General features: G+C 57.6%; 57 protein-coding genes (2 of these 57 only partly in view). 17 read left to right on the top strand and 40 right to left on the bottom strand.

Features of this window, described 5'->3' with window-relative positions:
• The 7 genes from ACOTTU_RS14775 to iolD all read right to left on the bottom strand — a co-directional run.
• Nucleotides 1-758, bottom strand: the 5' portion of a protein-coding gene (locus ACOTTU_RS14775) for a sugar phosphate isomerase/epimerase family protein (protein WP_425659127.1). 106 nt of this gene lie to the left of the window's left edge; only the first 758 of its 864 coding nucleotides appear in the window; it begins with the start codon at nt 756-758; its stop codon lies beyond the left edge, outside the window.
• The gene (locus tag ACOTTU_RS14780; RefSeq protein ID WP_425659129.1) at nt 755-1,657 is read right to left on the bottom strand and encodes an NAD(P)-dependent oxidoreductase; all 903 of its coding nucleotides are present in this window, start codon (nt 1,655-1,657) and stop codon (nt 755-757) included. Before ACOTTU_RS14780 ends, ACOTTU_RS14775 begins: the two co-directional genes overlap by 4 nt.
• 202 nt (nt 1,658-1,859) lie before the next feature.
• Nucleotides 1,860-2,849, bottom strand: a complete 990-nt coding sequence (iolG, locus tag ACOTTU_RS14785) for an inositol 2-dehydrogenase (RefSeq protein WP_425659131.1) — start codon at nt 2,847-2,849, stop codon at nt 1,860-1,862.
• Nucleotides 2,843-3,682: a class II fructose-bisphosphate aldolase gene (locus ACOTTU_RS14790; RefSeq protein ID WP_425659132.1), complete on the bottom strand. Its 840-nt coding sequence runs from the start codon at nt 3,680-3,682 to the stop codon at nt 2,843-2,845. Before ACOTTU_RS14790 ends, iolG begins: the two co-directional genes overlap by 7 nt.
• Before the next feature lie 129 nt (nt 3,683-3,811).
• On the bottom strand, nt 3,812-4,654 hold the full coding sequence (locus ACOTTU_RS14795) for a 5-deoxy-glucuronate isomerase (RefSeq protein ID WP_425659134.1): 843 nt from the start codon (nt 4,652-4,654) through the stop codon (nt 3,812-3,814).
• A gap of 14 nt (nt 4,655-4,668) precedes the next feature.
• Nucleotides 4,669-5,646, bottom strand: a complete 978-nt coding sequence (gene iolC, locus ACOTTU_RS14800; protein ID WP_425659136.1) for a 5-dehydro-2-deoxygluconokinase — start codon at nt 5,644-5,646, stop codon at nt 4,669-4,671.
• On the bottom strand, nt 5,646-7,505 hold the full coding sequence (iolD, locus tag ACOTTU_RS14805) for a 3D-(3,5/4)-trihydroxycyclohexane-1,2-dione acylhydrolase (decyclizing) (protein WP_425659138.1): 1,860 nt from the start codon (nt 7,503-7,505) through the stop codon (nt 5,646-5,648). Before iolD ends, iolC begins: the two co-directional genes overlap by 1 nt.
• A 122-nt stretch (nt 7,506-7,627) precedes the next feature.
• Here iolD and ACOTTU_RS14810 point away from each other — a divergent pair, with 122 nt between their 5' ends.
• The 3 genes from ACOTTU_RS14810 to ACOTTU_RS14820 are packed head-to-tail and all read left to right on the top strand — an operon-like array spanning nt 7,628 to nt 10,816.
• Nucleotides 7,628-8,731 (top strand): Gfo/Idh/MocA family protein, encoded by a 1,104-nt coding sequence (locus tag ACOTTU_RS14810; protein ID WP_425659140.1) that lies wholly within the window; start codon nt 7,628-7,630, stop codon nt 8,729-8,731.
• A gap of 21 nt (nt 8,732-8,752) precedes the next feature.
• Nucleotides 8,753-9,646, top strand: a complete 894-nt coding sequence (locus tag ACOTTU_RS14815) for a TIM barrel protein (RefSeq protein ID WP_425659142.1) — start codon at nt 8,753-8,755, stop codon at nt 9,644-9,646.
• Between the two features lie 12 nt (nt 9,647-9,658).
• The gene (locus tag ACOTTU_RS14820) at nt 9,659-10,816 is read left to right on the top strand and encodes a Gfo/Idh/MocA family protein (protein WP_425659144.1); all 1,158 of its coding nucleotides are present in this window, start codon (nt 9,659-9,661) and stop codon (nt 10,814-10,816) included.
• Here the strand turns inward: ACOTTU_RS14820 and ACOTTU_RS14825 are convergent, their stop codons facing one another.
• On the bottom strand, nt 10,817-11,815 hold the full coding sequence (locus ACOTTU_RS14825; protein WP_425659146.1) for a LacI family DNA-binding transcriptional regulator: 999 nt from the start codon (nt 11,813-11,815) through the stop codon (nt 10,817-10,819).
• A 187-nt stretch (nt 11,816-12,002) separates the two neighbouring features.
• Between ACOTTU_RS14825 and ACOTTU_RS14830 the strand changes: the two genes are divergently transcribed.
• The 3 genes from ACOTTU_RS14830 (at nt 12,003) to ACOTTU_RS14840 (ending at nt 14,927) form a co-directional block, all read left to right on the top strand.
• Nucleotides 12,003-12,953 carry a sugar ABC transporter substrate-binding protein gene (locus ACOTTU_RS14830; protein WP_298915273.1) on the top strand — a complete coding sequence of 317 codons (951 nt, stop codon included), beginning with the start codon at nt 12,003-12,005 and terminating at the stop codon, nt 12,951-12,953.
• Nucleotides 12,954-13,033: 80 nt separating this feature from the next.
• Complete coding sequence (locus ACOTTU_RS14835; protein ID WP_298914400.1) at nt 13,034-14,146, top strand: ABC transporter permease; 1,113 nt, start codon at nt 13,034-13,036, stop codon at nt 14,144-14,146.
• 1 nt (nt 14,147) lies between these two features.
• Nucleotides 14,148-14,927: an ATP-binding cassette domain-containing protein gene (locus ACOTTU_RS14840; protein ID WP_298914403.1), complete on the top strand. Its 780-nt coding sequence runs from the start codon at nt 14,148-14,150 to the stop codon at nt 14,925-14,927.
• Nucleotides 14,928-14,961: 34 nt separating this feature from the next.
• Here ACOTTU_RS14840 and ACOTTU_RS14845 read toward each other — a convergent pair whose 3' ends face one another.
• From ACOTTU_RS14845 to ACOTTU_RS14895, 11 genes are all read right to left on the bottom strand, one after another.
• Nucleotides 14,962-16,143 (bottom strand): phytanoyl-CoA dioxygenase family protein, encoded by a 1,182-nt coding sequence (locus ACOTTU_RS14845; protein ID WP_425659148.1) that lies wholly within the window; start codon nt 16,141-16,143, stop codon nt 14,962-14,964.
• An 84-nt stretch (nt 16,144-16,227) separates the two neighbouring features.
• The gene (locus tag ACOTTU_RS14850) at nt 16,228-17,079 is read right to left on the bottom strand and encodes a metal ABC transporter permease (RefSeq protein WP_425659446.1); all 852 of its coding nucleotides are present in this window, start codon (nt 17,077-17,079) and stop codon (nt 16,228-16,230) included.
• A 5-nt stretch (nt 17,080-17,084) separates the two neighbouring features.
• Nucleotides 17,085-17,969, bottom strand: a complete 885-nt coding sequence (locus ACOTTU_RS14855; RefSeq protein WP_425659150.1) for a metal ABC transporter permease — start codon at nt 17,967-17,969, stop codon at nt 17,085-17,087.
• On the bottom strand, nt 17,966-18,865 hold the full coding sequence (locus ACOTTU_RS14860) for a manganese/iron ABC transporter ATP-binding protein (protein WP_425659152.1): 900 nt from the start codon (nt 18,863-18,865) through the stop codon (nt 17,966-17,968). The genes ACOTTU_RS14855 and ACOTTU_RS14860 overlap by 4 nt, the downstream gene beginning before the upstream one ends.
• Nucleotides 18,866-18,943: 78 nt before the next feature.
• Nucleotides 18,944-19,831: a metal ABC transporter substrate-binding protein gene (locus tag ACOTTU_RS14865; protein ID WP_425659448.1), complete on the bottom strand. Its 888-nt coding sequence runs from the start codon at nt 19,829-19,831 to the stop codon at nt 18,944-18,946.
• Between the two features lie 258 nt (nt 19,832-20,089).
• Complete coding sequence (locus ACOTTU_RS14870) at nt 20,090-20,758, bottom strand: hypothetical protein (RefSeq protein ID WP_425659154.1); 669 nt, start codon at nt 20,756-20,758, stop codon at nt 20,090-20,092.
• A gap of 3 nt (nt 20,759-20,761) precedes the next feature.
• The gene (locus ACOTTU_RS14875) at nt 20,762-22,162 is read right to left on the bottom strand and encodes a selenium-binding protein SBP56-related protein (RefSeq protein WP_425659156.1); all 1,401 of its coding nucleotides are present in this window, start codon (nt 22,160-22,162) and stop codon (nt 20,762-20,764) included.
• An 84-nt stretch (nt 22,163-22,246) separates the two neighbouring features.
• Nucleotides 22,247-23,005, bottom strand: coding sequence for an IclR family transcriptional regulator (locus ACOTTU_RS14880; RefSeq protein ID WP_298914423.1), 759 nt, complete (start codon nt 23,003-23,005; stop codon nt 22,247-22,249).
• A gap of 251 nt (nt 23,006-23,256) precedes the next feature.
• Nucleotides 23,257-23,916 carry a response regulator transcription factor gene (locus tag ACOTTU_RS14885; RefSeq protein WP_425659158.1) on the bottom strand — a complete coding sequence of 220 codons (660 nt, stop codon included), beginning with the start codon at nt 23,914-23,916 and terminating at the stop codon, nt 23,257-23,259.
• 236 nt (nt 23,917-24,152) lie between these two features.
• Nucleotides 24,153-24,914: an anti-sigma factor family protein gene (locus ACOTTU_RS14890; RefSeq protein ID WP_425659160.1), complete on the bottom strand. Its 762-nt coding sequence runs from the start codon at nt 24,912-24,914 to the stop codon at nt 24,153-24,155.
• Between the two features lies 1 nt (nt 24,915).
• Nucleotides 24,916-25,446, bottom strand: a complete 531-nt coding sequence (locus ACOTTU_RS14895; protein WP_425659162.1) for an RNA polymerase sigma factor — start codon at nt 25,444-25,446, stop codon at nt 24,916-24,918.
• Between the two features lie 142 nt (nt 25,447-25,588).
• Here ACOTTU_RS14895 and ACOTTU_RS14900 point away from each other — a divergent pair, with 142 nt between their 5' ends.
• The gene (locus ACOTTU_RS14900; protein WP_425659164.1) at nt 25,589-26,998 is read left to right on the top strand and encodes a S8 family serine peptidase; all 1,410 of its coding nucleotides are present in this window, start codon (nt 25,589-25,591) and stop codon (nt 26,996-26,998) included.
• A 3-nt stretch (nt 26,999-27,001) separates the two neighbouring features.
• Here the strand turns inward: ACOTTU_RS14900 and rsgA are convergent, their stop codons facing one another.
• Nucleotides 27,002-28,099: a ribosome small subunit-dependent GTPase A gene (gene rsgA / locus ACOTTU_RS14905; RefSeq protein ID WP_425659166.1), complete on the bottom strand. Its 1,098-nt coding sequence runs from the start codon at nt 28,097-28,099 to the stop codon at nt 27,002-27,004.
• 252 nt (nt 28,100-28,351) lie between these two features.
• Complete coding sequence (locus ACOTTU_RS14910; RefSeq protein ID WP_425659168.1) at nt 28,352-29,275, bottom strand: cupin domain-containing protein; 924 nt, start codon at nt 29,273-29,275, stop codon at nt 28,352-28,354.
• Between the two features lie 171 nt (nt 29,276-29,446).
• On the opposite strand from ACOTTU_RS14910, the gene ACOTTU_RS14915 reads away from it, so the two are divergent.
• Entirely contained in the window at nt 29,447-30,043 is a 597-nt protein-coding gene (locus tag ACOTTU_RS14915) for a cytochrome P460 family protein (RefSeq protein ID WP_298914443.1), read from the top strand.
• 153 nt (nt 30,044-30,196) lie between these two features.
• Here the strand turns inward: ACOTTU_RS14915 and ACOTTU_RS14920 are convergent, their stop codons facing one another.
• The 3 genes from ACOTTU_RS14920 to ACOTTU_RS14930 all read right to left on the bottom strand — a co-directional run bounded on the left by ACOTTU_RS14920 (nt 30,197) and on the right by ACOTTU_RS14930 (nt 33,899).
• Nucleotides 30,197-31,210, bottom strand: coding sequence for a GlxA family transcriptional regulator (locus ACOTTU_RS14920; protein WP_425659170.1), 1,014 nt, complete (start codon nt 31,208-31,210; stop codon nt 30,197-30,199).
• Between the two features lie 75 nt (nt 31,211-31,285).
• The gene (nhaC, locus tag ACOTTU_RS14925) at nt 31,286-32,758 is read right to left on the bottom strand and encodes a Na+/H+ antiporter NhaC (RefSeq protein ID WP_425659172.1); all 1,473 of its coding nucleotides are present in this window, start codon (nt 32,756-32,758) and stop codon (nt 31,286-31,288) included.
• 151 nt (nt 32,759-32,909) lie between these two features.
• Nucleotides 32,910-33,899, bottom strand: a complete 990-nt coding sequence (locus tag ACOTTU_RS14930) for an aldo/keto reductase (RefSeq protein WP_425659173.1) — start codon at nt 33,897-33,899, stop codon at nt 32,910-32,912.
• An 83-nt stretch (nt 33,900-33,982) separates the two neighbouring features.
• Between ACOTTU_RS14930 and ACOTTU_RS14935 the strand changes: the two genes are divergently transcribed.
• Nucleotides 33,983-34,807, top strand: coding sequence for a LysR family transcriptional regulator (locus tag ACOTTU_RS14935; RefSeq protein WP_425659175.1), 825 nt, complete (start codon nt 33,983-33,985; stop codon nt 34,805-34,807).
• A 152-nt stretch (nt 34,808-34,959) separates the two neighbouring features.
• Here ACOTTU_RS14935 and mnhG read toward each other — a convergent pair whose 3' ends face one another.
• From mnhG to ACOTTU_RS14965, 6 genes are read right to left on the bottom strand one after another with little or no spacing between them, the layout of a single operon-like run.
• On the bottom strand, nt 34,960-35,322 hold the full coding sequence (mnhG, locus tag ACOTTU_RS14940) for a monovalent cation/H(+) antiporter subunit G (RefSeq protein WP_298914459.1): 363 nt from the start codon (nt 35,320-35,322) through the stop codon (nt 34,960-34,962).
• Complete coding sequence (locus tag ACOTTU_RS14945; RefSeq protein ID WP_298914462.1) at nt 35,319-35,606, bottom strand: K+/H+ antiporter subunit F; 288 nt, start codon at nt 35,604-35,606, stop codon at nt 35,319-35,321. The genes mnhG and ACOTTU_RS14945 overlap by 4 nt, the downstream gene beginning before the upstream one ends.
• Nucleotides 35,603-36,103: a Na+/H+ antiporter subunit E gene (locus tag ACOTTU_RS14950; RefSeq protein ID WP_425659178.1), complete on the bottom strand. Its 501-nt coding sequence runs from the start codon at nt 36,101-36,103 to the stop codon at nt 35,603-35,605. The genes ACOTTU_RS14945 and ACOTTU_RS14950 overlap by 4 nt, the downstream gene beginning before the upstream one ends.
• 1 nt (nt 36,104) lies before the next feature.
• Nucleotides 36,105-37,646, bottom strand: coding sequence for a monovalent cation/H+ antiporter subunit D (locus ACOTTU_RS14955; protein ID WP_425659179.1), 1,542 nt, complete (start codon nt 37,644-37,646; stop codon nt 36,105-36,107).
• The gene (locus ACOTTU_RS14960) at nt 37,643-37,999 is read right to left on the bottom strand and encodes a Na+/H+ antiporter subunit C (protein WP_298914470.1); all 357 of its coding nucleotides are present in this window, start codon (nt 37,997-37,999) and stop codon (nt 37,643-37,645) included. The genes ACOTTU_RS14955 and ACOTTU_RS14960 overlap by 4 nt, the downstream gene beginning before the upstream one ends.
• Nucleotide 38,000: 1 nt before the next feature.
• Nucleotides 38,001-40,880, bottom strand: a complete 2,880-nt coding sequence (locus ACOTTU_RS14965) for a monovalent cation/H+ antiporter subunit A (protein WP_425659181.1) — start codon at nt 40,878-40,880, stop codon at nt 38,001-38,003.
• A 341-nt stretch (nt 40,881-41,221) separates the two neighbouring features.
• Between ACOTTU_RS14965 and ACOTTU_RS14970 the strand changes: the two genes are divergently transcribed.
• Entirely contained in the window at nt 41,222-41,875 is a 654-nt protein-coding gene (locus ACOTTU_RS14970; protein ID WP_425659183.1) for a methyl-accepting chemotaxis protein, read from the top strand.
• Nucleotides 41,876-41,944: 69 nt separating this feature from the next.
• Here the strand turns inward: ACOTTU_RS14970 and ACOTTU_RS14975 are convergent, their stop codons facing one another.
• Nucleotides 41,945-42,199: a zinc ribbon domain-containing protein gene (locus ACOTTU_RS14975; protein WP_298914479.1), complete on the bottom strand. Its 255-nt coding sequence runs from the start codon at nt 42,197-42,199 to the stop codon at nt 41,945-41,947.
• Nucleotides 42,200-42,267: 68 nt separating this feature from the next.
• On the opposite strand from ACOTTU_RS14975, the gene ACOTTU_RS14980 reads away from it, so the two are divergent.
• Nucleotides 42,268-42,645 carry a MerR family transcriptional regulator gene (locus ACOTTU_RS14980; protein ID WP_425659185.1) on the top strand — a complete coding sequence of 126 codons (378 nt, stop codon included), beginning with the start codon at nt 42,268-42,270 and terminating at the stop codon, nt 42,643-42,645.
• Between the two features lie 65 nt (nt 42,646-42,710).
• Here ACOTTU_RS14980 and ACOTTU_RS14985 read toward each other — a convergent pair whose 3' ends face one another.
• Nucleotides 42,711-44,099, bottom strand: a complete 1,389-nt coding sequence (locus ACOTTU_RS14985) for a GMC oxidoreductase (RefSeq protein ID WP_425659187.1) — start codon at nt 44,097-44,099, stop codon at nt 42,711-42,713.
• 93 nt (nt 44,100-44,192) lie between these two features.
• On the opposite strand from ACOTTU_RS14985, the gene ACOTTU_RS14990 reads away from it, so the two are divergent.
• Nucleotides 44,193-44,423: a hypothetical protein gene (locus ACOTTU_RS14990; protein ID WP_425659188.1), complete on the top strand. Its 231-nt coding sequence runs from the start codon at nt 44,193-44,195 to the stop codon at nt 44,421-44,423.
• Nucleotides 44,424-44,510: 87 nt separating this feature from the next.
• Here ACOTTU_RS14990 and ACOTTU_RS14995 read toward each other — a convergent pair whose 3' ends face one another.
• The 8 genes from ACOTTU_RS14995 to gspG are packed head-to-tail and all read right to left on the bottom strand — an operon-like array spanning nt 44,511 to nt 50,616.
• The gene (locus ACOTTU_RS14995; protein WP_425659190.1) at nt 44,511-45,275 is read right to left on the bottom strand and encodes a hypothetical protein; all 765 of its coding nucleotides are present in this window, start codon (nt 45,273-45,275) and stop codon (nt 44,511-44,513) included.
• Nucleotides 45,268-45,927, bottom strand: a complete 660-nt coding sequence (locus tag ACOTTU_RS15000; protein WP_425659192.1) for an anti-sigma factor — start codon at nt 45,925-45,927, stop codon at nt 45,268-45,270. Before ACOTTU_RS15000 ends, ACOTTU_RS14995 begins: the two co-directional genes overlap by 8 nt.
• Nucleotides 45,924-46,523: a sigma-70 family RNA polymerase sigma factor gene (locus tag ACOTTU_RS15005; protein ID WP_425659193.1), complete on the bottom strand. Its 600-nt coding sequence runs from the start codon at nt 46,521-46,523 to the stop codon at nt 45,924-45,926. Before ACOTTU_RS15005 ends, ACOTTU_RS15000 begins: the two co-directional genes overlap by 4 nt.
• On the bottom strand, nt 46,523-48,421 hold the full coding sequence (gspD, locus tag ACOTTU_RS15010; protein WP_425659195.1) for a type II secretion system secretin GspD: 1,899 nt from the start codon (nt 48,419-48,421) through the stop codon (nt 46,523-46,525). Before gspD ends, ACOTTU_RS15005 begins: the two co-directional genes overlap by 1 nt.
• 5 nt (nt 48,422-48,426) lie before the next feature.
• Nucleotides 48,427-49,290, bottom strand: coding sequence for a type II secretion system protein N (locus ACOTTU_RS15015; protein ID WP_425659197.1), 864 nt, complete (start codon nt 49,288-49,290; stop codon nt 48,427-48,429).
• Nucleotides 49,287-49,661: a type II secretion system minor pseudopilin GspI gene (gspI, locus tag ACOTTU_RS15020; protein WP_425659199.1), complete on the bottom strand. Its 375-nt coding sequence runs from the start codon at nt 49,659-49,661 to the stop codon at nt 49,287-49,289. Before gspI ends, ACOTTU_RS15015 begins: the two co-directional genes overlap by 4 nt.
• Nucleotides 49,662-49,666: 5 nt before the next feature.
• On the bottom strand, nt 49,667-50,143 hold the full coding sequence (locus ACOTTU_RS15025) for a pilus assembly FimT family protein (protein WP_425659201.1): 477 nt from the start codon (nt 50,141-50,143) through the stop codon (nt 49,667-49,669).
• Complete coding sequence (gspG, locus tag ACOTTU_RS15030; protein ID WP_425659203.1) at nt 50,140-50,616, bottom strand: type II secretion system major pseudopilin GspG; 477 nt, start codon at nt 50,614-50,616, stop codon at nt 50,140-50,142. The genes ACOTTU_RS15025 and gspG overlap by 4 nt, the downstream gene beginning before the upstream one ends.
• Before the next feature lie 85 nt (nt 50,617-50,701).
• Between gspG and gspL the strand changes: the two genes are divergently transcribed.
• The 5 genes in view from gspL to ACOTTU_RS15055 are tightly spaced (at most 30 nt apart) and all read left to right on the top strand, a layout consistent with a single transcriptional unit that may run on beyond the window.
• Nucleotides 50,702-51,862, top strand: coding sequence for a type II secretion system protein GspL (gene gspL / locus ACOTTU_RS15035; protein WP_425659204.1), 1,161 nt, complete (start codon nt 50,702-50,704; stop codon nt 51,860-51,862).
• The gene (gene gspM, locus ACOTTU_RS15040; RefSeq protein ID WP_425659206.1) at nt 51,859-52,296 is read left to right on the top strand and encodes a type II secretion system protein GspM; all 438 of its coding nucleotides are present in this window, start codon (nt 51,859-51,861) and stop codon (nt 52,294-52,296) included. The genes gspL and gspM overlap by 4 nt, the downstream gene beginning before the upstream one ends.
• Entirely contained in the window at nt 52,293-53,753 is a 1,461-nt protein-coding gene (locus ACOTTU_RS15045; protein WP_425659208.1) for a GspE/PulE family protein, read from the top strand. The genes gspM and ACOTTU_RS15045 overlap by 4 nt, the downstream gene beginning before the upstream one ends.
• Before the next feature lie 3 nt (nt 53,754-53,756).
• A complete protein-coding gene (locus tag ACOTTU_RS15050) occupies nt 53,757-54,947 on the top strand; it encodes a type II secretion system F family protein (RefSeq protein WP_425659210.1) in 1,191 nt (396 codons plus the stop codon).
• Nucleotides 54,948-54,977: 30 nt separating this feature from the next.
• Nucleotides 54,978-55,975, top strand: partial view of a penicillin-binding protein activator gene (locus tag ACOTTU_RS15055; protein WP_425659212.1) — the 5' portion only. 67 nt of this gene lie beyond the right edge of the window; only the first 998 of its 1,065 coding nucleotides appear in the window; it begins with the start codon at nt 54,978-54,980; the stop codon falls past the right edge of the window.

A 55,975-nucleotide genomic window follows, 5' to 3' on the forward strand; every position in this document is an offset into this window, starting at 1 on the left:
CCATCCGTCCTGAGCGCTTCGGCGATGTCACCAAAGAGCGGTCCCAGCTGCCCGTCCCCCATTCTGCGGACCTCTAGTGTCGCACGCGGCGTGTCGACCAGAACATCCTTGATATGAATATGCCCCAAATAGCCGTCTTTGACTTCGGCGTAGCCTTCTGGGAAGGCGCGTTCATGACACCAACAGTTGTTGCCCGGATCCCAGAGCACCTTGAGCGCATCCCTTGCATCCAATTCGTCGATCAGCCTGCGCGCGGTATAGTTTGAATTGACCATCGTGCCGTTGCCGGTCTCCACCACCAGCGTCAGCCCTTCGGCGCGCGCAAGGTCAACGGCAGGTGCGATCATCGGCGCCATGCTGTCCCAGGCGCCATGGGCGACGTTCCATTTCTCTGCACCGTTTTTGCCCCAGAGGATCTGTTCCTTGCGCTGGGTCATGATCCGCACCAGCGGTGATCCCACAATATGCGCCATTTCGATGACCCGCTTGAGCGCATCCATATGCCGGGTGTGCAGCGCATCGCCGGGCCGGTTTTGTGCGTCCATGCCCGCAAAGATGTGCCGCGAGAGGCAGGAGACCGGTTTGCCACGGTCGCGCAACAACTGGTCGATGTCCCTGATTTCGGCGGGCGAATGATCGCCCACCTCTGTTTCTCCGACAAATTGCAGTTCCGCATAGTCGAGGTCGAACTCATCCATGACGTCAACGGCATGGGGCAGATTACGGCTGATGCCGTCGCAAATGACACCCAGCTTCATGTGTCGATCTTCCGGTGCAGTTCAGCGCCGATGATCTCCTCGATCACACGGGTACAGACCCAATTGTCACCATCAGGATATCTGGTGCGTCCGGCGTGAAATATTTGCATGGCCGCGGCGGCAGTGTGCAGCGGTACGCCCAATTCTTCGCCCAGACCCATGGAGATGGTCAGATCCTTGTGCATGGTGTTGATGTGGCTGCCGGTGCCCTCGAACTGACGGTCGATGATCTTTTCCAAAGCGTTGTTGACAACGCCGCAGCCTGCCGAGGAGGTCGAGAAAACGTCAAGCAGTACTTGCCCCGGCACGCCCGCCTTGGCGGCCAGGGCGGCGGCCTCAAATGTGGCCGAAAACTGCGCACCGATCAGGGATTGCAAACAGGCTTTGACGGTCTGACCGTCGCCGGGTTCGGTTCCCACCCGGTGAATATTAGCCGAGACCGCCTGCATCACCGGTTTGAACTGATCCAGCACCGCATCCGGTGCCGCGGCCATCATCGTGAGCGTGCCGCTCTGCGCGCCGGGAAAGCCGCCGGACACGGGCGTGTCAATGAGATGAATGCCCGATCCGGCCATGGCCTGCCCGATCTCGCGGGCCTCGCGCGGCTTGATCGTGGCGCTGAGAATGACGGCACCCCCGGGGGGCAAATGCGCGACAAGACCTTCCGCGCCCAGAATGACCGATTTGGCCTGATCGCCGGTCATGACCATGACAAATACCGCCTCCGACGCCTTAGCCACCGCGGCGGGACGGTCCGCAGGCCTACCGCCCATGTCGGTGAATGCGGTCATCCGCGAAGCAAGATGATCAAACCCCGTCACCGAATACCCGTTTGCAATCAGGTTTTTGGCGATACCGCTCCCCATATCGCCGATGCCGATAATACCAATGTTCTGCATAAGTCACTCTCCCTTTCAGCGCCCCTTGGCGCGTTCGAAAAAAACCTTCCGCAACGAAAGGTCGGTTCCGCGGGGATTTCACGCGTCTGAGTGACGTCGGGCGGGTCCGGAAGACACCCCGCTGCCCGGTTAGGTAGGTTCAGGCTAACACCTCATTTCGCAAGATGACAAGGGCGTCACCGGCAATTTTGAGCCGGATGGATCAGCCTAATGTGACCACCGTGCCGTCCTGCCAGGACCGGGTCGCCGCATCCGCCAGAAGCTGTGCCTTGAGGCCGTCGTCAATGCCCGGGCTTGGCGGCGTGCCCTGACGCAGCGCCTCAACGAAATGGGCAATCTCGCGCGCGTAGGCCAGCTCGTAGCGCTCCAGAAAGAAATGCATGGTGGGGGCGGTCTGAAAGCCCAAGCCCGTGGCGGCCTCCACAGTATTTTCATGCACATTTGCGGCACGCAGCATGCCGCTGGAGCCATGCACCTCGATCCGCTGGTCATACCCGTAGGTGGCCCGCCGCGAATTGCTGATCTGGCAGATTTTCCCCGATGCCGTGGTGAGTGTAACGGCGGCGGTATCCACATCCCCTGCCGCGCCAATCTCGGGATCGACAAGAGCGCTGCCCACGGCAAAAACCTGCACCGGCTCTTCGCCAAGAAGAAAGCGCGCCATATCGAGATCATGGATCATCATGTCGCGAAAAATCCCGCCCGAGCTTTTGATGTAGCCGATGGGCGGCGGCGCGGGGTCGCGCGACAGGATGGTGATGATCTCGGCATCGCCGATCTCTCCCTGCGCTAGGCGTGCTTGCAGATTGGCAAAACTAGGGTCAAACCGGCGGTTGAAGGCGGTCATGAAAGGGACGCTCGCCGCCGTGACCGCGCGGATGCAGTCGCGGATGCGCGCGGCGGACATGTCGATCGGCTTTTCGCAGAATATCGCCTTGCCTGCCGCCGCTGCCTTGTGGATCAAATCGTAATGGGTGTCGGTCGGGGTGCCGATGATCACCGCGTCCACATCGGCGCTGTTGATCAGCGCGTCGCTGTCCAGAACGGCAGCGCCACTGGTCTCTGCCAGCGCCTGCGCCGCCGCCGGTATGGCATCCGACAGGGCGGTCACCTGCGCGTCGGGGTGTTGTTTGATCGACCGGGCGTGCACAGCGCCAATGCGGCCACAACCCAGAAGCCCGATGTTCAGCATTGGCTTTCTCCCTTGAACCCGCGCAGCACGCGCCGTGTGGCCGCGACCAGCGGGTCATGTGTGTCTTTCAGGATCGTGACCCGGTCAAACCGGTCGGGGTCCCTGTTTACGGCGGCGCGCAGGGCATCGCCAAAGGCCATGCGCAATTCCGTTCCGATGTTGAATTTGCAGATGCCGGAGCCGCGTGCAAGGCGCGTGCGCTGATCCAGAGGCACGCCTGAGCCGCCGTGAATGACCAAAGGCACATCCGTGACCGCCTCAATCGCGCGAATGCGGGCCTCGTCCAGCCCGCCTTCCTTGTTCTCCTGCAAATGCACATTGCCGACCGAAATGGCCATGGCATCAACGCCGGTCTCAACGGCAAAACGCGCGGCCTCCTGCGGATCGGTGCCGGCGGAGTTTTCGCCACCTGAATAGCCGACAAAGCCGATCTCGCCTTCACAGGAGATGCCCGCCTTGTGGGCCATCGTGGCGATGGCGGCGGTTTCGGCGATGTTCTGGTCCAGTGGCAGGCGTGATCCGTCAAACATCAGCGAGGTAAACCCGCTGTCCAGCGCTTCGCGGCATTCGTCCGCCGTGTAGCCGTGATCGAGATGCGCGACCACGGGGACGGACGCGTTTTCGGCCAGATGGCGGAACATTTTGCCCAATATTGGCAGGGGCGTGTGGGCGCGGCAGGAAGGACCGGCCTGAAGGATCACCGGCACGGCTTCAGCCTCGGCGGCGGCCACATAGGCGCGCATATCCTCCCAGCCAAAGGTGACCAGACCGGCGATGGCATGGCCTTCTTTCAGGGCGGGTTGCAGGACATCCGAGAGGGTGACTAGGGGCATGGAACGCATATTTCGCTGAGGGCGGTCCCCGGCCGCGGGTTGTGGTGAAGCCCCCGCCTGGGGGGGGCGGGGGCTGCCCGGCGGAGCCGCCGGGCGAGGCGTTGCTTTATTGCGGTTCGGGCCTTCGCCTCACTTGAACTTCGCCACCATATCCTTGATGCCGGGGATCGTTTCGATCTGATAGGCATGGGTGGGCTGAAAATATTGCACCAGGCTGCGCTGGCTGAGCCCGCCGAGAATGGTGAAATAATACATCTCATAGCCCGGCATCACCGCACAGGGGTGATAGCCCTTGTCGATGCAGATTGTGGAGCCATCCATGAGCTGATAGGCGTCGCCCGGTTTGCCTTCCTCACGTTGCAGGATCTGCACGCCGGAGCCGTGGTTGGGGCGAAAGCGGAAGTTGTAGGTCTCATCATGACGGGTTTCATGCGGCAGGTTATCGGTGTCGTGCTTGTGGGCGGGAAAGCCCGACCAGCCGCCCTGACCGACCGTGAACAGCTCCGAGACCAGAAGGCGGCCCACCTTGTCGTGTTGTTGCTGGCCGAGGATGTGTTTGATCTTGCGATGGGTTTTGGTGTCATCGGAGCCGTATTGAACCTTGTCCAGTTCGGCCACCCGCACATCGAAGGGGGCCAGCACCTTGTCGTATCTGGCGCCGGCGATGAAGACTTCGGTGGCAGCACTGGTGCAGGTTATTCGGGCCTTCGCACCGACGGGGACATAGACGCCTTCCGGCTCGCCATCCCAGACATCGACGCCTCTGTTGCCCAGAGCGGCGAAGCCTACACCTTCCACGTCCACATCGACGGTGCCGGTTGCGGGCACGATGCAGGTTTCATAGCCCGGCACCTGATAGTCAAAGCTCTGATCCTGCGTCAGCTTCACGATGTTGAAGTAATTCAGCGGCACCGTCGGGTCGTCTGCATCCACAATGGGTTTGTTGTGATTGTCGTGAGGAGCGATATGCATGGGGCGTGGTCCTTTTAGGCTTCGGTCGGGCCGGGATGGGTGGCGAGGAACTGTTCCAGTTCGCTTCGGTCGGGCATGGCGGGGGCGCATCCGGGTTTTGCGACCACGATGGAGGCACAGGCGGAGCCGCGCAGCACGGCTTCCTTCATCGGGCAGTCCTCAGAGAGGGCGGCCAGAAACCCGGCCATGAAGCTGTCTCCGGCGCCGGTGGGTTTGATCGCCGCCACCGGGTAGATGCCGGTGGCGATTTCTGCGCCATCTGCAAAGGTCACCGCCCCTTCCGGGCCTTTCTTGTAGATGACGATTTCGGCGCTGCTGGCGGCAAGCGCACGCGCCTTGGCCAGCCCTTTGTCGATATGACCGGCCATGAAGCCGAACTCCTCGTCATTGCCCACGATGATGTCGGCCATCTCGCCCGCTCGGCTCAGCACCTCTTCGGCGACTTGAGGCGAGGGCCAGCTATAGGGGCGGTAATCGACGTCAAAGATGATCGGCAAACCGGCGGCGCGGGCAAGCTCAAACGCCCGGAAGGCCGCCGCGCGCGAGGGTTCGGCGGCAAAGACCGTGCCTGCGGTGATCAGCGCGCCAAAGCGCGTGTAATCCACCGCCTCCACATCCGCGACAGTCATCTGAAAATCCGCTGCGTTGTTGCGGTAGATGACGGACTGATGGTCTTCGATGCGCGTTTCATAGACGGCCAGCGAGGTGCGGTATTCTCCGGTGACGCGCTTCACATGGCGACGATCCACGCCGTAGTGATCGAGTTGCCCTTCGCAGTACCAGCCCACGGCATCGTCCGAGACCGATGTCACAAGGGCGGCCTGACAGCCGAATTTGCACAGCCCGGCGGCGATATTGGCAGAAGACCCGCCCATCCCGACCTTCATCACCTGCGCGTCGGGCGTGCTGGTGCCGGGCGGATCGGGGAAAAAATCCATCCCCACACGGCCCACCACCACGAAATTCCGTTTTGCCAGAGCGTCGCGCAGCATCAGACGCCCTTTCGCTGACGTGCGCGGCCATTTTCCCACGCGACATGTGCTGCATGCACCTTTTGGGACGTGGAAATATGCGGTGTGCCGCATTCCCACCATGTGTGGCCCTCTGTCGTCCAACCTTCATAGGCATCGACTTTCATGACAATGACGCATGTTTTATCCGCTGCCTGTGCGCGCTTGAAAGCTTCGCCCAGCTCGGACGGGTTGGCAACGGTTTCAGCCTGTGCGCCCATGGCGGCGGCATGGGCCTCAAAATCCACAGCGAAGGGGGTCGGCACGGTGGGGCAGTCCGCGATCAGGTTGTTGAAACTTTCGTTGCCGGTGTTGTTCTGCAGCTTGTTGATGACGGCAAATCCGCCATTGTCGAGCACCAGGATGATCAGTTTCTTGCCTGTCAGCACTGATGAATAGATGTCCGAATTCATCATCAGATAGGAGCCATCGCCGATAAAGACGATGGTGTCCCTGTCCGGCTCGCGCTCCGATTGGGCGATCCGCGCGCCCCAGGCGCCGGAGATTTCGTAGCCCATGCAGGAAAAGCCAAACTCGACGTCCACCGTGCCGCACTCCAGCGTGCGCCAGTTCGCGGTCACCTCCGCAGGCAGGCCGCCTGCGGCTGCCACCACGCGGTCGCGTCTGTGGCAAAGCGCGTTCACCACGCCGATGGCCTGCGCGTAGGAATTCGGGCGGTTGTCGCCAAAGGACACGTTTTCGGCGACATAGGTGTCCCATTTGGCGCGTTCATCGCGGGCCTTTTCGGTCCAGCCTTCGGGGCTGCGATAGGTGCCCAGCGACGCGCCCAAGGCCGCAAGGCCCAGTTTGGCGTCCCCGACAACCGGCAGCGCGCGATGTTTGCCCGCGTCATGGCGTGCCGCATTGATCGAAACGAACTGCGCGTCCTGCGAGAATGCCGTCCACGACCCGGTGGTGAAATCCTGAAGCCGCGTGCCGACGGCCAGGATGACGTCTGCCTCCTCGGCAATGGCATTGGCACTGTCCGAGCCGGTCACGCCGATGGGTCCGATGTTCAGCGGGTGATCTGCCAGCAGATTGGCGCGCCCGGCAATGGTTTCGACCACGGGGATCTGGCGGGCTTCGGCAAATTCGGTCAACTCACGCACCGCGCGGCTGTATTGCACGCCGCCACCCGCAATGATCATGGGACGTTTCGCGCTTGCCAGCAAGGCGGCGGCATCGGCGATTTCCTCAGCATCCGCCGTTTGGCGACGGATGCGGTGCACGCGTTTTTCAAAAAACGCCTCCGGGTAGTCGTAGGTCCAGCCCTGAACATCCTGCGGCAAGCCGATAAAGGCAGGTCCGCAATCGCCCGGATCGAGCAGCGTCGCGAGGGCAGCGGGCAGCGACTGGATGATCTGCGCGGGATGGGTGATGCGGTCCCAATAGCGGCTGACCGGTTTGAACGCGTCGTTCACACCTAAAGTCGGGTCGTTGAAATTCTCCATCTGCTGCAGGACCGGATCGGGCAGGCGGGTCACATAGGTATCCCCGCAAAGCAGCAGCATGGGCAGCCGGTTGGCATGGGCCAGTGCGGCGGAAGTGACCAGATTGGAGGTGCCCGGCCCGGCGGAGGCGGTGCAGAACATGAACCGCTGGCGCAGCCATTGTTTGGCATAGCCCGCTGCGGCAAATCCCATGCTTTGCTCGTTCTGCCCGCGGTAAAGCGGCAGCGTGTCGCGAACGCCATAAAGTGCTTCGCCCAGGCAGGTGACATTGCCATGCCCGAAGATGCCAAAGCCGCCGCCGCAAACGCGCATCTCTTCCCCGTCCACCATGATGAACTGGTTGTCGAGCCATTTGATAATGGCCTGAGCCGTGGTCAGTTTCTTGGTCATATGGGTGGCCGTCCTTTTGCGATTTTAAAGCGGTTGCTCATTTCGCGTCTTGCGCAGTTCAGAATCCCACGATACTAATTTTGCAACCGGTTGCAAACGTAAATTCGCAAAGGTGGCAGGACGTGGCAGAGATTGGCATTGGCATTCTTGGGGGTGGCTACATGGGCAAGGCGCATTCTGTCGCAATGTCCGCCGTGGGTGCTGTCTTTGACACCCAGCTTCGGCCCAGGCTGGAGATGATCTGCGCCAGCACGCCTGAATCTGCGGAGAAATACCGCGCCGCTTTCGGGTTCACGCGGGCCACAGATGACTGGCGCGTGCTGGTGAATGACGCAGGCGTTGAGGCCATTGTCATCGCAACACCACAGGACTTGCACCGCGAGATTGCCGAAGCGGCTTTTGCACTGGGCAAGCCGGTGTTCTGCGAAAAGCCGCTGGGCGCGTCGTTGGCGGACAGCCGCGCGATGGTCGCGGCGGCGGAGCGTGCGGGCGTGCCGAACATGGTTGGCTTCAACTATATCCGGACACCGGCGAGCCAGTTTGCGCGTCAGTTGATCGCGGAAGGCGAGATCGGGGATATCACCTGGTTTCGAGGAGAGCACACCGAAGATTTCTATGCCGATCCGGATAGCCCTGTGTCCTGGCGCACCGAAGGGGACGCCAACGGAACAATGGGCGATCTTGCCCCGCATATGATCAACGCAGCACTGGCGCTGCTGGGGCCGGTCGAGAAGCTGATCGCAGAGGTCGAAACCGTCCATCAGGCGCGCCCCGGCGGGACTGTCACAAACGACGATCATGCGCAGATGATGTGCCGTTTCGCCAACGGGGCCATGGGGCAGATGTATTTCAGCCGCATCGCGACGGGTCGCAAGATGGGCTATGCCTATGAAATCATGGGGACAAAAGGCGCGATCCGTTTTGATCAGGAAGATCAGAATGCGCTCTGGCTTTACAAGATGGGCGGTGATGACGCCACGCGCGGGTTCACAAAAATTCTCACAGGGCCTGCGCATCCTGACTACGAGCCCTTCTGTCAGGGGCCGGGGCATGGCACCGGTTATCAGGACCAGATCATCATTGAGGCGCGGGATTTTCTGCGCGCCATCGAGACCGGCCAGAACATCTGGCCCGCTTTTGAAGACGGGATGGAGGTGAACCGCGTGATCGCGGCGGCCATGGCGTCCTCGCGCGATAAAAACTGGAAAGACATCTCTGAATTCTGAGTTTGGGAAAGGCAAAAACCCATGACACTTCGTATTGGTAACGCCCCCTGTTCATGGGGCGTGGAATTTGCGGAAGATGCCCGCAATCCCACCTGGCAATCCGTCCTGAAAGACTGCGCCGAGGCCGGTTACAAGGGCATTGAGCTTGGTCCCGTCGGGTTCATGCCGGAGGATCCTGCCGTGCTGGGGGCTGCACTGGCAACGCATGATCTGGAACTGATCGGCGGCGTGGTGTTCCGGCCCTTTCACGACCCGGATGCCTGGGAGGATGTACTCGACGGGTCCGTGCGGACCTGCAAGGCGCTGTCGGCCCATGGGGCGCGGCATCTGGTGCTGATCGATTCCATTTCAGAGCGCCGCGCGCCGACTGCCGGGCGGGCGCAGGAAGCCGAACAGATGGATGCGGCGGAATGGGCGGCCTACCGCGATCGGATCGCCACCATCGCCAAGATGGGCGCTGAAGATTATGGGCTGACGGTGGGCATTCACGCCCATGCGGCGGGCTTCATGGATTTTGAACCCGAGTTGGAGCGTCTGCTGGATGAGGTCGACGAGCGCATACTCAAAATCTGCTTTGACACCGGGCATCATTCCTATGCGGGTTTTGATCCGGTGGCCTTCATGAAGCGACATATCGGGCGCATTTCCTATATGCATTTCAAGGACATTGACCCAGTTGTCAAAGCCGATGTGATCGCCAAACGGACCGGGTTTTATGATGCCTGCGGGCAGGGTATTTTCTGCAATCTGGGGCAGGGGGACGTGGATTTTCCCGCCGTGCGCAAGGTGCTGCTGGACGCCGGTTTTGAAGGCTGGTGCACGGTTGAGCAGGACTGCGACCCCACGCTTGATCACGATCCTGTCGGGGATGCGCGGGCAAACCGGGAATACCTTGAATCCATTGGCTTTAAGTAGGGGGCTGACATCATGGCTAAGCTGAAATGGGGCATGATAGGCGGCGGAGAAGGCAGCCAGATTGGCCCGGCACACCGTCTTGGGGCGGGCCTCGACGGGGCTTTTGAATTTGCCGCAGGCGCGCTGGACCACCGGGCGGAGCAAGGGCGCGCCTATGGTCAGCGATTGGGGCTGGATGCAGATCGCGCCTATGGCGACTGGCGCGAGATGCTGGCGGGCGAGGCGGCGCGTGACGACCGGGTTGATCTGGTGACCGTGGCCACGCCCAATGCGACACATTTTGAGATCACCAAAGCCTTTCTGGAAGCAGGTTTTCACGTGCTCTGCGAGAAACCCATGACGATGACGGTCGCTGAAGGTGAGGAGATCGTGCGCCTGTCGGAAAGTTCCGGTCGCATTTGCGCGGTGAACTACGGCTATTCCGGCTACAGCCTCGTGCGTCACATGAAAGCGATGGTGGCGCGGGGCGATCTGGGCGGCGTCCGTCTGGTCAAGGCCGAGTTTGCCCATGGGCACCACGCAGATGCTGCGGATGCCGACAACCCGCGTGTGCGCTGGCGCTATGATCCGGCGCAGGCGGGCGTGTCCGCACAGTTTGCGGATTGCGGCATCCATGCTCTGCACATGGCCAGTTTCGTGATCGGTCAGGAAGCCACACGCCTGTCGGCGGATACGGTGAGCTGTATTGCCAGTCGCGTGTTGGAAGACGATGCGATGGTCAACCTGCGCTTTGATGGCGGCGCTGTCGGACGGCTCTGGACGTCATCGGTGGCGCTGGGTCGCCAGCACGGGCTGACACTGCAGGTCTTCGGCGAAAAAGGCGGCTTGCGCTGGTCGCAGGAACACCCCAACCAGCTTTACTGGATGCCCCTGAACGGGCGGCTCGAAGTCATCGAACGCGGCGCAGGTGGGCTCAGCCCCGAAGCGGATCGTACGAGCCGTGTCACGGTGGGTCACGCAGAGGGTATGCCGCTGGCTTTCGCGAATATCTACGCCGATCTGGCCGAAGCGATCCGTGCTGAAAAAGAAGACCGTGCGATGGACCCTGCCGCTGATCTTTATCCACGTGCAAGCGACGGGTTGCGGTCCATGGCTGCCGTTTTCGCGGTGGCGGAAAGCGGAAAAAGCGATGGTGCGTGGGTCGATGCACGCCCGCCGATGTATCGGTAGCTACGGGGCGGGGCGCAATGTGCCCCGCTCAACGATCGAACAGGGGAACACTCTGCCCTCGGGGTAGCGGTCGGGTTCGTCCAGCATGGCGACCATTAGTTCGATTGAGGATGTGACAATCTGACGGATCGGTTGATGGATCGTGGTGAGATCAATGTTCTGCCATCGGGCCATTTCCATGTCGTTTAGTCCGATGATCCCGATATCCTCCGGGACCCGCAGCCCGCTGTCCTTGATGGCCGAAAGCACGCCAATGGACAAAACATCATCGCCGCAGAAATAGGCTTCGGCGGGGTGATCCCGGAGCAGGCGCAGCATTTCCTTGCGGCCTGCGTCAAACGAATATTGCTCCGCAAAGGAATGGGACAAATTTATATCCGGCGCGGTGGCAAGCTCCTGAAAGAACCCCTTGTATCTGTCCTGCGTGGATGTGGCGGATTCAGGCCCGCCCAGAAAGGCGATGTCCTTGTAGCCGCGCGCCAGCAATGTTCGTGCGGCCATCCGCCCGCATTCCACGTTGTCAATCCCCACGACATGGACCTGTGGCGCGCTTGTGGAGCGCCCGAAACTGTGCACGACCGGCACGCCCGCATCGCGAAACGCTTTGGCGAAATCGGGTGACAGGGTTGACGACGCCACCACGGCGCCGTCCACGGAATACTGCCGCAACATCCGGACCGATGCCTCCGGATCGGTTTCATCCGAGAGGTTGACCAGCAGGGGGCGCAATCCCCGGTCCTGCAATCCCCGGGTGAAAAGGTCAAAAACCTGCAGGAAGATCGGGTTGTGAAAGTTGTTGGAGACCAGCCCGATGAGTTTGGTGCGTCCGGTTGTCAAAGAAGAGGCAAGTGCATTTGGACTGTACCCCAGATCGCGGGCAGCCTTTTCGACCTTGCGCCGCATTTTCTCGGAAACCGATGCGCCATCTGTGAACGTTCTGGACACGGCGGAGCGCGAGACCCCGGCGCGTTTCGCAACCTCTTTCAATGTGATGGCCATAGGGCTGTCGTCCAGATTTTCGCGATGTCCGATCTTTTATCGCAGGTGTCGCTTTCGATCAGTATGAAAAATGATCGCGTATTTTGCAACCGGTTGCAAAGAAGTGCCTCATGTGTTTAAGTCGAGTCGGAGAGGTGGCCAAAGCCACTCTTTTGCCATGAGAACGGTGAATCCTTGGGAGGAAATTATAATGTCAATGATGAAGAAACTGGCGCTCGCGACCGCGATTGCCGCTGCATCCTTTGTGACCGCGCAGACAGCGTCGGCGGAAGGCGAGAAGTACATTCTGGTCAGCCACGCCCCTGACAGCGACAGCTGGTGGAACACGATCAAGAACGGCATCGCGTTGGCCGGTGAACAGGTTGGTGCGGAAGTTGAGTATCGCAACCCGCCGACCGGTGATATCGCGGATATGGCTCGGATTATCGAGCAGGCAGCAGCCAGCCAGCCGGATGGTATCATCACCACGCTTGCGGATTTTGACGTTCTCAAAGGGCCAATCACTGCAGCGGTCGATCAGGGGATCGACGTCATCATCATGAACACCGGCACACCGGAGCAGGCGCGCGAAATCGGTGCTCTGATGTATGTTGGTCAGCCAGAGTATGACGCAGGGTTTGCGGCCGGGCAAAGAGCGGCAGGCGAGGGTGTGACCAAGTTTCTGTGCGTGAACCATGCGATCCAGCAACCAACGGTTGGTGAGCGTTGCCGCGGATACGCTGATGGCCTGGGTATTGACCTGGGCGATGCCATGATGGACAGCGGCACCGACCCGTCGGAAATCAAGAACAAGGTTCTGGCCTATCTGTCTGCCAATCCCGGTGTGGACGGCATCCTGACGCTTGGCCCAGTTTCCGCCGACCCGACGATTGCGGCGCTCAAAGAAAACGGCATGGCCGGTGCAATCCACTTCGGCACCTTTGACCTGGGTGAGGAAATCGTCAAAGGCATCAAGGATGGTACGATCAACTGGGGTATCGACCAGCAGCCGTTCCTTCAGGCGTATATGCCCGTTGTGATCCTGGCCAACTGGGACCGCTATGGTGTTCTGCCTGGCAACAACATCAACTCCGGACCCGGCTTTGTGACCAAAGACGCCCTTACGAAAGTTGAAGAGTTCGCCGGCGAATACCGCTGATCTCACGACCGTAACAGGGGCGGCTTTCTCAAGAAGAGGGCCGCCCTTTTTTTCAACTTCTGCACGCTGAAGGACACGTTATGGCAGAGACCACGCAGACAGACGAACGGATTAAAGAGATTTCGGCATTTCGCCGTGCCCTGATCCGCCCTGAACTTGGCGGCATCGTTGGCACCTTTGCCGTATTTACGCTTTTTGCGCTTTTTGCTTTTGATAGCGGGATGTTCAACAGCCAGGGCGTGATGAACTGGACCATCGTATCGGCGCAATTCATGATCATCGCCGTGGGTGCGTGCCTGCTGATGATCTGCGGAGAGTTCGACCTCAGCGTTGGATCGATGATCGGTTTTGCCGGCATGATGATCGCCGTTTTCGGCGTCGTCCTTGCCTGGCCAATGTGGATCGCCATCATCATCACCTTTGCCATCTGTTGCGCCTTGGGGGCGCTGAACGGCTGGATCGTGGTCCGAACCGGACTGCCCAGTTTTATCGTGACGCTGGCGTTCCTGTTTATCCTGCGTGGTTTTACAATCTACATCCCACAGACGATCGAGCGTAAAACCATCATTGGCGGCATTCGCGATGCGGCTGAAGGCGACTGGCTGGCACCATTCTTTGGCGGCAAGATCGGTCAGCCCATCTTTCAATGGCTTGGAGACATGGGCATTATCGGCGTCTTCGAGCGCGGTACCCGCGCGGGGGAACCGGTGGTTGACGGCATTCCGATGCTGATCGTCTGGGCGATTATCCTGATCGTTTTTGGCCATATCCTGCTGACGCGCACAAGATTTGGTAACTGGGTATTTGCCTCGGGTGGCGACGCCGAAGCCGCACGCAATTCCGGGGTGCCGGTGAACAAGGTCAAGATCATGATGTTCATGTTCACGGCTTTCTGCGCCACGGTTTTTGCAGTCTGTCAGGTGATGGAATTCGGATCGGCCGGGGCCGACCGAGGGCTTCTCAAGGAGTTCGAAGCCATCATCGCGGTTGTGATCGGTGGGGCCTTGCTGACCGGCGGATATGGCTCCGTCATCGGTGCCGCTCTGGGCGCTTTGATTTTCGGCGTGGTGCAACAGGGCCTGTTCTTTGCCGGGGTGGAAAGCTCGCTTTTCCGGGTGTTCCTGGGGGTGATCCTGCTCTTCGCGGTGATCCTGAATACGTACATTCGTCGCATCATCACGGGGGAACGCTGATATGGCCGATGCAATCATCCAGATGAAAAACATCGAAAAGCACTTCGGCAGCGTGATTGCGCTCGCCGGTGTGTCCGTAGATATTTTTGCTGGCGAATGTCACTGCCTGCTTGGTGACAACGGTGCTGGAAAATCGACATTCATCAAGACCATGTCCGGCGTCCACAAGCCAACCGCGGGCGAGATCGTTTTCGAAGGCAAGCCGCTTGATTTCGCCGACCCGCGGGATGCGATTGCGGCCGGTATCGCAACGGTCCACCAGCACCTCGCGATGATCCCGCTGATGTCGGTGAGTCGGAATTTCTTCATGGGCAACGAGCCACTGAAGAAGATCGCTGGCATCAACTTTTTTGATCATGACTACGCCAACAGGGTCACCATGGCGGAGATGCGCACAATGGGCATCAACCTGCGCGGGCCCGATCAAGCGGTGGGCACCTTATCGGGCGGTGAGCGGCAGACCGTGGCCATTGCGCGTGCGGTACATTTCGGAGCCAAGGTGCTCATCCTTGATGAGCCGACCTCGGCTCTCGGTGTGCGCCAGACCTCCAATGTTCTGGCCACCATAGACAAAGTGCGCAAGCAGGGGATTGCCGTGGTCTTCATCACTCACAACGTGCGCCACGCCATGGCGGTGGGGGACCGCTTTACCGTACTCAACAGAGGCAAAACTCTCGGCACGGCGGAGCGCGGAGAGATCACACCGGAAGAGTTGCAGGACATGATGGCCGGGGGGCAGGAAATGGCCACTCTGGAAGGGAGCCTTGGCGGGACGGTCTAGCCGTGCACGAGACAGGCCCTCCCCCGGGATGGCGTCAGGCCAACTGGCGTGCCCCCATCTCATCAAGGTGATCCGAAAATTCGGATTCTGACATGTTTTCTGACAGGGCGCGAAGGAAGAGCGCTTTCTGCGTCTCGGGTGCCAAGCCCCCTATCGGTGGGTCGCGGTCGAGGTTCGTGGGGAAGGAATACCCTTCCGCCGTTGCCGCCAGAGCCGCCGACATCTCTGCATTATTCAAGGTGCCGGTTTGCTGCGCCCGCACGGCGAAGGGATAGAGCGTTTTGCACATTCCTCTGCGGTCCAGGGTTTCCATGGCCCGTCCGAAGGCTGAAGACACTTGCAGCAGATTGGCCATGCGACCGATGTCCTTGCTGGTGTTTGCCCCGGCTGCGTGGAAAAGCGCCGGATTGAAGAACACGACATCCCCCTTTGACAGGGGGAGTTGGATGTAGCGTTCTTCGAACACGTCTCGGAAATCATTGCGCCGCCAGGCAGCATATCCCGGCAGATAGGTCTGGGAGAACGGCAGCAGCTTGGTCGGGCCGCTTTCGATTGGCATGTCACAATGGGCAATTGCCCCCTGCAATGTCAGAACGGGCGACAAAGCATGTACATGTGCGGGATAGCTGGCGCTAATCTCTTCGGTTTGAAAACCCAGATGATAGTCCCGGTGGGCCTGTTGGGCACCGCCGCCCGGATGCACCAGATTAACCTGAGCGGTCATTTGATAGTTCGGACCCAGCCACGCTTCGCTCACCGCGTCGATCATCGTATTCGCGAAGTACCGAAGATAGACGTCGGGTGCCTGCTCACAGAGTTTTTGCTGGGCGTTCCAGACGCGATCATTGGCCCCCGCAGCGGCGAAGTGATCGCCCCCCGATCCTTTGGCTGCCTTCTCTTCCGCGATGATCCGTTCATAAACGACTGTCGCCTCGTCCAGCACAGAGGTGTCCGCATATGCCCCCTTCAACGCGACAACGCCGGGCCCGGACATCAGCACCCAGGCCCATTCTCTCATGAGATCGCGGCGGCGCGCCGGGTCTTCCACCTGCGGACGAATGCGGGATGCATCATAGAGGGGAACGTTGTTCTGAATGTCCGCCGCAAAAGCGACGTCCTCGCCGCGCGTTTCGCGGTCCAGCGCGTCGAGGAATGCGCTTAGATCGCATGCATCGGCCGCATAATAGCCGCTTGGCAGGTTGGTGTGATCTTTCATTTCGGTGCCTCCCTGAAACAGGGTATCGCGGACCGGCATGACATTCCAGAACCGGTTTCTGGGCAGGCGGTGGTGCCTGGTGGATCAACTGGGCGAAGAGCTCTCGACTCGCTTCATGGACAAACGCCGGGTCACCATCTGCCGTCGCAAAAAGGCCAGGATAAACAACCCGGTCAGGATCAGAACAATGGTTGGTGCGGGGGCGCTGTCGAGAAAGAAGCTGGCATAGGTGCCCAGCAGCATCGAGACCATGCAGACCAGCACTGAGACCCATAGCATCGTGGAGAATTGGCGCACGATCAGAAACGCGATGGCCCCGGGGGCAATCAGCAATCCGATCGCCAGGATCAGGCCCGCTGCCGACAAGGTCGCAACAATGGTCAGGGAGAGGGCGGCAAGAAGGCCGTAGTGCAACCAGTTGACCCAGAGACCGGAGGCCTGCGCCTGAGCGGGATCGAAACTGTGCAGCAGCCAGTCCTTCCACTTCAAGGCCAGCATCAGCCCGACGCCTGCTGAAATGATTCCGGCAGTCCAGAGCTCGTGTGCTTCGACCCCCAGCATGTTGCCGAAAAGGATGTGATCAAGATGGGCGTTGGTCTCGACAGAGACATAGAGCACGATTCCGATGCCGAACATGCCCGAGAAGACAACACCCATGACAGTATCCTGTTTTACCCGGCTGTTGTTGGAAAGATACCCCGTTGCGATGGCGCAGGTCATGCCCGCCGCGAAGGCCCCGATGATCAGGGGGATGCCCAGGATATAAGCCAGGACAATGCCCGGCAGGACCGCATGGCTGACCGCGTCGCCCATCAACGCCCAGCCCTTCATCACCAGAAAACACGACAGGAGTGCCGTGGGAACAGAGACGATGATCGAGATCAGGAAGGCGTTCTGCATGAACTCAAAGCGGAAAGGCAGCAAAAGGGTGTCCATGTCCATTACAGGACCTCCTGAGCCGACGCATCTGGCCCCGATCGCAGCGCGCTTTCGGCCCTGCGTCGTGCAGCAAGCAGCCCGTGTTTGGGCGCAAATACAAAGGCCAAAAGGAAGATAAGTGTTTGCAGGGTGACGATGATGCCGCCGGTGGCGCCGTCAAGGAAGTAACTGATGTAGGCACCGGCAAAGCTGGTGACCGAACCGATGATCACGGATGTAACGATCAGCCTGGGGAACCGGTCACAGAGCAAATAGGCCGTCGCACCGGGCGTGACGACCATGGCGATCACAAGAAACGCGCCCACGGTTTGCATGGCGGCGACAACTGACGCTGACAGCAGGATAAAGAAGATCGCTTTCAACAGGCGCGGGCGCAACCCGATGGTGCGTGCGTGGCTCTCATCAAAGAAGGTGACCATCAGGTCTCTCCACTTGGCAAAGAGGATTGCGAGGGACACGAACCCGATGATCGCCAGTTGCAGCGTGTCCTCAGGTGTGATCGCCAGAATGTTGCCCATGGTGATGGTCTGGATGGATACGGAAGTGGGGTTGATCGAGATGATGAAGAGGCCCAGTCCGAAAAAAGATGTGAAGATCAGCCCGATGATCACATCAACCTTGAGTCCGGATCGTTCGGACAGAAACAACATGGCGCCGGCGGCCAGCCCGCCTGCAATGAAAGCCCCAAGCGCGAAAGGCAGGCCAAGGATATAGGCACCGGCCACACCGGGAACCACTGAATGGGACAGGGCATCGCCGATCAGCGACCAGCCTTTGAGCATCAGGTATGAGGACAAAAAGGCGCAGACACCACCTACAAGGGCAGAGACCCACATGGCATTGGTCATGTATCCATAGGCGAAGGGCTCGAGCAACGTGCCGATCATGATTGCTGATCCGTGCGCTGGGTCTTGTCGCCATATTGCACGAAGGGCCGCTCGTCATCGGTGAAGATTGTGACTTCGCGGGCGTCCTCGTCGTCGTGCAGCGTATCGCCGCCGAGGGTGAAATGACGCAGCACGCCACCAAAGGCGGCTTCGAGGTTTTCGCGGGTGAAGGTGGTTTCGGTGGGGCCGTAGCTCAGGACCGTACCCTTGACCAGAACAGTCCGGTCGCAGAATTCGGGCACGGACCCCAGGTTATGGGTGGAGACCAGCATGACGCGGCCCTCAGCGCGAAGTTCACGCAGGAGGGCCACAATCTGTTCTTCGGTTTTCACATCGACACCGGTAAAAGGTTCATCCAGCAAGATCACCTGACCGTCCTGCGCCAGAGCCCGCGCCAGAAACACCCGTTTGCGCTGACCACCCGATAGCTCACCAATCTGACGATGGCGGAAATCCTGCATGTTGACCCGCGCCAGGGCCTGGTCGACCGCGGCGTAATCGGCCGGTTTGGGCCGGCGCAGGAAACCCATATGACCATAGCGGCCCATCATCACAACGTCTTCCACGAGCACCGGAAACGCCCAGTCGACCTCTTCGGATTGGGGCACATAGGCGACGAGGTTTTGGCTCAGGGCGTCCCGCACTTGGTGACCGAGAATGCTGATCTCTCCGCGAGAGGCCGGAACAAAGCCCATGATCGCCTTGAAGAGAGTGGATTTTCCAGCTCCGTTCACGCCCACCAGCGCCGTTACCGTACCGCGCGGGATCTCGAAACTGGCATTCCACAAAGCGGTGTGGCCATTGCGATATGTGACCGTGACATCCCGCGCCCTCAGGCCCTCGCCGGACTGCTTTTCCGGCGGCGCGCTTTCAGGCACTATATGATCATCGCGCATCTTTTCGTCCTCATTTGGGAGAGGGGTCTCCCGTTTTTGTCCCACCCAACCAGGCCGCTTGGCGAAACCTGCAACGCATCAGTTCGTGGCCAATGACAGCCCTGTCGCTATGGTGCTTGATGTAACGCGCAAGAGGTCAAGATAGGTTGGCACCTCTCCGCCCGCTTCGCTCAGGGAATCGACGTAGAGGACCCCCCCGTATGCCACACCTGTTTCGCGCGCGACCTGTTCGGCAGGCGCTGTGTTTACCGTGCTTTCACAAAAGACCACCGGGATTTCGTTTTCCCGGACGCCATCAATAACGGCACGAACCTGCTGCGGCGTGCCAACCTGATCGGCATTCATCGGCCAAAGGTATAGCTCGTTCATGCCGAAATCACGTGCGAGGTAGCTGAAGGCGCCTTCGCAGGTTACCAGCCAGCGTTTGTCCGCTGGAATGGCAGCGATAGAGGCGCGCAAAGGTTCAATCGTCGCGCGTAGTTCTTCCTTGTAGCGCGCGGCGTTCGCAACATAGATGGCCTCGTTTTTTGGGTCCTGGGCAATGAATGCGGAGACGATATTATCAATATAGATCAGGGCGTTATCAAGCCCCATCCATGCGTGAGGGTTCGGTTTGCCTTCATAACTTCCCTTGGCGATCGGGATCGGATCAATCCCCTCTGTCAGCGTTGCCGCCGGAACATCCTTCAGATTGGTCAGAAATTGTTCAAACCAGAGTTCAAGATTCATGCCATTCCACAAAATGAGATCGGCATCATAGGCCCGAACGATGTCTTGGGGCGTCGGTTCATAGCCATGGATCTCCGCGCCGGGTTTTGTGATTGAAACGACTTCTGCGGCGTCACCGGCAACATTGGCCGCCATATCAGCGAGAACAGTGAAGGTCGTCACCACCTTCATCTTGTCATCTGCCATGGCATGTGTCGCAAGCAACATGGTGACAACCGTTGCGGACGTGGCCTGCATCAGTTTCGACAACATTGGGGACTCCCTCAACGAACGTTTCCATTTATCTCTGTAAATGCAAATCACTCGCAACTGTCAATGTAATTGCGAATTATTCGCAATTAAAATTTCCGTGAAATGCGTTTTCAGGAGCCGGCTTTGATAGAAATCCGACCTCTTTGAGGATTGTATAATCTTGAAAGTCAGACGCGTGGAGCAGCGATTGACCTGCACATGATCAGGCCCACGGCTTTGGCGTTTCGCCCTCTTAGGGGCCTTTCAATGACCAAAATATGCCGAGTAGAGACCGAACAGACCGACCGCGATAAGACTAAGCGCCCAAACCAGATCGAGGTTGAACCAGGTTTTCGACAGGAATTTCAAACCCAGCCAAAAGTAGATGATGGTTGCGATCACACTGCCTGCAACGGTCATGGAAAGTGTATGAACTGCGGCGACATTAAAGGCGGTCATCACATTGGCTCCCATCAGGGCCTGAGCCGCAAGATGGCCAGTTTCTTCGGCCCCGATTGCACAGATACCCAAAAAGATGGGCACCAGCATCAAGCCCGCGCCATGCGCCATTGCGGCCAGAAATGACCAGAGCGTCAGGCGGGCGGGGTGGATGCGCGCAAGATACTTGGGGTGACGCCGATTGATCAGCAAGTAAATGCCCATCGCAATGACGATTAACCCCGCGCCAACACGGATTTCGAGCTCAAGTTCGACCAGAAAAAACATGAGCGAGAATGGCAGCAGGATACCGATCATCGCCAGAAAGTGGCCCGTGGCCAGCAGGGCAAAGGCTTTGGGAAGGGCCTGATGCCTGCGCTCCATCAGGGCCGCGGAAACGGCCAACGGCCATCCCATACCGGGATTGAGCCCGTGATAGAGGCCCGAAAAAATGACGGCCCACCAAAGGGCCGCTACGGTGTTCAGGTCAGACACCTGCTAGACCGACGGGTAGCAGAAACTGTCGGTGGAGCAATCGCCGCCTTCCAGACGGATCTGATGCGACCGGAGCCCTTCCGGGAAATCGATGTAGAAATCCTTGTCGAGCTCAAACCCACCATTCTCGCCGACCCGCGCCATGACCATCTGCCCGCCTGCTTCATTCGGGTAGAATTGATCATCCCAGGTGGAATAGAGCGAGTTGGTCCAGTAGACCCGCTTGCCGTCCCGGCTGACCTCAACCATCTGGGGACCGTAAGCAAAGTCCTTTCCGTTGGGGTGTTTGGTGCCGCGCGCGATGCCGCCCACTTCGACCTTGCCCGCAAGCACCGGATTCATCGGATCGCTGACATCATATTGATGCATCTCGCCGAGGCCCCAGCAAGCCACATAGAGGTATTTGTCATCAAGGCTGAGGTCGATGTCAGTGACCAGCGGGGGAACAGCCTCAAACCCTTGCAAGAGCGGCGGCAGGTTTTCCGGCTTTTCGGGGCGCGGGTCGATGGTGATGGTCTTTTTCGATTGCCACGTCCCGTCTTCATCCCGCCACCAGGTGAAAATGGCCCCTTGCAGGTTGGTGGTATCCACCACCACGCCGCAGAACCCATAGGATTTGGTCGGGTCGTGAGCGGGCCTGATTTCCAGCGCCATCTGGTAGTTTTCACCAAAATCCATGGTCTGGATATTCTTGCGCGCCCGCAGATCCCAGAAATGGATGGAATGGCCGTATTTATTGGAGAGTAGATCCTCCGGCACGATACCATTTTCGAACTGTGGCGGCAGGCCCCATTCTGAACTGACCATGTAGTCCTGCGGCAGATTCCACCAGAAATCATAGTGCTTGTCCTGCTTACCGCGATCCATCTCGTAGCGACCGATGATGTCGAAGGTCTCGCAATCCATGATGAAAATGCCTGGTGGGCCGTCGGTGCCATCCGCACCTCCGCCGCCAAGGCAGGACACATAGATGCCTTCGGGGCCACAATGGATCGTATGCGGGCGCGAATAGCCGGTCTTAGCAAACAGTTCCTCGGGTTCGATTGTCTTGTGGATGTGCGCTTTTAGCGGTTCTTTGACATCAATCACATAGATGCGCGAGGATCTGATGCCGGGCACAATCAGGTAGCGCCTTTCCAGAAACGCGTGACCGGATAGCGGGGACAGCGAAGAGGAACAGGCATTCCACCCAAAGTGGTGAAATTCGTCGCCTTTGTTGGGCACGATAACCTGGTGAACGATCTGGCCGTAAGTTTCAGAATCGGGTTTGAGGTCGATGACCGCGATACCGTCAGACTGCGAGCCATCGGGGCTGAGCATGACCGTGAAGGCATAGTTTTCGACAGGTGCCTGCATCGCAAGCTTTGGCGATGCGTGAAATGTCGGATCAGGTCGTAAGTTCATTTCTTTCCTCCCTTGTGGAAAATGTCATCCGCTTTTGCGGTCTTTTTTTATTGAGCTCAGATGAGCCTGAAATTGTGAGTAGGGTTACACCTCCGCGACATTGCACAGTTGGATGGCACCGCTGATTTTGTCTGAAAGGCCGGTCAGCTTGCGGCCGATCTCGTGACGGTAGTCTCTTTCAAAACGGCGGATCGGACCGACCGCGCCAACGCTGAAGATCGCGCCGATATTCCCGATGGAAACGGGTGCGGCGACACTTGCGATACCAAGGTCAATTTCCTGATCACAATCTGCAAATCCCTGCGCCACAATCTGGGAAAATTCAGCGCGCAGATCGGCCTTGGTGACCTTGGTATGCTCGGTATAGGCTTTCAGGCTACGCGTCAGAATGCTCTCCTGAAACTCGGGCTCGGCAAATGCCGCGATTGCCTTTGAGCAAGAACAGGCGTGCATGGGGCGTTCGCCAAGCCCCGGATGGATGAAGGCCCGGCCGGGATCACCCGGTGTCTCGACGTGGATGATCTCCACCTTGCCGCCGCGAAAACGGGCGAGGAAAACGGTCTCATTAAAGCTGTTGGTGGCGGCCTTTAAAAGTGGTGCGGCACATCTGCGGACATCAATGTCAGACTTCCCCAGGAGCGAGATGCGGATCATCCGCTCGCCGATGACAAACCTGCCGTCTTCCGCGGGTTGATCCAGCAACCGCTGGTCCTGCAATGACTGGATCAGCCGGTAGCAGGTCGGTTTGGGCAAGCCAGTCGCCTTTTGAATTTCTGGCACCGATACCGGGCGGCCAGCTACCGCGACGATTTCAAGAAGATTGATCAGGCGATCCAGATGCATACAGGCTCTCGATTTATGAGACTCTATCTCAAATTATGAGAAACTTTAATAGCAAAGCAAGAACTTTTCCGGATTTCGATGAGAAGGGAGGTCAAGCGGTTGCTTCACGTCATGCGTACCGTGTTCGGATGACGGCCCGAGGGAGGGAGGTGTCAGCCATCTAGACCGCGGAATCCCCTGATATGGAGAGACCCTGCGATACGATTTCGTTTCTCCGGGGGGACTCTGCGGTTGGGCGCATTGGGCTCCGTCTATCCAAATCGATAACCGGCACCGCGGACTGTGGTAATCAACTTACCGTAGGGGCCAAGCTTTTTGCGTAAGCGACCGATGTACACATCTACCACATTCGTCATGGGATCCTCGTGGGTCCCCCAAACGGAGTTCAAGATGCGTTCCCGGCTGAGCGCTTTGTTCCGGCTGGCCATTAAGATCGCTATCAAATCGCGTTCCTTGGCGGAGAGCTCGACCACAACTTCGTCGACCGTAAGGACCATGGCGGAACTGTCGTAGATGATACCTTGGTATCGCAGTTTACCGTCATCGTCATTGCACGCGTAACCAATAGCGCGGCGATGCAGAGCGTGAACACGTGCAATTAATTCTTCAAAATCAAAGGGTTTCGGCAGATAGTCATCTGCGCCTAAACGCAACCCAGCGACCCGCTCATCCGTGCTATCCAATGCGGTCAGCATGAGCACGGGTGTCACGATGCCGCGCGCCCGCATTTTTTGGCAGACCTTTTGACCGGTGATCCCGGGGAGCATCAGATCGAGGATCACCACGTCGAACTCACGGTCCTGCAGAATCTCCAATCCGGTTTCGCCGTCGCCGGCATGCTCAACCACCCAGCCTTCCGCCTTCAGGCCACGCCGGACAAAATCAGCGACCCGCATTTCATCTTCAACCAACAGGATGTTCATATCATGTGTCCTCTTGCCATGTATTTGACGCGCATTGAGCGTCTTCAACAAGGCAAACGGATCAAACGGCGGGTTATTCCATCTTTTCCAAGTTATTTTTGCACAACGTTCCTGATGGGTGTTGCAGGCACCATGAATTCGGTATGAAACCCAGCCCGCCGTTTTTGGTGGCCAAACGCTTCTCACTTGGATGCAACAGTTCTTTGGAGGTCTGTGTGTTCCCGTCAGCGCAAATTTTGCAAAGCGGCAGCTTCAGCGGCTGGATTGAGCGGGGGGCCGGCATTCTGGCCATCCAGATAGGCATCCAATGCTTGCAATGAAGATGCCGGCACATAGCCGTTTTCGTCCATCTTTGCCGTCGCGACGGCCAGCCGCAAATTCCATGTACCGTTCTGTTCGCACGCGACCGAAACAACCGTGGGGCCATCGGTGCTACGAAGTTCAAACTCGCGGCACAATGTTTGCGACCCATCATAGAAGGTGGCAATTGGGGTAATCTGAGTGCTGTCTGCCAATTGTTCGAGTTCACCGGAGGGTACCGTATCGAGCAGGTCATTGAGTTCGACTTCGGTCAGTGTCGCCAGCACGATACCTCGGGCACTTTGGGTGCTGTCTGTTGAGACGAGTAGACCCGCACCTAAGCCAACCGCAAGGGCGAGTGCGGCTGCCAGCGGTAGCTTCCAAAAAGGCGCAGAAACAGACTTTCGGCCGAATGCAATAATCTTGCGATCTTCGGGGGGGGCATGCGTTTGGTATTCTGCCGCGAGGTTCCGCACCTTCTGGACCAGGTGTTCAGGAACCGGTTCGTGCAGCGCCTCTTCAAAACTCTTTTGAGACAGTTCGCGGGTCTCGGCGAAGGTTGCCAGGCGAAGATTGAGCGCCGCATTGCTGACCAAGGCTGCATCCACTTGCAAGGCGCGTTCGGTCCCCAACTCGCCGTCAGCATAGGCCATGAGTTCTTCATCGGTGAATTCGAATTTCTGCATCTCAGCCGTCTCCCTGACTATGAGAAGAACGTGCGGAGTTCGGATTTATTCCCAATTTTTCTGCAATCGCCAATCGCGCGCGCGCAAGTCGGCTCATCACCGTTCCGACGGGGATATCCAGAACCGATGCTGCTTCCTTATAGCTCAGTTCTTCCACACATATCAGCATCACGACATCCCGCTGGTTTTCCGGCAGATTTTCAATTGCGGCCTTTGCGGAGTTCAACATCAGGGCCGCCTCGGTCGCTCTGGGACCATCCACCGTTGCAACCTCGGGCGCATGGTCGATGTCGATCTGCGTGCCTTGGGTCTTGGTGCGGCGCACCATGTCAATCCATGCATTGCGCATGATCCGAAAGAGCCAGGCTTCAAGCCGGGTTTCGGGATCAAATTGGTGCTGCGCTGCGAACGCTCGTTCCGCGGTGACTTGAACGAGATCATCCGCGATATCAGCGCTCCGGCAGAGCGAGAGGGCAAAACGCCTCAGATTGGGTAAAAATGCGATGATGTCTTCCGCAAACCTATCAGACATCGTGCTTCTTTCCTCTTTCACCAAAGAGTGGAATATTTCCCAGGGTATCGCGTTGTCTTACGACAGCTTGTTTTGGTGGCGCAAGGAACAGTGCCGTCTGAACACGCTTTGGAGCAGATTGCGGCCAGATCGGAGCATCAAATTGTCGAGAGTCATTCTTCCCTTTGTCCTGGCGACCCTTTTCGCCGTGGCATTTCCGGCGATCTCGCCCAACAGCCTGTTTGCCGGCTGGGCGCTTGCTGACGACGATGGCGATGGTGATGGCGATAGCGACGATGACAGCGATGACCGTGGCAGTGCAAGTGGCGCGAGTGGGGGGGCTGGTGAGGGACGGAGGCCCAGAACCGGCAACAAAGGCGGGAATTTACTCGATCTGCTTTTTGGACGTGGGTCTCAGGTGCCTTCTGAAACGCCCACACCGCAACCTCTCCCCACCCGCGCGGCCGATGAGGTTGTTTCGGTCAATCTTTCACCCGAGGATTTGTCCACTCTGACAGATCGGGGGTATGAGGTTGTTCGGACGTCGGAAGTGATTGCTCTCGGCGCGACTTTGCGGCGTCTGCGTATTCCCCCGGGTATTTCGCCTGACGCGGCACTCTTGGAGGTGCGCCAGCTTTCATCGGGGCAATTGTCCGATTTCAATCATTTCTACAGAGCCAATGCGGCTGAAAGCAAACCATGTGTGGGGCTGCATTGTCCCGCCTTCGATCTCGTCGATTGGTCGCCTCCAGAACCGCCGTTTTCGGGGTGTGGTCGAAAGGTTGTGCGCCTTGGGTTGATCGATACCGGGATCAACCCTGATCATGAGGCCTTTATCAACAGTAGGCTGTCGGTTTTGGATTTTGATCCCGGCGGCCCCGGTATTTCCGGCGCCCAACATGGGACCGCGGTGGCAGCACTTCTGATTGGTTCCCGCGAGGGCCGGGTGCATGGGGTGCTGCCTGACGCCGAGCTGGTGGCAGTCGATGCCTTCTACAAGATGGGGCGGGACGAACGCAGCGATGTCTTCAACATCGTGCTGGCAATGGATCAACTTGCCGCCGCAGATGTCGGAGTGATCAATATGAGCCTCGCCGGTCCCGATAACCTTCTGCTGGGACAAATGGTGGCGCGCCTGAGTGAAGACCGAATTCTGATCGTGGCGGCGGCCGGCAACGCGGGCCCACGCGCCGCACCTGCCTATCCAGGTGCCTACGGGCAGGTTCTTACGGTCACGGCTGTGGATGGCGACGGCAGGATTTACCGGCGCGCCGGTCGGGGCGCACATGTGGATGTGGCAGCACCCGGTGTCGATGTCTGGACGGCCGCTTCTGTGCGCGGCGTTCGAACCAAAACCGGCACATCCTTTGCAACGCCCTTCGCCACCGCTGCCGCCGCCATCGTGTTGTGGTCGGATGACGAGATGGCTGTGACCGCTGTCAAATCCGTCCTGCGCAGAACGGCACGTGATCTGGGTAAGGTCGGCCCGGACGAGGTATTCGGCGCAGGGCTGGTGCAGTTTGCACCCCTTTGTGATGCTGCAGAAATCGGGCAACCCGCGCAGATGGAATAGGCGTCATTGGCGCTTTCCGTGATGTTTCATGATTTGGCGGATGGTCTTTCCCAGTTTCTTGTCTTTGGATTTGCGCTCCGCAAGGCTTGTCGTGTTGAATAATTCTTCAGCTTTCAATTTGCGCCACCGAGCAAGCCGAGCGTCATCAATGTCGCCGTCTTTGACTGCTGCCAAGACGGCGCACCCGGGTTCGGTTTCATGTTGGCAATCGCGAAAACGGCATTGTTCGCCCAAGGCGTGAAGGTCTGCAAATACCTCCTCGATACCTGAGGATACGTCGGTCAATTGCACCTCCCGCATACCCGGGGTGTCCAGGACAACGCATCCGTTCGGGATGGCGTATAACTGGCGCCTGGTCGTCGTGTGGCGTCCTTTCGCGTCGCTCTCCCTGATGGCCCCGGTTTCAACTTCCTGGGATTTCGCCAAGGCATTGGTGAGTGTCGATTTCCCGACGCCGGACGACCCCAGAAAAGCGACGGTCTTTCCTGGTTTGCACCACTCTGACAGCATTTCGCCTGGTGCCTCGCCGCGGGCATCAAGCGTCAATATCGGAACAAGTTCCGAAAGACTGCGCGCCTGTGCCACGTAATCTTCGGGAGATGTGACCAGATCGCTTTTGGTCAAAAGAACAACAGGCGCAATGTTGGCTTCAATGGCCAGAGCGATGTACCTCTCCAGCCGTGCAACATTAAAATCCTGGTTGCAGGAAGACACGATGAAAGCCGTATCTATATTGGCGGCGATCAACTGGATGCTTCGGTCGGTGCCGGGCGCGCGGCGTTTCAGAAGGCTTTTTCGGTCGAGGACGACGCTGGAAGGCGGGTGGGATGGATCAAGCAATAACCAGTCGCCGACTGCACTGTTCGGGAGAGGGGGAATGTGCTCGTCGATGGCGTCCCCGATCACGTGAAGGGCGTTTCGGTGAACTTCGACAACGCGCACGGGCGGGGTCTGAGTTAACGCATCCACGCTGATCTGTTGCGAAAAATAGGGCTGCCATCCATATCGTTCAAGCGTGGACAGCTTTCGTTCAGCGGGTGCGTGGCCTGCCTTGGAAGGAAAAAATCCGGAATAGTCCCGTGTCATTGGGTCAACTTTCATGTCATTGTTCAAGGGGTTCTTGAGCCTAAGGTGTCAAGTGCATTGAGGTCACAGCCAACAGGTATGCCAATCCTGAGATTGCCAGGTGTTTTGGGCTTTTGCTGCGTATCGGGAGGTCTTTTGCCTCCCCACCTTAACGGGACATGAAATCTCCAATGTGATCACTTTGTGATAAGGCGATCTGGCCACTTTTTCAAGGTCGCTGCGCTGCTCTGGATGCCAAATGCCGCAATGCGCTTGATTGGGACGGGCTTACCGCCTTGATGCTCGTCGGAAGGCACCTGGTGCTGACCCGGTCTCTCTTTTGAATGCGCGGTTGAATGCATTGGTGTCAGTATAGCCGGATTTGTCGGCGATCTCGTCAAGCGAGAGATTGCTTTCTTCGAGCATTCGTTTGGCAGCCCGGACGCGGCAGCTTGTCACGTAGTTGATGGGCGCGGTTCCCATGAGTGTTCTGAAATGCGTGGCAAATGTGGTTCTCGATTGCCCAAATACGCTCGCAAGATTTTCGACGGTCCAAGGAAAGATCGGATCAGCATGGATGCTGTCGAGGACTTGCTGAAACTTTGGATCGAAGAGCGCAGAGAGATGCAAGTCTTGGGATATCATCTCCTCTAGCCACGTTTGGATCGCATAAATGCAAAGAATCTCTGAAATTCTATTGAGTACTGAGGACATATTGCCTGATTTATGCAAGAGCTCGCTGCGAATAAGTTGGAACAACATATCGGTTTTCTGCCGGTCCTGTTCGCTGTTACCGCGATGAACCAGCAGGTTCGGCAGGCGCGTCAGTATCGCAGGTGGTGCGCTTTCAGACATCTGGAAGTAACCACACAAAAGATGCGTGCCGTCACTTGGATCACCTTGACCAAGCAGGTCGGGTGCGAACTCATCGCTTGGAATGATGTCGCAAGCCATGGGCGTCAACCCGGGCTTGGCGCTCAGGTTGTGCGCTTCGCCATTCGGGACAATCACATAGTCGCCCTTGTCAAGTTTTTCGCGTTGACCGGTTTGTGGCAACTCGACCCATGCCGAACCTGACAAGACCAGATGAAAACGCGCAAGATGAGAGTGGGAGTTGACAGCCGTGCTCCAATTCCCGGCGGGGTTTTTTGTGACATAGGCCGTGCTGCGAATACGCAGCATGTCGAGGATATTGAAGCTCAGCTCTGTCATAGCCCCCAGTCAACGCAAAACGTGCTGCTGCACAATAGTGCAGATTGATTATTGAACGATCTGCAAGAAAACTCGAATTCCTGACCCTTCTGAAAAAGCTACCGCTTCCTAACATAGAGTGTACCGCCTCGATCCTCGGGCCACACAACCAATAGCTATGAAAGTGAAGCAATGAGAAAATCGACCATCGCCACGCTGACCGCTTGCTCGGCACTTGCCGTCGTCGCCTTGAGCCAAATCAGCACGACCGCAGTTGCACAACAGACCGAAGACTGGAAACCGACCTGGACGGAGGGGGGTGAGCTTGTCCTGCCCGAAGGGTATCGGGAATGGGTCTATCTTGGTTCCCCCCTGACGCCAAATGCCCTGAATGGGGGCGCGGCAGGTTTCCCGGAATATCACAATGTCTATGTGCATCCGGAAGCTTACAAGATTTACAAGGAGACCAAAGTCTTTCCCGAAGGCACAATCTTGTTGAAAGAGCTTCAGCTGACGCTGGAAGCGGAGGAAGAAGACGGGTCTCGTTCCGAGGTGTCAGGACGCGGGTACTTTCCCGGTGCGTTCAACGGCATCGACATTGCTGTAAAAGATTCCTCCAGGTTCTCGGACAGCCAGAACTGGGGGTATTTTAACTTTGGTCACCATGCGCCGCCCTATGCAGAAACAGCTGCGGCTGCACCGATAGAGGCCTGTGCGTCATGCCATATCGACAACGCGGATGAAGATATGGTTTTCACGCGTTTCTACGCGATCCTGGGGGCAGACTGACCGGCTCTTGAGGTTGACGGCGGGTAGCTGACCTCGTCCTGCCGTCAGAAGTCGGGCCAATGCCGTTTCCCCATGCAGACCTGACACCATGAGCCCGGGCGATGCGCCGCCGACATAATTATCGCGTTGGCGGCGCATCTGACACCAGCCGTTTCACGAATGTTCTGACCATCCCCGACGAAAAGCGGACGGAGATTTTCCGAACCGCTTTTTGAAACGTACCGCAAGTTGGGTTGTGCTGCCAAAGCCCGTTGCTGCCGCAATCTGCGCAACGGTCATATCCGTTTCGTTCAGCAATGCATGTGCCCGCGCGACCCGTAATTCGATGTAAAACTGGACTGGCGAGATTTCGACGTATTTCTGGAAGAGGCGCTCCAACTGGCGGCGTGAAATATTTGCCAGATCGGCGATCTCGGTAATTTCCAGTGGTTCTTCGATGTGATCATGCATGACCTGCATGGCGTTGATCAGCTTCTGATTACGGCTGCCCAGAGCAACGGAGTATGCAGATTTTTGCAGCGCCTTTCTGTTGTTCGATCGGAAATGAATGCACATGTCCGAGATGATGATGGCGAGATCCTTGCCGAAATCGGATTCGATCATGTCGAGCATCATGTCTGTCGCGGCGTTGCCGCCTCCGCAGGTCATCAAGTCCTTGTCGATCTCATAGAGATTTGTCGAAGGCTCCAACCCATCAAAATACTCGGAAAAAGCAGGCTGGTTTTCCCAATGCAAAGTGAACTTCCTGCCGCGCAGGGCGCCTATCTTGGCAAGGGCGAAAGCCCCCGTACAAATGCCTCCCAAATGGCAGCCGAAAGCGCGTTGCCGGTTGAGCCAAGCCAGAACTTTTGGGCTGGTGCTCTCCGCTGGCTCAATGCCGGAGCAGACAAATAGCCGTGCCGCGCGGGGAATGTTCTCGAGGTCCAGATCTGCGCTGATCTCCACACCGTTTGAGCATTGGACTTTTTGCCCGTCTTCACTGACGAGATACCATCTGTAAAGTTCCTTGTTGGTGACCTGATTGGCAACCCTCAGAGGTTCGAGTGCCGCGCTGAAGGCGAGCATCGTCAGTTTCGGCAAGAGCAGGAAGTAGATGTCTCTGGTCTTGCCATCAAAATTGATCTGGAAACTTGCAGCACCCTTGGGGATAAAATTTTTCTCTTTCATATTCGCGCTCCCCGGACGGCCGGATTGGAAAGGGTAGAAGTACCAAAACCCGCAGGGCTTTGGTACTCCGATTGTTCAGGCGCTCAGGTGCGCGACGGGTTCCCCGCTTTCTTCCCAGGCGCGAACCTCCTCGTCGCTGGCTTTGGGCGAGAAGAGACCGGTCATGGCATAGAATATCCCGATGACCGGCGATAACCAGCAGGCAAATGCCAGCGGGATGTAGAGCAGGTTTTCGAAGTTCCCATCCGCGATGCCAAGCCCGAGTGCGGTAATCACGAAAGCGCCGCCTGCGTTCCAGGGAATGAGGGGCGACACAAGCGTCCCGCCTTCTTCAATGGCGCGCGAGAGGTTGAGCGGGGAATATCCCATGCCGCGATAAACTGGCGCGTACATCCGCCCCGGCAAGGCAATTGACAGATAGGGATCGCCAGCGACGGTATTTGTCGCAACCGATGTGAGGATCGCCGAGGTTTGGATGCCGGCAAATGTTTTCACCTTCGAGATGATCACAGAGATGATTGATTGCAGGCAGCCTGTGCGTTCCAAGGCACCGCCAAAACCCAATGCCAGCAGCACCAGCGAGATCGTCCACATCATGGATTGGATGCCTCCCCGGTTCAGCAGCGGGTCGATTTCAGCGACGCCTGTGTCAATGGAATAACCGCTGTTTGCAAAGGTGAAGGTCTCGTGCAGGCCTGCTCCCTGAAACAGGATGGCCATGATTCCCCCGACGACGGCGCCAGCAAAGAGTGACGGGATGGGAGGTTGTTTCATGATCGCCAAAATAATCACCAATACGGCGGGAAGCAGCATCAGCGGCGAAATCCAGAAAGCGTTTTCAAGGGCCGTGGTAATGACCGCGATGCGTTCAAACGAGACCTGGGATGTGTCGATCAGAGTGAATCCGACAATGAAATAGATGACCAGAGCGATCAGCATGGACGGCACAGTGGTGGGCAACATATTTCGGATATGATCGAAGAGATTCGTGCCCGTGACCGCAGGGGCCAGGTTTGTCGTGTCGGACAGGGGCGAAATCTTGTCGCCAAAAAAGGCCCCCGACACAACCGCGCCCGCTGTCCAATACATCGGGATACCAAAGCCTGCGCCGATCCCCATCAAGGCCAGGCCCACTGTACCAGTTGTTCCCCATGATGTGCCTAGAGACACTGAAACAATCGCACATAGCAGCATTCCGGCAGCCAGGAACAACTCCGGTGAGAGAATTTTCAACCCGTAGTAAATAAGCGTGGGCACAGTTCCACTGGCGATCCAGACACCGATGATCATCCCGACCGTGATCAGGATGGAAACCGATGGCAATGAGATGTTGATGACGTGGAAAACACCCTCTTCGATGTTTGGCCATTTGTGCCCGAGTTTCAGACCGACAAGACCGGTGATCGCGATCCCGAACGCCAGCGGAATATGGGGCGTGAAGTCCCCGAAGTAAAAGAGCTGTAGCCCAAGGACAAACAGCGTCAGGATGATGGGCAGAAGCGCCATTCCCAGGCTGGGTTGTTTTATCATTTCGTCATTCGCAGACATGCGGATCGCCTCCCTAAAATTGGTTCCTTACGATTTCTGGATTGGCGACAATCAATAGAATTCAGGAGGCGATCCCCCATGTCGGTGCGCACTCTTTTCAAGAGTTTGCGACAAATAGATGATTTGAGCGTTATTATGGGCGCTGTCGTGATCAGAGTGCCCTGTCAGGAGAAGTTTCCCTTTCCCGCGGAATGAGGCTTTCGATGGTCTCCATGACTTCTGGTGGCAAGGCACCGAAGCTCAATGCTTCAGCAATGCCTTCTATTTGCTCGGCGGTCCGCGCGCCTGGGATCGGGATGTTGCAGGCGCCCTTGGCCCAAAGCCATCCGATGGCGCCTTGAACGAGGCTGCGGCTATCGACGGTCAGAAGGTCGCGTATGGCGTCAAGCTGGCCGAGGAAATGTGGATTGGCGCGCGCGCCCTTAAAGTAGGCTGTAACCATGCTGTCTCCGGCCCGAATGTCGCCATCCCGGACAGTCGCGCCCGAGGTATAGGACCCGCCGAGCAACCCCATCGCCAGAGGAGACCGGATCAGGGCTGCCAGCGCGTTTTGCTCCACGACCCGTTGAATGCGCGGGGCATCGACCAGAACGTTCATCGCATGTTCAACAGCGGCAAAGCCCGGTCGAGACGCTACTGCCGCTGCATTTTCTGAGAAATCAGTGCTCCAGCCATAGGCGCGGATTTTTCCGGCGCTTTGCGCTTTTTCCATTTCATTGAAAATCGCTTCGGCTTGGGGAACTGGAAGCCCGTTGTCATGTAGCAGAACTAGATCTATGCAATCGCGCGCCAAGCGGCCAAGGCATTGGTCAATTGCGGGGCCAACCCGCTCAGGATGGGTGTCGCCAAAGGTCAGCTCCTTTGTTTCTTCGTTAATTGCGATGCCGATCTTGGTGACGACGATAGCATCGGGATGCCGTTTCAAACCGCGGGCCAGCAGTTTTTCGGAGTGGCCGGCACCGTAAGCGGCTGCCGTGTCAAACAGCCTGATGCCCCGGTCAAGTGCCGCATGGATTGCACGGATAGAGTCGCCGTCATCAGCATTGGTGTATCCCAATGACTGACCGTCGGAATACATCGCACCGCCAATTGGCCAGCATCCCATGCCCAGAGGGGCGATCTTCTGATCAAGAAATTTCATGTCATTGCTCCTGCTTTGAGATGCCCCCAATTCAAGCAGGTCACGCATTCCAACGAAATGAAATCTATTGTAATGATCATTTCATGAATGAAATGAACTTCAACTGGGATGATATTCGCCTTTTCCTGGCGGTTGCGCGTGGGGGCGGGCTTGCACCGGCTGCGGTTAAGACAGGAAAAAGTGCGCCGACGCTTGGCCGACGGATGTTGGCGCTTGAACGCCGCTTGGGGTGTGAACTGTTCCGGCGGCTGCCAAGGGGATACGAGCTTACCGAAGATGGAGAGCGGTTGCTGGCCAAAGCCGTCGATTTGGAATGGAAAGTGGCGCCGATCATTGCTCTCAACGCAGCAGAGGTTAAGCCCGCCGTCAAAATCTCCGCCGGGGTTTGGGTTACCCATTTGCTCTGTAGCAAGCTCGCGGCCATCACCGGGACGAACTCTGTGCGGTTAAGGTTCATTGCCGACGATGAGATTGCTGATATCGGGCGCCGTGAAGCGCTGATCGGGGTTCGAAACCGCCGCCCTGAAGGACCCGGACTGGCTGGGCGCAGGGTCGCGCGGGTCAGATTTGCGACCTACGCGCGTGATGAAACGATCGATGCATGGGCGCGCGTTGTCGGATCGACGCCATCGGCGAAATGGGTCGGTGAAGCGTCCAGAAAGGCAGACGTCATCGAAGTCACAAGCCCCCGAAACGCGCTTGATTTGGCGTTGGCGGGATCCGCGAGGATCGTCTTGCCGACATTTGTAGGCGATGGCTGTGCCACCCTGCAGCAAGTGTCGCCGCATATTGATGAATTGGAACATGATCAGTGGTTGGTTACGCATCACGAAGACCGATTTCTACCCGAGGTCCGGGCACTTATCGACCGGATCTATGAAATCCTGAAAGCCAGTTCACAGGTTTGAAAGATCGTTTTCAGGCGGCTCTGAGGTGCTGACGCAGCCTTGGAAATGATCACCTGTCACGTCAGGACCTCCGGCCTTGAAGGCTTATTTAGGCGACAGGACACACTTCATGTGTTTGACTTTTGGGATACTGGAATTGAAGCTCTCGCGTCTTAGTCAGATTCCGGCGTTTGCAGCGTGGACCAGGTATCATCGCGCGGCGGAGCAGGCGGCGTTTCGCAAGCGCGGCGGTGAATGTTCACCTTGGCAATGAAATTGGCGGAAATAGGCGCCGTGACAAAGAGAAACGCCATGATCAGCAGTTCATGAAATGATCCGTCGCCAATCACAAGTGAATGCAACATTGACGCCAGCAACAGCATGCCGATGCCAACCGTGCCCACTTTTGTCGGGGCGTGCAGGCGGGTCATCGGGTCGTTGAACTTCAACAGACCTATGGCGCCAACAAGGACAAATCCCGAGCCGATCAATAGCGAAAGTGCTGCGGCATATGTGCCGATTATTTGAGCCGTCATTCGATGATGTCTCCTCGCAGAATGAAGCGCGCAAGCGCAACGGTGGAGACAAACCCCAGCATTGCGATCAGTAACGATACTTCGAAATATATCTGGATGCCTTGCTGTATGCCCAGAACGACAACCAGCCCCAATGCATTGATGACCATCGTATCAAGGGCGAGAACGCGATCCCCCGAACTGGGGCCAAGCACAAGCCGTATCATGGAGAGTATCTGGCCGAGCGCCAGCGTGACAAAGGCGATCGTCAAGGCGAAATCCAGCAGTCCCGATGCAAAGGTCATGAGAATATCTCCAGCAGGCGGCCTTCATACCGGGTCTTGATGTCATTCAGAACCGCGTCGGGATCATCCGTGTGCAGCACGTGCACCAGCAGGCTGTGACCTTCGTCGGACAGGTCGGCGGAAACTGTTCCCGGCGTCAGCGTGATGGTTCCGGCGAGTACCGTAATGGCCTCCGGTTCGCGCAGTTTGAGAGGCACGACAATCCACGCGGGTTTCAGTTTCGAATTGGGCACCGTCAGGACGATCCAGGCGACCTGAACATTCGCCACCAGAATATCCCACATGACGATGAGGCTGTAGCTGATCATCTTGTCCAGGCGGAACCCACGCGGTGTGTCAGGCCACCAGACCGATGTTATCCAGGGAATGATGATCCCGAGAATGATCCCGAAAACAACCATTCCTGCTGAAATCTCGTTCTGCAGCAACGTCCAGACGACCGCAAGAATGAGTGTCAGAATGGGGTGGGGCAGCAGCCATCGGTATGCACGTGCCATATCAGTGGTCCTCCTTGGGCTTGCTGAGTTTGCCGGGGGTGTCGATCACAGTGGAGATATACGCATCCGGTGCAAAGAGCTGTGCCGCGATGCGCGTGGTGTATCCATGCACTTGACCGGCGAAGACGGTATGGGCGGTGAGGAGTGAAAAGAGACCGCCGACGGCAACATAAGACAAGACGGTGGGTCGCGTCACGTCGCCGGGGTCTTCACCGGGGTCCATGCTATGTGCTTTCCAGAACAGGATGCTGCCAGCGCGGGCAAATCCGAGAATACTGATCAGGCTGGAGCCCAGCACAATGACCCAGATCCAGACCATCAGATCCGTTCCATAGGCCGAGTCCAGAACCAGCAGTTTGCCCAGAAAGCCGGAGAGGGGCGGCAGACCGGCCATTGCAATCGCACCAACGAAGAACAGACCAGCGGTCAGGGCGCTGCCCATGACGGGGGGTTGTGGAACAAGGTTCAGATTTGCGCGACCGGTGCGCACGAGGTCAGAGATCAAGAAGAGGGCAGCGCCTGCCAGTGTTGAATGCACGATGTAGTAAAGCGCCGCCGCGATACCGGCGGGTGAAAACAGCGAGATCGTCACCATCACCATGCCCATGGACCCGATGATGGAGAAGGCGAGCAGCCGGTCCAGCTTTTTAGCGGCCAGAACGCCCAGCATGCCGATGGCCAGCGAAACCAGTGCGGCAGGTAACAGCCACAGATCGTGCAGGCCGGATGTCACCTCCAGGTCAGGCGGGAAGATCATTGTGTAGACGCGAATAATCGCATAAGCGCCGACTTTGGTCATGATGGCGAAGAGGGCTGCAACCGGTGCTGGCGCTTCGGCGTAGCTTGAGGGGAGCCAGAAATGCAGCGGCGCGAGCGCCGCCTTGATCGCAAAGACCAGCAATAAAAGAACAGCAGCGACCCGAATACCGACAGTTTCCTCCGACCCGATCAGGGTCACACGTTGTGCAAGATCAGCCATGTTGAGCGTGCCGGTTTCGGCATAGATTGATCCCAGCGCGAACAGAAACAATGTTGATCCGACAAGGTTGAAGAGCACGTATTGCACGCCCGCGCGCAACCGCGCGTTGCCACCCGCATGGATCATCAGCCCGTAAGAGGCGATCAACAGCACTTCGAAGAACACAAAGAGGTTAAAGAGGTCGCCTGTCAGAAAAGCGCCCAGAATGCCCATGAGTTGGAATTGAAACAGGGCATGGAAATGTCGGCCCCGGTTATCCCAGCCCGACCCAATGGCATAAAGCAGCACAAAAAGTGCCAGTACGGTCGTCAGTAGGACCATCAGCGTGGAGAGCCGGTCGCCCACGAGTACGATGCCAAAGGGCGCGGCCCAATCGCTCAGTTGATAGAGCAGAACGGAGCCATCGGAGACCTGCCATGCAAGCCCTGCTGCTATGGAGATCAGCGCGACGACGCCCGCGACCGAGAATACACGTTGTATGCCAATATGATAGCGGGCGGCCAATACGATGAAGGGTGCCAGCAATGCAGGCAAGACGACAGGGGCGATAATCCAGTGCGTCATGTTTGCCCCTCGGATTTTGGTGTCGACGTATCTGGTTGGTCATCCACGTGATCGTCATTCGACCCCAGAAAGGCGCCGAGCCCGATCATGACCACCACGGCCGTCATGCCAAAGGAAATCACGATGGCCGTCAGTACCAGCGCCTGCGGCAGCGGGTCGGTATAGGCCGTCACATCGTCGCGCAAGATGGGCGGTGCACCGATGGTCAGTCGACCTGACGCGAAAAGAAAGACATTCACCGCATAGGTCAGCAACGACATGCCAAGGATAACCGGGAAAGTTCTGAGGCGCAGCACGAGATACAGACCGGCGGCCGTCATGATCCCGATGGCGGAGGCGACAAGTAATTCCATTTTACACGTCCCCCTTTACGGTGTCGGGCCCTTCGGGAGCCAGGTCATCCCGTGACGGGTCAATATCCATCGGATGTTCGCTGTCGACGACATGAGCGCGCCGCGCAAGGCGCGAGAAGCTTTCCAGCGACAGCATCACGGCACCAACAACAGCCAGGAACACTCCCAGATCAAAGAGGGCCGCAGTAGCCAGTTCGAACTTTTCAAAGGGCGGGATGCGCACATAGGTGAAATCGGATGTCAGGAAGGGCTTGCCGACAAACCATGATCCGATGCCCGTCAGGCCGGCGATCAGGACACCGGCCCCGATGACACCGTGATAGGGATATTTCAGCCGCGCCGAGGTCCATGCAAACCCGCTCGCCATATATTGCATCACGACTGCTATGGAGACGACGAGACCGGCGATGAACCCACCCCCGGGGTCATTGTGACCGCGCAGGAAGATGTAGAAACCGACCATCAGCACCACCGGCATGATGACCCGTGTCAAAACAACCATCATCATCGGATGCATGTCGCCTGCGCGGGGCTGGTCAGGTTTTCGGTTCAGAAGCCTTGCTCGCACTGGACCGTCGAGCAGTGTCTCGGTCAGCGCGTAGATCAGCAGAGCCGCGATACCCAGCACGATGATTTCGCCATAGGTGTCGAAACCCCGGAAGTCGACAAGAATGACATTGACGACGTTGGTGCCGCCCCCGCCTTTGTAGGAATTGGCCAGATGGAACTCCGAGATTGGCGTGCTCACCGCGTCGCGGAGCAGGTAGTGATAGGCCAGCGCAAAGGTTGCAAGACCCCCTGCGATCGCGACGCCGGTATCACGTACGCGCCGCAGCACCGTGCTTTCAACCGGTGTATGGTTCGGCAGGAAATTCAAGGCCAGCAGCAGCAAGATGATGGTCACCACTTCCACAGTGAACTGGGTCATGGCCAGATCGGGCGCGCTGAAGAAGACGAAGCCGATGGAAACCATCAAACCAACGATGCCGATCAGGATCAGCGACAAAAAGCGGTTTCGGTGCATTAAAACCAATCCACAGGTTGCCGCGACCAACATAGCCCAACCGGCGATGAGCACGGGGTTTGCCGCCTGCACAGATCGCGTTGGCAAGGAGGTGGTGCCGGTGCTCCACGCGTGGAAGCCAGCGGCGATCATGGCAACGGACGCGATGGCCACATAGCGGGTGAAGGCACCATTGTGCAACGTCAGGACAATCTTCTGCGCCAGAGTGGCTGCGGCCTCGACAATGGCCTCAAAGATGACCTTGGCTTCGGGGCGCGGCGTGTTTTCCCAAAACCGCAGCATCGGTGTGAAAACGGCCAGCAGGATCAGACCGCCCGCCGTCGCGATCATGGACATATAGAGCGGTGGAACGAACCCGTGCCAGATCTTGAAATGGGCTTTGGGGACCTCTGCTGCGTCACCAAGCAACGACGCGGTGACCATTTTGACAAAAGGTTCGGCGACAAACGGGGCAATGCCGATCACGATAACGGGCACGATCAGCAGACCCGGGGGCAGCCACATGCCAGCACCGGGATCGTGTGGTTTGGCAGGGTAGTCATCGCGCACCGGCCCGAGAAACACATGCCCGATCAGACGGAAGCAATAGGCGGCGGAAAAAAGTGAGCCAAGCGTTGCCATAACCGGCAGCAGCCAGTTGACGCCGAACAAGGCAGTATGCGTGGCTTCTTCGAGCATCATTTCCTTGGACAGGAACCCGTTTAGCAAGGGTATGCCGGCCATTGACAGGGCGGCCAAAGTGGCAATCACAAAGGTTACGGGCATCAGTTTGCGCAGGCCCCCCAGCCGCCGGATATCGCGGGTATGCGCTTCATGGTCGATGATCCCTGCCGACATGAAGAGCGCGGCCTTGAAGGTCGCATGATTGAGGATATGAAACACTGCGGCCATCGCACCAAAGGCTGTGCCGGTCCCCAAAAGCATCGTGATCAGCCCCAGATGGCTGACGGTCGAGAACGCCAGCAGGGCTTTGAGGTCGTGCTTGAAGAGCGCAACCACCGCACCCAGAACCATTGTGACCAGACCTGCGGTGGTGACGATCGCAAACCATTCCGGCGTCCCGGACAGAATCGGCCACAGACGGGCCATCAGGAAAATACCGGCTTTCACCATCGTTGCGGAGTGCAGGTAGGCCGAGACCGGCGTTGGTGCGGCCATCGCGTGGGGCAGCCAGAAGTGGAACGGGAACTGCGCGGATTTTGTGAAACAACCCAGCAGGATCAATAGCAGCGCAGGCAGGTAGAGCGGGTCGGCTTGAATGAGTTCACGATTTTGCAAAATGACGCTGAGGTCGTAGCTGCCCACGATTTGCCCAAGGATCAGCATGCCACCGATCATTGCCAGGCCGCCCATACCCGTGACCGCCAGCGCCATGCGCGCGCCCTGTCGACCCGCAGGCAAATGTTTCCAGTAACCGATGAGCAGGAAGGATGACAGAGAGGTCAACTCCCAAAAAATAAGCAAAAGCAATATGTTATCGCTCAGAACGATCCCGACCATCGCGCCCTGAAACAGCAGCAGGTAGGTGAAGAATTCGCCCATGTTATCATCGCGACTGAGGTAGTGGCGGGCATAGGCGATGATCAACAGCCCAATGCCAAGGATCAACAGGGCAAAGAAAAAGCCTAACCCATCCAGCATCAGCGTGAAATTCAACCCCAGCGTCGGCATCCAATCGACCCGAGCCAACACCACTTCACCGGCGAGAACCGCAGGCAGATTTGTCAGCAAGCCCAAAAAGGCCGAAAGCGATACGATGAATGTGACCCCTGCACAGGCAGCCCGCCCTGCGGCATTCATCAGTCCGGGTAGGAGCGCTCCAAAAAAGGGTAAAGCAACGATGAAAAAGAGGGACACGTCAAATCCTTATCCAATTAGTCTTTCAAACTGCAATGAAACGATTGAGTTTGCAAAGACATACCGGCAATTAGATCGCAATGTTGCAATCGCCACATAATTGTAAATGTCTCCGCCCGGTTTCTGACGGGCCAATGGTCGATACAGCGATGAGCCGTCCGCCAATTTCCTGAGCATCCGTCCAAATTCGACTGAGGCAAACATAGGTTTGATTCGGCAGAGATTGACTGCGGATCATTGGCGCGAGCGTAGGGATGTTTTGTCGCTGCTGCTTGCCCGGTTTCTGAGACCAACTTTCGGTTTTGAGGACATGATCTTTCGAACACCTGATTAACCTATCAATGATAGTCATCGGCTCAGCGTTAATACGAAGGCCTGATATGGAACTAAATCTGGACTGGACCAAAGATCCCGTTGTGCAGCTTGAAGATGAGATTCTTCCAGTGCTGTGGATTCCGATCGACTTCGTTCTTGAAGAGAGCGGCAATGCGGACATTCAGGATGTTTCTGGAAGAATGGACCGTGCGGCGGATTTGCTGCGTTCGTCGGGCAGCGAGTATTTTCAGGCAGAAGGGGCTATGGTTGAAGCAGCGCACCGCGAAATTTGCCAGGTCGCTGCCAACTCTGTGGACCAGACACATGAGCTTTTGAGAGATTTCGCTTCTGATCAGACCGATCCTGATCGGCGCGCCGCCGTCCTGAAGTCGATTCGTGAAACGATGCGCCCAGCAGTTCTCGAAGCCATCAATGTCTTGCGCGAAACATTTTTGACCATGGTTCTGTCGCGACAGTACAAGCACGCCAATATGTCGAAACATTCGATCGCGGAACTGGATGTGATAAGTAAGAAAATTTTCTACGTCGCGATCAACGCTTCCGTTGAAGCTGCGCGGCTCGGCGATCAAGGGGCTGGGTTCGCGCATATCAGCACCGAAATTCGCAGCTTGTCTCAAAGCGCCCGTGCTGCCATCGACAATATGAAATCCGGTCGATAGGGCAACGTGTGCTGTAAAAGAGCTTATGCGACACGACTGATCTGCCTGCATTTTTCAGCTGGGAGCTCTTCAGGCCGTCCATCGATCAAGTTTTGGAATTCCGCGGGTAAAGGCCCAAGCCATAATCCGGGGCATCCCTTTGGCGGTCAAGGCATCCACGCAGTGTGACTGAAACTCCTCGACGGATACTCCAGGATGGCGAAATGCCCCGTCTGCGTAACAAAGCGAACAATAAGTTACGCTGCGGCTTCCGTCTTTCTCGATGCCGCCACCTTCAGGGTCCCTATCAAAGGGCATTCCACAACTCTGGCATCTCTTTCCCATAATATTCTCCTTGATTTGTGCTTCAAAACCATGGAATCTAAACCATGGTTCATAATCAATGGTTTTAGATGCGTATTGGAGAACTGTCAAAGAGATCCGGGTTTAGCCGCGACGCGATCCGCTTATATGAAAAGCAGGGTCTGATACCGGTATGCGGTCGCGAAGGCGGCAATAACTACAAAACCTACCCGGAAGAGGCGATCATGACGCTGGAGGTCGTTCGGGACGCGCAGGCAGCGGGGGTCAGCATCGGAGATCTCGCAATCCTGCTATCGCAACTTGATGCCGCGGACGGGGATGATCTGGACGGCGATGCGTTTCTCGCCAGCAAGATCGAAGAGGTTCAGGCCCGCATCGACGCTTCTCTGAGGTTTTTGAAAACGCTGGAAGACACACGGCAGGCGCTTGCGATTGCGCCTTACAAAACCATGCCTGCGGGCGAGTGACATGCCAACAGGCGACTAGCTCAACACCTGTCGCAGGCGGCAGGTGCATGAAATATCCCAGCCCGCTATTTTAGGTTCCTGTCTGCAAGATAATCGCCCAATCGCAGGCTAAGCTGAACAATAGAAAACGTCGGGTTGCAAAAACCGCCAGAAGGGAAAACTGATGAGCCTGCGCAGAAAAGATTATCACTTCCAAATACTTGAGCGTTCAAGTCCACAACACCCGTTTCCGGGCTTGCCGCCATTCGCGTCCCACCCATGTGATGGTAGCCGCCGGGGCAATGACCACCGCCTTCACAACTAAACTCAAGCTCAGATGATAAGACCCAGTCATCCAGACGCATCCTGACCTTGGTTTTTTCTGCAAAAAATTGTCCAAGGGCTAGTGCCGGTTCTCGAAATGTCCTTCGGTCCAGATCGCTTCGACGCCAGTGCAACTTCGCACGCGGATTGCCAAATCGGTCTACGTCCGAGGACAGTGTAACACGGTTTTCAAACACAGGTTCTTGTTCCGATGAGCTGCGCAACCACGCGATCCGGGCAGGCACTTCGGGCGCCGTGCCCAATAACTTGGCTATCCAGCTTGGTGGGGTACAGTCCATATCCGGGTCGCGGTCAAGCCGGATTCGGCAGTTCAGCAACCCATTTTCGGTCATAAACCGTTGTGTCGGAGCAACGTACAATCGGCTTCGCGAGAAGGGCAGGTAAACGTCATCATCCCCAAAAGACGTCCCTTCGCAAAAAGCAACCTCACCGATGGTTTGGGTCAAATGCTCCATCCAATAACGTCCGACAAGGTCGTTTTTGTTGCCTAACCCATTGTTGTGATCCCGATTCCACTGCAATAAAATGCGGTTGTTCTCGATGCCGCCGCAGGCAAGAACGAACGCATCTGCCTTCACGACAACCGAATGGCCGGAGTAGTTTTCAAAACGGACGGATGTTATTTTCTGGTCGTCTAACATGGCCTCCTGGGCGTTGGCATGCAGCAAGACATCAATGCCGGGGTCGGAGGAAAACGGTTCGCGATACTTCTCTGCAAAACGTACCGGTTGCGAGAAAACAAAATGAACTCTGCGTAGATCATCCGTGCCTTCCAGCGCGCTGTCGTCTGGGAATTCCGGGATTTCGACAACTTCGCGGGCTTCATCCAGAAACGGATCGAGATCGCTACGCGAGATAGGCCACTCGGTAAGCGGAAAACCGGGTTTTGCTTGAAAATCCAACTCCTCCAGCGGGCGGCACATCCCCCCCCAGTGATTTGTGGTGCCGCCAAAGAAACGCAGACGCGCGGTTTCGATGTCAAAGTACTCATCGCCCTCAACGCTACCCTGGTATATTGCCTGCGAGTCGTCTTCCCAGTCTTCGCCGCCGCCTTCGGCCAGCAAGACCGTTTGCCCTCTTGAACGTAATTTTTGAGACAAGGAAATGCCGGCAGCACCCGCGCCGATCACACATACATCATACTTTGGCGAAATTTCGGTTTCAGGGGTCAGATATCGCAGCAAGATCAGCCCCTGTTCTTATGATGATCGCGCAGCCTTTCAATGTCGTTGGTCGAAAGTATCCATCCGTTCCGAACAACCCAGCGCTCTCCAAGTTTGGCAATGCCGCCTAATTGGTGTCCGACGAACGGAACAAGCAAAATGGAGAAGAATTTTCGACGCGAAATCATACTGAAACCGGGGGATATTGAAGCTGTCCGCAAACTTGCACATCGTTTGATGATTGACAAGAAAGGTGGCGGAAAGCTCAACCAAGGCGGCCAGATCACCTAACCGACGCGTATCTATGGTCACCGCATTGGGAGGGTGCCATCACGTGCTTGCGTCGCGGATTTTCGTGCCCGCATTGGTCGTCTGTCTTCAGGGAAACGTTTTGAAATGCAACGATACCCAGTCACTTTTCAAATCACTTTTGGCTCCCCCCGGCTCGACAAAAACCGAATTCAGCAAGCAAACCGATCCCTCGGGCAGGCGAGGCGATACCTGACCGGCGGCATGGGTTTTCATGGTCAGCGACATGGACACCGCGCCGGTTTCCTGCGAGCGGCAAAGAATCTGAACGGATTGATTTGCCGCGACGCCGTCTTGGTCAAACAAAACAAAGCCATTTCCCATGGCAACCCATTCACGACTTAAGCTCCTGCGGCTATCTTCGCCATCAAGTGTCCCAAAGTGGACAAGAAGCTTTGACGATCGGCGGTACATCTCCGTAACGCTCGTGGCTGGAAGGTCTTGATCAGACAGCTCTTCAATTAGTGCCTCCTGACCGACCGATTTCAGGAAACTCAGCAAATCGTTCCGATTTTTATATGTTAGAGTTTGGTCGTAGGACGAAACCGTGAGGCTGTGCAGACCGTTGCCAAAAGGCTGCAATTCCCTGATTTTTGCCCGTACTTGCTGCGTGCTGAGATCGACCTGATCGCGGGGTCCCGCCCAAATTACCTCCTTATAAGCGCGTGGATCGAATGGGAAGGCACGCCCTTCAAGGACCTCGCCTACGCGCACGGTAACGGAGAGTTCCTCGTCCGGTTCCAGCAGGAACGCGGATGGTTCCAGCCAGTATTCGTGGGCTTCTGCCATCCCGCCGAGGATCATCGCCGTCAACAAGCCCAGTATTCTAAACATCGTTCAAAATTCCTGCGGATAAAACCGGCCCTGTAGGGGCTCCGGTTGGGGAACCGCCAAGAGGTTCCAGGCTGACGGCCAATGTCAGCCCCTGCGCTATCGAGACATCTGATCGCAAAGTTATCTGCCCACCGGGGGGCAGGACGCCCAATGAAAGAGGCACACCATTGTCGCCAATGAGCCAAACTTCGAAATCGGTGTTCTCTGGCCGCTGGCTTTCAAGCGGTGTGACTGTCAACAACTGATCTCCCTGATCATAGCTGGCCTGGAAAGAGTATCCCGTTTCGATGGCTTCCAAACGCGCAACATATTCCGGTGAATTGGGCCACAATTGCGAACTGAAAATCACCAGAACCGCTGCCAGCCCTGCCGCGATAAGAGTTGGTAAGAAGGGCGAGCGCCATGTACTGCGCCCGACTGTTCCTGGTTTGCCAAACAAGCGTCGATCAATGGCCCTCTTCACCCAGTCGGGCGGGCTCGCCAGGTGATATTCGATGTTGAGGGACGCAAGGCGCTCTTCCCATGCGAAGACACTTTGAACCAAAGCAGGTTCTGTCTTCAGTTGCTCGGTAAACGCGATTCGATCGGCGTGACCCATGAGACCAACGACATATTCGGCGGCATCTGCGTCCTGCGTGTCGGTGACATTCATTGCGAATTCTCCTTCAGGCAATCGCGCAGCAACAGGAGACTTCGACGTAGCCATGTACGCATGGTGTTCAACGGGATTTGAAACCTGTCAGCGAGTTCCTGATAGCTGTAGCCTTCGATATAGGCTGATTGCACGGCTTCAGCTTTGCGAGCACCTAGCTTCTCCAGACATTGATCGAGCTGCGCGCGCTGCATCGAATGGGCTGTCATCGCTTCGGGTCCGGGTGCGGTGTCAGCTATATCGAAGGCATCGGTAATGGGAACCGATGGTGCTTTTCGGCGCCGCAAGCGGTCAATGGACAGGTTGCGTGTAATTGCGATCAACCAGGACATCGGCTGTGCCTGACCTGGTCGGAAGCGATCCGCTTTTTGCCAGATGCGTACGTAAGCTTCCTGTAGCGCGTCTTCGGCTTCCGCGCGATCTTTCAGCATTCTCAAAGTAACGCCAAATAGCTTGCGCGACGTCACCAGATATAACTGATCGAAGGCCGCTCGGTCGCGAGAGGCGACGCGGCGGATGAGATCAGACAGGTCAGGCTCAACCCGCCGAAGAGGTGTTACGTTGTTGCTGCCATCGACGGCTATCGAATTGTTCATCAATAAAGTCCTCCGATTTCCAGTTTGACCGGCGCACGCGGCACCTTTGCCTTGCCTTGTTGCTCTACACGGGCCGCGCTCAATGCCTTGAGACGCGCATCATAGGTTTTGCGTATGTCGGGCGCTGATCTCAGGATGGTGGGTTTGAGAAAGACAAAGAGCGTTCTGCGGTTTTGGGTGGTGCTCCGTGACTTGAAAAGATTGCCGAGGAGCGGGATATCACCTGCACCGGGTACTTTTTGCAGGCTCTCCAGGTCATCACGTGTGATCAGACCGCCAAGAACGATAGTCGCGCCATCATCTGCCAGAACACTTGTCTGTATGGACCTGCGGTTGGTGATCAGATCTGCGGCGCCTTCCAGATTGGCGTTCACCAGGGAGGATACCTCCTGGCTGATGTCCAGTCGGACGACATCACCCGCGTTGACCCTTGGCAGTACATTCATGGTGATGCCGACATCCCGTCGCTCGATGGTGGTGAATGGCTGCACGGTGTTGCCGTCCGTGGCGAAGGAGCCTGTACGAAACGGTACGTTCTGCCCGACCACGATGGACGCGGCCTGATTGTCTAGTGTCGTCAGGGATGGCGTGGACAGCAAGTTGGCTTTGCTGGTCTGGTTCAGTGCCTGCAGCAGAAGCCCGAAGTTGTCATTGCCGATGCTGAAACTGCCTCCCGCTGGTGCCAAAGACGCGTTGGGCACACCGATTGCTGCAAGGACGGAGCCCAGTGACACGCCGCCGTTGCTGAATGATGTCGCTGCCAGCCCACCGGGTGGTGCCAGATCACCAAAACCAAGCTGTGCGCTCAGCCGCTGCGCCACATCGCCCGAAACTTCCACGATAGCGGCTTCGATCAGCACCTGTGCCCGCCTTTGATCAAGACGCCCAACCAATGCCACAACTTCGCGGATTTGTGCCGCCGTTCCCCGCACAACGACTGCATTCAGCTCGGTGGAGGCCTGCACCGAAACGTCTTCGATGCCATCGGTTACGGCAATACTCTGGAGGCTCTCGCTTTCGAGGCTTTCTGAAACGGGGTTGGTCAATCCGGCTGATCCGGTCAACGTGGCCCGTACCAGCTCCGCCACCTGCGTTGCCTCGCCAAAGCGCAACCGGATCACTTCGGTCGTCAGCGCAATTTGTGGGTTTTCTTCGGGGGGCACGTCCATCGAACTGGCGAGCGCCTGAATTTCATCCAGATCTTCCAGCGATCCTCTGACCAGCAGCGTGTTGGACATCGGGTCTACAGACAGGCGCGCGCCGGTTGGGTCAGGCCCCAATACTTCTGCAATTGCAGAGCCGATAACGGATGCCTGGGTATGTTGAAACCGCAGCACACGTGATTGCCGGGTGTCTTCCTGATCCAGCTCCGCCACCAATTGCATGATCCTCGCGGTACTTTCCAATGTGTCGGTGATCAGCACTGCGTTCGGTTCTTCCAGCGCTTCAATCGAGCCTGACACCGCCACCAACGGGCGCAACACGCGAACGGCCTCGCCAGATGGCAAGCGGTCCAGGATGACAAGCCGCGTCACAAAATCCTGGCTGCCGGGTTTTTGGGCACCTGTGACGCGCGAGGCGGTGCGGGCGGTCTCCAAGGGCAGGACTTGCCAGATCGCGCCGCTTTGGACCGCCTGAAATCCGCGCACTCTCAGGATCGACTGGAAAAGCTCCCAGGCGCCTTCGGTGTCCAAGGGTTCCGCCGAAACAACCGTTATTTCGCCGCGCAGCTCAGGATGAACAATCAGTGTCCGACCGCTGATCTGTGCTACCTGCTCGGCCAGCACAGTAATGTCGGTATCGCGCAGATTGATGATGAAGCCATCTTCCGCTTCCTGTGCAAGAAGCGGCGAGACCATCAATAGCCCGGCTGCAAGCGTTGATCTGAAAAACGTCAAAGCGGTCACCTAAGCGGAAATGAAAATGTGAGCAGCCTGTCGCCGCGCTGAACTTCAATGCGCGCTTGGCCAGATGCAGCGATGGCATCATATGTCTTGCGATCTTCCTTCGGATTACCAACCGACTTGCCGTTGACACTCCGCACCAGATCACCAGCCTGCAGTCCCGCGAGCCGAACGCCGCGGTTGTGTTTTTGGGCAATGCGGTAGCCATCACCGACGGGTTCCAGCCCAATCGTGTCCAGAACGGCCTGCGGGTTCTTACGTATCTTCTGACGCCAATAGGCGATGTATTCCTGCGTGGTTTCGGGAAGGCCCGTGCGGGACGTGCGATCCGCGACAACAGCGGCCGCCCGCAGGCGGTCGTTGATCGGCGTCTCGGCGGCGGCATTTTTGGTTTTTTCACCCTCTGTTTCCTGGGTTTCTTCAAACGTCAGAATGATTTTCTTGGTTCTTGAACAGATAACAACGTGGTCGGAGGCGACGGATTCAACGCGAAGCCCTTCGGAAATCGGGTCTCCTTCGCGGAAAAGATCCTGAACGTCTGCCACCGAGATAAGTGCGGCGGAAGCCTCCGCTCTCGCCGACTTCAGAACACCATTCAATGTCAGATCAGGCAGCGCGTTGGTAGGCGCACCAAAGTCTATTGTCGCCTCGGCTGCTGCGCGTCCAAAGGGGCGAAAGGCCAACAGCGCCGTCAGGTCGACCGTTGGGTCATCAGTGTCTGTCTGGTTGATGGTGCGTTCGGGCTGTTCCAGTACCACAATACCCAGCGAATGTCGCACAACCGAAGGCATCTGCCAGATCAGGGGCCCGGCGACCAGAAGACCAATTCCGAGTTGTCCCAGATGCCATGGATCAAATTTCATGATCCACCTGCTTTCCGGGTTTCGACAAATCCGGTCAGCAGCGCCGAAGCGGTGGTAAGTCCTCCTCCGCTTGCGGCCACGCGGATGTCCACGCGGGTCAAATCGGGGTCAGAGGTCGCGGATCTGTCGGTGTTAATTCGCCAAAGCGCGTCCAGCACGGTCACCTCTGCGGGCAAATCTGCCATACCCAGTTCAAGCTCAACAAGCCGGTTTTCAGCGATCCAGAGCGCGGTTCTACGATCCGAAACTTGTCCGACGCGGGCGACATGCGACTGCGATATGGCCAACAAGAAGATCGATGCGGTCGACAGGATGCCAAGGGCAACAAGCGCTTCGATGAGGGTAAATCCAGCGTCCTGTGCACGTCGCATCCTGTCTAGTCTCCGCCTGCCAGAGCGATCCGCGCTGTGATCCCGTCAAAGGTCACAAGATGCGTCAAAGCTCCCTGCTTCAATGTTACCTGCCATGGTGTCCGGGCCCTAGGCACCAGATACCGCGACACGGCAAAGACCACATCTTCATGGTCCTGCACCGAGATACGCAAGTTCTCTCCAAAAGGTTTCAGATCGTGCAGCGAAGCCGCCGGATGCGGCTGCCAGTCTTTTCCATCGGCAACCCAAAAGCTGTACCCATCCTGCCCCGCTTTCACACCGAAAGCCTGATCATGATCCATTGCGTATTGAACAGCCCGGGCAAGATCGGCCGACAATTTGAGCGCCATAAGCTCAGCAGAGTTGCCCCTTGACTTTGGCGCGATGGCCAAGGCGACGGCACCGGCCATCGCGCCGATCACAACAAGGGTGATAAGCATTTCGACCAGCGTGACTCCGGCGTCATTCCGGCGGTTGCTCATCTTGATGGGAGCTTTGCGGGATGTCCGTCGAGCGCAATATCGGCTGCTGTCCCGTCACCACCCGGCACGCCATCTGCTCCGAGCGATACAAGGTCGAACGCGCCCGCTGACCCGGGCGATTGATACAGATAGGCATTGCCCCATGGATCCTGTGGAAGTGTGGTGAGGTATCCGCCCTCGGGCCAATTCCGGGGAACGGGTGGGCTGACAGGGCGGTCGACCAAGGCAGACAAACCCTGTCCGGTGGTCGGATAGCGCCGATTGTCAAGGCGGTATAGCTCCAGCACACTGGCAATGGAGCGCAGATCCGTTTGAGCAACACTGGCCCGTGCCTCATCGGGACGGCCGATGACATTTGGGACGATGATGGCCGCTACAACAGAGATCATCACAAGTACCACCATCATCTCGATCAATGTGACGCCTGCATCTGTCGGGCGATGGGAGCGCGGTTTGAGTGTGAGTCGGTTCATGAAACCATTTCCTTTCGAGTCTCGTAATTCTGGGTACATAGACACGAAATATCGCGTTGAAAAGTTTTTTATTGTGGAAAATCAAATGGTTGCACAATGTGGTGACGGCTGCGCTATCACTGGACGAAACCACGAGGGCCTGCCCTCGCGTGCTCTCGTCCCCGTGTCGCCAGGGCGTGGCATCCCGGGTGTTAGTGATGCGCTTGCCGCGCGGTTGAACGATGCCGCGCGTGAGGCCAATCGTCCGGCGCCGATTGTCCTACCGACCGGGACGGTCAGTCTTTTCAATGTGTTACTGCCGCTGAAGTCGCCTCGTCAACGCCTCAAGGCGATGGCATTTGCGCTAAGCGGTCAGCTTTGCGAACATGCGGAGCTGACACTGGGTCCGTCGTTCGAGGACGGCCATTACCTTGTAGCCTGTTGCGACGATGATGCGCTGGCGAGAGCCATCCCCGACGTTGATCTTCCGGGCGCTGCCTTGCCGGATGTGCTTGGTATTCCGCGACCCGAAACCGACGGCCATGCGTGGAACTTGTGGTGTGAGGCATCGGTAGTTTATGTCCGTGCAACGGATGCAACCGGCTTTGTTTGTCGCGCTGACGATTTTACAACGTTCTGGAACGCCGGCGGTCAACCGGAACTTTTTTCGCTAACAGGCCCATTGGATTCAGGACCGGACGTCACCGATCTTTCGAGCAACCCGCCACCAGCGGACCCGAATGATCTGCAGATGGACTTGCGACGCGGAGCCTTCAAACATCGCAAAAGGGCGCCACGCCGTTTTGTCAGGTTTTCGGCAATAGCCCTGATCATCTGCGCTATCGGACAACTCACACTTTTGGCCGTGGATGCCCGCGCACTGGCCGCAATTGCTGACCGGCGGGCCGCAATTTTGGCTGCTGCTCTCGCAGAGCGCGTACCGGATGCTTCGATAGAGCAACCGTTTTTTCAGATCGCGGCACGAATTTCGGAACAAATCGCACCCCAGAGACAGGATCGTTTCATGAAACTATTGGCGCAGGTTTCGCGTGCTTTGGACGCTCAGGATGCTCAACTCACTTTTCGCGAATTGCGCTACGGCGCGCAGGAAGACGTGCTGACACTACTTGTTCAGGGTCGCGAGTTCAGCTCCTTGCAAGCCACTGAAGTCGCATTGAGCGATGCGGGTATGGAGGTCACGAGCGGCACGGCAACCGCGACTGAAAGCGGTGCTGAAATCCTCCTGCAGGTGAGGGATGCGTCGTGAAGCGCAGTCTGTCAGCACGGGAAATCCGGTTTCTATTGGCCGGTGTTCCACCAGTTTTGGCCTGGGCGATTTGGATCGCGTTGATCTCGCCCATGATCACGTTGAAAGCTGAAAGCCTGACACGCATCCAGAAAGCTGATGCCATAGCTGATATTCTGGCATCCAGCGACGGTACGGTTGTTGCAAACACGCCCCGTCCCATTCAAGGCATCCTGACCCAAAGCGCCGAAGCGGCGAACCTTTTGATACGCCGAATGGAGCCGTCGGGGACAGCCATGTCCGTGACCTTGGATGACGCGCCATTTGCGATTGTAATCGCTTGGCTGGCGTCTTTGACGCAAGAGGAAGGGTTGCGCATCAGCGCGGTCGAAATGGGAAGGCGCACGGCACCCGGGACAGTTTCGACACGGATCACACTGGAGCCTGCACGATGACCGGACAGCTTTCCTACGCCTTTGCCAGAGACCATGGGTTGCTTGTTCTGGAAGACGGCGAAACCTGTCTGATGACCGAGGCGACGTCCGTGGCAGCCTTGATTGAGGTGCAGCGGCATCAATCTCGCCTGTTAAAGCTGCGCAAGGTTTCGGCGACCGTGTTGGCGGCACGTATGGAGACGATGTATCGCGACAATTCTCACGCCGCCGCTGGCGCCGCTCAGGCGGATGTGGGTGGTGGTGATCTCGCGGCGCTCGCGGACAGTGCGGCAGCTGTAGATGACTTGCTGGATCAACGCAACGACGCACCGGTGGTGCGCTTGATCAATGCGCTCTTGCTAGAGGCAACCCGTGAAAAGGCGTCGGACGTGCATATTGAGGTCGAGGAGAAACGTCTTGTCGTGCGTTTCCGGATCGATGGTGTCATGCGCGATGTGCTTGAGCCCTCCCGGGCATTGGCGCCGTTGTTGTGCAGCCGGATCAAAGTGATGGGAAAGCTGGACATCTCCGAAAAACGTGTGCCCCAGGACGGCCGGGTCTCCCTGCGCGTTGGCGATTTCGAACTGGATGTACGTATCTCGACCTTACCGGCGCAATATGGCGAGCGGGTCGTTCTTCGACTGCTGGATCGGGGCCAGACCCGCGTGGGCCTGTCTGGTTTGGGGATGGGAGATACGGCGGGCGCTGCATTCAGGCGGATGCTGAAATCCCCTGACGGCATTGTCCTGGTGACCGGGCCAACCGGGTCGGGCAAGACTACTACGCTTTATGCCGCGTTGGATGCGCTCAATGATCGCCAACGCAACATCATGACCATCGAAGATCCTATCGAATACGCGCTTGCAGGCATCGGTCAGATGCAGGTGAACACGGCGACTGATCTCACATTCGCGCGGGGCCTGCGCGCAATTCTGCGACAGGATCCTGATGTAATCATGGTGGGTGAAATCAGGGATGGCGAGACTGCGCGGATCGCGGTGGAAAGCGCCATGACGGGGCATTTGGTTCTGTCAACGCTGCATACGAATACGGCGGTGGGCAGTATCAACCGGCTGGTTGATCTGGGGGTGCAACGGTTCCTTCTGGCGCCGATGGTGCGGGGCGTAATTGCCCAGCGTCTTGTGCGGCGAGTGTGCTCCGATTGCGCAGCGCCCGATACCATGACCCGCCACGAAGCAGAAGCTCTGGGAACGACGCGAAACGATATCGTGCAACGTGGGACCGGGTGTGCCTCCTGCGGCCAATCCGGCTACCGCGGTCGCGTCGCTCTCTATGAGGTGGTTGAAGCCACGCCCCGGCTCGAACGGGGCGTCACCGACGGTTTATCGGAGGCGGATCTGCAATTGATCGCACGCGAGTCCGCGCAAAGCCTTGTCGCGGATGGTCTTCAGAAAATCCGCGCTGGCTTGACCACGCCTCAAGAGGTCCTGCGCGTGACTTACGAAACTGCGGAGTGACGCATGCCACGTTTCCAATATATTGCTGCAACGAATTCGGGGGAGACACAGCGGGGAAAGCTCGAAGCCGCCGACATACAGACAGCTACCAGCGTTTTACGCAGTCGGAACCTCATTCCGTTGGACGTCAAACAAACGGAATTCGCGGTTTTGCCGTCGATTGCGATCCGGAAATCCGTATCGCCGGGTGAACTGGCAGTACTGACCCGACAATTGGCGACGTTGCTCGAAAGTGGCGTGCGAATTGACGACGCTTTGACGGCCATCGCCCGGCAATCCGGTGCCCGTCTCGCGGGCATGATTGACGGGCTGAAAACCGATATTGTCGAAGGTCAGAGCCTTGCCGCTGCATTGTCAAAACATCCGAAAATATTTGACGCCTTTTATGTGTCATCCGTTCGGGCCGGGGAAGCGGCGGGTAAACTGGGTGCGGTGATGGGCCATCTGGCCGACCATGTGGAGAGCAAGTCACGAAATAAAAACAGTGTTCAACTGGCACTTATTTACCCGGCAATCCTGGCGGTTGTTTCTTTGGCCGTTGTCATTGCGCTATTGGTTTTCGTTGTGCCGGACATCGTGCGTGTTTTTGCAAGCCGGGGCGCGGATTTGCCGGGCCTGACGCTCGGTCTGATCGCGCTGAGCGACGGTATTTTAATCTGGTGGCCTTACCTCGTTGCAGGGCTGCTTGCTGCGGCTTTCGCAATCTGGCGCGCGCTTCAGGTACCGAGGCTGCACATGACGTGGCATCGCATCTTGTTGCGAACCAGACTTGTCCGGCAAATCGCGGCAACACAGTTTGCCGGCACGCTCGCAACTCTTACGCAAAGCGGCGTCAGCCTGGACGATGCCCTGGCAGCTGCGAGCGGTACGGTGAGCAACCTCGCCTATCGCGCCACGCTGACAGAAGTATCGAATGCCGTGCGCGACGGGGCGGCCTTGTCGCAAGCCTTGTCCAGCCACGGTATCTTTTCGCCAATGATGATTACCATGGTGGCAAGCGGCGAAGCAGGAGGCTCGTTGCCGCTTTCCCTTGCTCGATACGCTCAAGACACTGCCCTCTCGCTCAATGCGATCGTCAAGGCGCTGGTCGGTCTTGTTGAACCTCTGGTGCTGCTCGTCATGGGCGGGGTCGTGATGTTGCTGGTGCTGGCCATCCTCCTGCCCATCGTGAACCTCAATAATCTGGTGGTCTGACCGGGCCAGAAAACAAAAGGAATCCCTGGAATGCATACATTTACGCGGCGAAAATTGCTTGGCTGTCTGGCCGCGACAGGAAGTCTACCTTTGCTTAGTGCCTGTGTGGCACCTTCTCAAAGCCGCACACTGATCCCGACAGAGCCCGCCCGTACGGCCATGCTGCTTCCCCTCACTGGGCCACAGGCCAGACTGGGGCAGTCCATGGCCAAGGCGGTCTGGCTTGTCGAGGATCGCAGCGGCTTGCGGCAACGTGTCGAGATTTTTGACACCGGGCCATCGCCCGTGGGCGCTGCCGCAGCCGCAAGATTGGCTGACGGCGCGGGCGCAGAGGTCATCGTAGGTCCGCTGTTCGCTGACCATACTGCGTCCGTGATGAAAACCAAACCGCGGGCGCAGGTCATCTCACTTTCCAATGATGATCGTCTGACAGAAACCGGAGCCTGGGTGTTTGGTGTGACACCGGCGCATTCGGCAGAGGCGGCGGTTGCCTTTACCAAGCAAAAGGGATTTGGCAGCATGGCCATGCTCCAGCCTGGTGGGGCGTTCGGCGTGCGGTCGGCTGAAGCCTTGGCACGCGCCGCCCGCGCGCAACGTGTCAAACTGATGCCGCCCATTCAGAACGCAAACCCAGGTGATTTTAACCGGCGTCTGAATGCAAACGCCGATGGCGTAGCGGCTGACAGCATTTACATACCGGCCGCTGACGCAGAGGGCCTGAAGCTTGCGCGGATGGCCGGTAGTGCCGGCAAGGCGGTGATCGGCTCGCTGCAATGGGCGGATGTGCCGCCGGATACTCTTGGGGATATCAAATCCATGAGCTTCACCGGCCCCGATCCAACTCTCTTTGGACGCCTTTCCTCCAGTTATCAAAATGAGCTGGGGGAAGAAATGGGGATCATTTCCGGGTTGGCCGTTGATGCCGTCATGCTTGCATTTGGCCTGCCAAGAGATCGGCGAGGTCAGGTACAGCTGGCCGGTAATGCGCCCGTCGAAGGGCTTCTGGGCCAATGCTCATTCCGCAAAGA

Source organism: Roseobacter sp. EG26 (assembly GCF_049830555.1).
In the GTDB taxonomy this organism is placed as follows: domain Bacteria; phylum Pseudomonadota; class Alphaproteobacteria; order Rhodobacterales; family Rhodobacteraceae; genus Roseobacter.

What these genes read in the sequence shown, in the direction of transcription:
- ACOTTU_RS14780 (WP_425659129.1), bottom strand. Translation starts at nt 1,657, where the DNA reads ATGCAGAACATTGGTATTATCGGCATCGGCGATATGGGGAGCGGTATC.
- iolG (WP_425659131.1), bottom strand. Translation starts at nt 2,849, where the DNA reads ATGCTGAACATCGGGCTTCTGGGTTGTGGCCGCATTGGCGCTGTGCAC.
- ACOTTU_RS14790 (WP_425659132.1), bottom strand. Translation starts at nt 3,682, where the DNA reads ATGCCCCTAGTCACCCTCTCGGATGTCCTGCAACCCGCCCTGAAAGAA.
- ACOTTU_RS14795 (WP_425659134.1), bottom strand. Translation starts at nt 4,654, where the DNA reads ATGCATATCGCTCCTCACGACAATCACAACAAACCCATTGTGGATGCA.
- iolC (WP_425659136.1), bottom strand. Translation starts at nt 5,646, where the DNA reads ATGCTGCGCGACGCTCTGGCAAAACGGAATTTCGTGGTGGTGGGCCGT.
- iolD (WP_425659138.1), bottom strand. Translation starts at nt 7,505, where the DNA reads ATGACCAAGAAACTGACCACGGCTCAGGCCATTATCAAATGGCTCGAC.
- ACOTTU_RS14815 (WP_425659142.1), top strand. Translation starts at nt 8,753, where the DNA reads ATGACACTTCGTATTGGTAACGCCCCCTGTTCATGGGGCGTGGAATTT.
- ACOTTU_RS14820 (WP_425659144.1), top strand. Translation starts at nt 9,659, where the DNA reads ATGGCTAAGCTGAAATGGGGCATGATAGGCGGCGGAGAAGGCAGCCAG.
- ACOTTU_RS14825 (WP_425659146.1), bottom strand. Translation starts at nt 11,815, where the DNA reads ATGGCCATCACATTGAAAGAGGTTGCGAAACGCGCCGGGGTCTCGCGC.
- ACOTTU_RS14835 (WP_298914400.1), top strand. Translation starts at nt 13,034, where the DNA reads ATGGCAGAGACCACGCAGACAGACGAACGGATTAAAGAGATTTCGGCA.
- ACOTTU_RS14840 (WP_298914403.1), top strand. Translation starts at nt 14,148, where the DNA reads ATGGCCGATGCAATCATCCAGATGAAAAACATCGAAAAGCACTTCGGC.
- ACOTTU_RS14845 (WP_425659148.1), bottom strand. Translation starts at nt 16,143, where the DNA reads ATGAAAGATCACACCAACCTGCCAAGCGGCTATTATGCGGCCGATGCA.
- ACOTTU_RS14850 (WP_425659446.1), bottom strand. Translation starts at nt 17,079, where the DNA reads ATGGACACCCTTTTGCTGCCTTTCCGCTTTGAGTTCATGCAGAACGCC.
- ACOTTU_RS14855 (WP_425659150.1), bottom strand. Translation starts at nt 17,969, where the DNA reads ATGATCGGCACGTTGCTCGAGCCCTTCGCCTATGGATACATGACCAAT.
- ACOTTU_RS14860 (WP_425659152.1), bottom strand. Translation starts at nt 18,865, where the DNA reads ATGCGCGATGATCATATAGTGCCTGAAAGCGCGCCGCCGGAAAAGCAG.
- ACOTTU_RS14865 (WP_425659448.1), bottom strand. Translation starts at nt 19,831, where the DNA reads ATGCAGGCCACGTCCGCAACGGTTGTCACCATGTTGCTTGCGACACAT.
- ACOTTU_RS14875 (WP_425659156.1), bottom strand. Translation starts at nt 22,162, where the DNA reads ATGAACTTACGACCTGATCCGACATTTCACGCATCGCCAAAGCTTGCG.
- ACOTTU_RS14880 (WP_298914423.1), bottom strand. Translation starts at nt 23,005, where the DNA reads ATGCATCTGGATCGCCTGATCAATCTTCTTGAAATCGTCGCGGTAGCT.
- ACOTTU_RS14890 (WP_425659160.1), bottom strand. Translation starts at nt 24,914, where the DNA reads ATGCAGAAATTCGAATTCACCGATGAAGAACTCATGGCCTATGCTGAC.
- ACOTTU_RS14895 (WP_425659162.1), bottom strand. Translation starts at nt 25,446, where the DNA reads ATGTCTGATAGGTTTGCGGAAGACATCATCGCATTTTTACCCAATCTG.
- rsgA (WP_425659166.1), bottom strand. Translation starts at nt 28,099, where the DNA reads ATGAAAGTTGACCCAATGACACGGGACTATTCCGGATTTTTTCCTTCC.
- ACOTTU_RS14910 (WP_425659168.1), bottom strand. Translation starts at nt 29,275, where the DNA reads ATGACAGAGCTGAGCTTCAATATCCTCGACATGCTGCGTATTCGCAGC.
- ACOTTU_RS14915 (WP_298914443.1), top strand. Translation starts at nt 29,447, where the DNA reads ATGAGAAAATCGACCATCGCCACGCTGACCGCTTGCTCGGCACTTGCC.
- ACOTTU_RS14920 (WP_425659170.1), bottom strand. Translation starts at nt 31,210, where the DNA reads ATGAAAGAGAAAAATTTTATCCCCAAGGGTGCTGCAAGTTTCCAGATC.
- nhaC (WP_425659172.1), bottom strand. Translation starts at nt 32,758, where the DNA reads ATGTCTGCGAATGACGAAATGATAAAACAACCCAGCCTGGGAATGGCG.
- ACOTTU_RS14930 (WP_425659173.1), bottom strand. Translation starts at nt 33,899, where the DNA reads ATGAAATTTCTTGATCAGAAGATCGCCCCTCTGGGCATGGGATGCTGG.
- ACOTTU_RS14935 (WP_425659175.1), top strand. Translation starts at nt 33,983, where the DNA reads ATGAATGAAATGAACTTCAACTGGGATGATATTCGCCTTTTCCTGGCG.
- mnhG (WP_298914459.1), bottom strand. Translation starts at nt 35,322, where the DNA reads ATGACGGCTCAAATAATCGGCACATATGCCGCAGCACTTTCGCTATTG.
- ACOTTU_RS14945 (WP_298914462.1), bottom strand. Translation starts at nt 35,606, where the DNA reads ATGACCTTTGCATCGGGACTGCTGGATTTCGCCTTGACGATCGCCTTT.
- ACOTTU_RS14950 (WP_425659178.1), bottom strand. Translation starts at nt 36,103, where the DNA reads ATGGCACGTGCATACCGATGGCTGCTGCCCCACCCCATTCTGACACTC.
- ACOTTU_RS14955 (WP_425659179.1), bottom strand. Translation starts at nt 37,646, where the DNA reads ATGACGCACTGGATTATCGCCCCTGTCGTCTTGCCTGCATTGCTGGCA.
- ACOTTU_RS14960 (WP_298914470.1), bottom strand. Translation starts at nt 37,999, where the DNA reads ATGGAATTACTTGTCGCCTCCGCCATCGGGATCATGACGGCCGCCGGT.
- ACOTTU_RS14970 (WP_425659183.1), top strand. Translation starts at nt 41,222, where the DNA reads ATGATAGTCATCGGCTCAGCGTTAATACGAAGGCCTGATATGGAACTA.
- ACOTTU_RS14975 (WP_298914479.1), bottom strand. Translation starts at nt 42,199, where the DNA reads ATGGGAAAGAGATGCCAGAGTTGTGGAATGCCCTTTGATAGGGACCCT.
- ACOTTU_RS14980 (WP_425659185.1), top strand. Translation starts at nt 42,268, where the DNA reads ATGCGTATTGGAGAACTGTCAAAGAGATCCGGGTTTAGCCGCGACGCG.
- ACOTTU_RS14990 (WP_425659188.1), top strand. Translation starts at nt 44,193, where the DNA reads ATGTCGTTGGTCGAAAGTATCCATCCGTTCCGAACAACCCAGCGCTCT.
- ACOTTU_RS14995 (WP_425659190.1), bottom strand. Translation starts at nt 45,275, where the DNA reads ATGTTTAGAATACTGGGCTTGTTGACGGCGATGATCCTCGGCGGGATG.
- ACOTTU_RS15000 (WP_425659192.1), bottom strand. Translation starts at nt 45,927, where the DNA reads ATGAATGTCACCGACACGCAGGACGCAGATGCCGCCGAATATGTCGTT.
- ACOTTU_RS15005 (WP_425659193.1), bottom strand. Translation starts at nt 46,523, where the DNA reads ATGAACAATTCGATAGCCGTCGATGGCAGCAACAACGTAACACCTCTT.
- ACOTTU_RS15015 (WP_425659197.1), bottom strand. Translation starts at nt 49,290, where the DNA reads ATGAAATTTGATCCATGGCATCTGGGACAACTCGGAATTGGTCTTCTG.
- gspI (WP_425659199.1), bottom strand. Translation starts at nt 49,661, where the DNA reads ATGCGACGTGCACAGGACGCTGGATTTACCCTCATCGAAGCGCTTGTT.
- ACOTTU_RS15025 (WP_425659201.1), bottom strand. Translation starts at nt 50,143, where the DNA reads ATGAGCAACCGCCGGAATGACGCCGGAGTCACGCTGGTCGAAATGCTT.
- gspG (WP_425659203.1), bottom strand. Translation starts at nt 50,616, where the DNA reads ATGAACCGACTCACACTCAAACCGCGCTCCCATCGCCCGACAGATGCA.
- gspL (WP_425659204.1), top strand. Translation starts at nt 50,702, where the DNA reads ATGGTTGCACAATGTGGTGACGGCTGCGCTATCACTGGACGAAACCAC.
- ACOTTU_RS15045 (WP_425659208.1), top strand. Translation starts at nt 52,293, where the DNA reads ATGACCGGACAGCTTTCCTACGCCTTTGCCAGAGACCATGGGTTGCTT.
- ACOTTU_RS15050 (WP_425659210.1), top strand. Translation starts at nt 53,757, where the DNA reads ATGCCACGTTTCCAATATATTGCTGCAACGAATTCGGGGGAGACACAG.